Raw genomic sequence first — 57,061 nt, forward strand, 5'->3', positions numbered from 1 at the left:
GCCGAAAATGCTGCGGGTGATCTCGCGGCCGATCACGGTTCCCGCCGAACGCATTGCGCTCTTGAACGCCGGGCTGCTCATCATCTTGTCGAACATGCCGGGTTCGACGGCCTTCTTCGCCGTACTGGTGCCCTGCGCCTCTGCGGGCGCCGGCGGCACGTAGACCGGCGGCGGAAGCGACGGGTCGCCGGCCGCCTGCTGCTCGGGCGGCGGTGCGAGGCGCGCGTTGAGTCGCTCGTAGGCCGAGTCGCCGTCGATCGTCTGGCCGTATTCGGCCTGCAGCGGACTGGCCTGCGCGGCGGCCTTGATCGCGTCGGGACCGATGGTGTCCATCAGCGAGCGCGGGGCCCGCATGCGGGTCCACGCAACCGGTGTCGGCGCGCCCTTCTCCGACAGCACCGTGACGATCGCCTCGCCGATGCCGAGCGACGTCAGCGCCGACTCGAGGTCGTACACACTGGTTTTCGGGTAGGTGCGGACGGTCTTCGACAACGCCTTCTGGTCGTCGGGGGTGAACGCGCGCAGCGCGTGTTGGATGCGCGCCCCGAGCTGGCTGAGCACGTCGTTGGGCACATCGGTGGGCAACTGCGTGCAGAAGAACACGCCGACGCCCTTCGAACGGATCAGCTTGACGGTCTGCTCGACCTGCTCGAGGAACGCCTTGGACGCATCGGTGAACAGCAGATGCGCCTCGTCGAAGAAGAACACCAGCTTCGGCTTGTCGACGTCGCCGACCTCGGGCAGCGTCGTGAAGAGATCGGCGAGGACCCACATCAGGAACGTCGAGAACATCACCGGCCTGGCTGCCTGGTTGCCCAGCTCCAGCAGGCTGATGATGCCGCGGCCCTGCGGGTCGAGGCGCAGCAGGTCTTTCGGCTCCAGCTCGGGCTCGCCGAAGAAGGTGTCGGCGCCCTCGGCTTCGAGATTGACCAGCGCGCGCAGGATGACGCCTGCGGTCGTCGACGAGACCGCACCGAGCGCCTTGAGCTCCGGCTTGCCGTCGTCGCTGGTGAGGAACTGGATGACGGCGCGCAGATCCTTGAGGTCCAGCAGCGACAGGCCTTTCTGGTCGGCCCAGTGGAAGATCAGGCCGAGCGTGGATTCCTGAGTAGCGTTGAGCCCGAGCACCTTTGACAGCAGGATGGGCCCGAAGCTGGAGATGGTGGCGCGTACCGGCACGCCGATCCCCGATGTGCCCAGCGACAGGAACTCGACGGGGAACGCCGTCGGCGCCCAGTCGTCGCCGGTGTCCTCGGCTCGCTGCGTCGTCTTGTCGTTGGGTTCGCCGGGCCGCGACAGGCCCGACAGGTCGCCCTTGACGTCGGCCATCACCACCGGAACGCCTGCGGCCGACAACTGCTCCGCGAGCACCTGAAGCGACTTTGTCTTACCGGTGCCGGTGGCGCCAGCCACCAGGCCGTGACGGTTCACGGTGCCCAGCGGGATGCGCACCTGCGCAGTGGAATCTGCGGTGCCGTCAACAACGACAGTGCCCAGTTCAAGCGCCTGACCCTCGACGGCGTATCCGGCGGCGATCTGCTGGGCGGGGGGTGCTGTCGACTCGGTCGTCATGGGGCGAACATTACTGCGCGGTCACCGCCGTGGTGGGTGTGGTGGGCCTTTGACGTGGTATGGGCTTACTGTTGATCGCTGTGCGCGACGAACTGGTATGGATCGACTGTGAGATGACCGGGTTGGACCTGAAATCCGACCGGCTCATCGAGATTGCGGCCCTGGTGACCGATGCCGACCTCAACATCCTGGGCGAGGGAATCGACGTCGTCATCCACGCGCCGGAGGACTCGCTGACCGGCATGATCGAGGTCGTCGCGCAGATGCACGACAGGTCCGGGCTCACCGAGGAGGTGCGGGCGTCGACGATCGATGTGCCCGCCGCCGAGGAGATGGTGCTCGACTACATCCGCGGCCAGGTCAAGCAGGCCAAGACGGCACCGCTGGCGGGCAACTCGATCGCCACCGACCGTGGCTTCATCGTCCGCGACATGCCCGTTCTGGACGATTTCCTGCATTACCGGATGATCGACGTCAGCTCCATCAAGGAATTGTGCAGGCGGTGGTACCCAAGGATCTACTTCGGCCAGCCGGAGAAGGGCCTGGCGCACCGAGCGCTGGCCGATATCCACGAGTCGATCCGTGAGCTGAAGTATTACCGGCGTACGGCGTTCGTCGCGCCGCCGGGGCCGTCGACCAGCGATATCGCCACGATCTCTGCCGAACTGGGTCCTGAATCGACCAATGGCGATGGAATCGATTCGGCCGCCGAGCGCCCGAGCGGCTAGTATCGACGGGCCGCTTGTGCCCCCGGCTCAGCGGCGATGGTGGCTGTAGTTCAGTTGGTAGAGCACCAGGTTGTGATCCTGGCTGTCGCGGGTTCGAGTCCCGTCAGCCACCCCGGATAAGTCGGAGGGCTTCTCAGCCCTCCGACTTTTCGGCTTCAGGGCTTGTGCTGCGCCTTCGCCCTGCTCGGTCAGCGCGAACCACGTGCAACTCTTTCACCCCTTGTGCGCCGTTCCTCGACCTCATGCGTGATCGCCCACATAGGCTCCGGTCAAGACCGAGCCATCGGACGAGGAGCGCGGCATGAGCCCGAGCGAGCGGCGATGCCGAATCGGGACTACGGGGATCGCCATGGCATGCGCTGCAGCACTCGCCGTCGCGGGCTGCTCGTCAACGTCGACCACCTCGGAATCGGAGACGACAACGACCACCACGAGTTCCGCACCGCTCTCGCCGGCGCTCAAGCCGATCGATCAGGCCGCTCTGCAGACCGTCGTGGAGAAGGCCACCAAGGAGATGCTCGTGCCGGGCGCGATCGTCGCAATTCGCACGCCTCAGGGCAATTACACCGCCTCCGTCGGCACGACCGAACTGGGCAAGCAGACGCTGCCCGAGATGAACACCCACTTCCGGATAGCGTCGAACTCCAAGACGATGACGGCCGCTCTCGTTGTGCTGCTCGCCCAGGACGGCAAGCTCACATTCTCCGACCCGGTGTCCGACTACATCCCCGTCGTTCCCAACGGCGATAACATCACCGTCGCCGAACTCCTGAAGATGCGCAGCGGGCTCTACAACTACACGAACGCGCCGGAGTTCTCCGCTGAGTTGGACGCTGACCTGGCCAAGGCCTGGACTCCGCAGGAGGTGCTCGACATCGCCTTCGCGCATCCGCCGAATGACCCGCCCGACACCGCCTACGAATACAACAACACCAACTACGCGCTGCTCGGGCTGATCGCGGAGAAGGCGGGTGGCCGTACGTTGACGGAGCAGCTGCAAGAACGCCTGCTCGGGCCTTTGGGCTTGAAGCAGACTTCGCTTCCCGTCGCTGACGAGGCCTCGTCCATGCCGACGCCGTACTCGCATGGCTACATGTATGGGGGGTCTGCCTTTGCGATGATCGACGATCCCTACCCCGCCGACATGAAGGCTGCCGCGAAGGCCGGCACGTTGAAGCCCGTCGACTACACCAACCAGAACTCGTCCTATGCTCACGCGGCCGGCGGCGTCATCTCCGACGCCGAAAACGTGGAGACGTGGATACGGACGCTGGTGTCGGGCAAGGTCTTCAACGCCGACTTCCACAAGCAGTGGCTGGAAAGCCTGCAAGCCGAGGACCCGGAGAATCCCGACGGGCAGAAGTACGGGTACGGCATCTCATATCAGCGATTCAGCCCGACAGCCGCGATGTACTACCACGGCGGCGAGCTACCCGGCTTCAACTCATTCATGGGCTATGACCCGGATAACGATGTGTCACTAGTCGTTTGGACGAACCTGACCATTTCGCCGCTAGACGACAAGACGACGGCGCAGGCGCTGTTGGCGCCAATGCTGGACGAGATCTACGCCGGGCTATCGCTGGCACCGACGCCGACACCGACCACCACCAGGTAACGCGAGAAGCGTTCAGCCGTCAGGTGTTGGCGTTACCCGCGCGCCACTGCTCCCATGGGATGTTCCAGTCACCGAGGCCGTCCTCGCCGGGCAGGATCGACCCGACGGTGTTGGAGATCTCGACGATGTCGCCGCGCTTGGTGTTGTTGTAGAACCACTGCGCGTTGCTCGTGTTGACGTTCAAGCAGCCGTGGCTGACATTGCTGTAGCCCTGGCTGCCAACCGACCACGGTGCGGCATGCACGTAGATGCCGCTGTAGGAGATCTGGGTGGCGTAGTCCACCTCGGTGCGGTACCCGTTGGCCGAGTTGGACGGAACGCCGTACGTCGACGAGTCCATGACCAAATGGCCGAAGCGATCGCCGACGATGAAGGTCCCGTTGTTGGTCGGCGTGCTGTTCTTACCCATCGACACCGGCATGGTCTTGACGACCTCGCCGTTCTGTCGGACCGTCATTGTCTTGGTGCTGTCGTCGACGGTGGCGATGACCTCATCGCCGATGGTGAAATGCGTCGTGACGTTCTCCTGGCCGAACAGGCCGTCGCCGAGATCCACGCCGTAGGTGTTGACCGCGACGTCCACCGTCGTCCCCGGCTTCCAGTATTGGGCCGGGCGCCAACGGACTTCGCGGTTGCTGAGCCAGTAGAAGGCGCCCTCGACCGGCGGATTGGTGGTGACGGTGATGGCCCGCTGGGCAGCCAATCGGTTGGGGATGTTCTCGTCGAAGCGGACCGCGACGGGCTGGCCGATGCCGACGACCTCGCCGTCGTTCGGCAGCAGGTAGGGCACGGTCAGGTTCTCGGGCGAATGCGTCTGGAACGTCATCTGCTGGCTGGTGGCACCGCCGAGACCCAGTGACTGCGCCTGCAGCGTGTAGCGCGTGTTGTAGCCGAGCGGTTCGGTGGTGTGCCACGTCAGGCCATCGGGGCTGAGCTGACCGGCGATCGGGACGCCTTCGTCGTCGTTGACCATCGTGACCGAGCCGAGAACGCCGTCCTCTGCGCCGACGGTCACGGGCTGGTCAACCGCGACCCCGACGGCGCCGTCCTTTACAGACGCGGTGAGCTTGGGAACCAGGAGGTCGCCGAAAGGCGTCCCCTTGTCATCGATGACCTGAGGCTGCGGAGGAGCCGAGTTGCCGCTGCATGCGTTCAGGCCGAAGATCAGGGCAGGAACCATGGCGATGGCCATCAGGCACGCACGAAAACGACGCGGACGGGTCATGTCCTTGACCTGCCACATACTTTGCTCCAACTCATAACGGGTCGAACTCGACGGGATTCTTGGCAATAGTCTAAGGGCAACCCGAAGGTTGGCGCGAATGCGCTGAGAGTCTCCTCAGGCAGAGGGGTGAAAAGGGATTTCACGCTGCGCCACGGGGCCTGTTATTGTCGCACACGCGCGCCGTTAGCTCAGTTGGTAGAGCAGCTGACTCTTAATCAGCGGGTCCGGGGTTCGAAACCCTGACGGCGCACCAAACGAAACCCTCTCAGCCAGGGATTTCGCCCGTCCGTCGTGTTTGCCGGCTGTTACGGACGCGGCGGATGTGGCCCCAAGGTCTCCACATTGTGTCCACACGCCGGTTCCTCGGCTCGCCACAGCAAAACGGCGCCGGACGAGCTTGTCGGAGCGTCCGCATACGGCGGGGGCATGGGTTTGGTTCGCAAGGCGATCATCATCGCCGCAGCCGAATCCCGTTTCGGCGCTTGTCGCTGGCTGCCTCCATCGCGCCTAGCGCGGCCATCGCGCCTCGCGCGGCCATCGCGTCGGCGTAGTCATCCGCGAACAGATGGCTATGAACGGTCAGCGTCGTCGTCACCATCAAGTGGCCGTTAAACCGGCTGATCTCAATGGCGCTATCCCGGCGGCGACGCACACGCTCGCGTATGTGTGTCTGAGGCTGTGGAACTCTAGCTCAGGCGACAGCACGGCGGTTGCGCGCACCACCGCCGGTCGGCTCGTCGCCGTGCGGGTGCGCCGCCCTAGACTGTGCGGGTCAAACGGTCCGCGAGCAGCTCGGCGAAACGTGCCGGATCCTCGAGTGCGCTGCCTTCAGCGAGAAGTGCTGTGCCGTATAGTAGTTCGGCCGTCTCAGCGACCGACGGATCGTCACCGCGGTCTTTGTGCGCTTGGCGCAGGCCGCTGACGAGCGGATGATCCGGGTTGAGTTCAAGTATCCGCTTACCGACCGGAACGTCCTGCCCGGAAGCCCGGTAGAGGCGCGCGAGCGCCGGTGTGATGTCGAAGGCGTCGGTGATAAGGCAGGCCGGCGATTCGGTCAAGCGGGTAGATAGCCGCACTTCCTTGACGTGCTCACTCAGGGTCTCCTTCAACCAGGTCAGCAGGTCGGCGAACTCTTTCTCCTGCTCCTCGCGCTCGGCCACATGCGCCGTGTTTTCTTCCTCGGAGTCGAGGTCCACCTCTCCCCTGGCTACCGACTGCAGCGGTTTGCCGTCGAACTCGGTCACGCTTCCCACCCAAACCTCGTCTACCGGGTCGGTGAGCAGCAGGACCTCGTAGCCCTTGGCCTTGAACGCCTCCAAGTGCGGCGACTTCAGAATGTGCGGACGCGTCTGGCCGGTGGCGTAAAAGATCTGCTTCTGACCGTCCTTCATGCGCTCGACGTACTCGGCGAGGGTGGTGGGTTCCTCCTCGCTATGCGTCGAGGCGAACGAGGAAATCCGAAGCAGGGTGTCCTTGTTGTCGAAATCCGACAGCAGGCCCTCTTTGAGGACCCTGCCGAACTGGGTCCAGAAGATGCGGTAGTCCTCCGGGCGCTCGGACTGCAGATCCTTGAACGTGGATAGGACCTTCTTGGTCAGACGGCGACGAATCGCCTTGACCTGCCGATCCTGCTGCAAGATTTCGCGGGAAACATTCAGCGACATGTCCTGCGCATCCACAACGCCCTTGACGAAGCGCAAGTATTCTGGCATCAACTGGTCGCAATCGCCCATGATGAACACACGCTTGACATACAGCTGTATCCCGATGTGGGCGTCGCGGTTGAACAGATCGAACGGGGCGTGCGACGGGATAAACAGCAGGGCCTGGTACTCGAAGGTGCCCTCGGCCTTCATCGCGATGACCTCGAGCGGGTCATCCCAGGCGTGCGCAATGTGCTTGTAGAACTCCTTATACTCCTCGTCGGAGACCTCGTCTTTGGGCCTGGCCCACAGCGCCTTCATCGAGTTGAGGGTCTCGGTTTCGAGGGTGACGGTCTCTTCGCCACCCTCTTCGCCGGCCGGGGTACGTCGCTCGACCTCCATCCGGATGGGCCAGGCAATGAAGTCGGAGTACTTCTTGACCAGGTCTCGGATCCTCCACTCCGAGGTGTAGTCGTGCAGGTCGTTCTCGGCGTCCTCGACCTTGAGGTGCAGGATGACCGACGTTCCCTGTGGAGCGTCGTCGACGGATTCGATGGTGTAGGTGCCATCGCCGCGCGATTCCCATCTGGTGGCCTGGCTCTCGCCGGCCTTGCGGGTGAGCAACTCGACCTTGTCGGCCACCATGAAGACTGAGTAGAAGCCGATACCGAACTGACCGATCAGCTCTTCGGAGGCGGCCGGGTTTTTGGCCTCGTCCAACTGCTTACGCAGCTCGGCGGTACCCGACTTGGCCAGAGTGCCTATCAGCTCCACGACCTCGTCGCGCGTCATACCGATGCCGTTGTCGCGGATGGTGAGGGTGCGTGCTTCTTTGTCCGCCTCGATATCGATGTGCAGATCGGAGGTATCGACGTTCAGGTCCTTGTTGCGGAACGCTTCAAGCCGCAGCTTGTCCAGTGCATCGGAGGCGTTCGAGATTAACTCCCGCAGAAACGAATCCTTGTTGGAGTAGACCGAGTGGACCATCAAATCCAGCAGTTGTCGTGCCTCGGCCTGAAACTCCAACTGCTCAACTCGCGCGTTCATAAGACTCCGTTCGTCGCCATAGCGTTCGAATTTAGCGACGTGCGAATCGTCCATAGCCTCGGGGTCTTTGATCAACGGTCGCCAGTGGTGACAACTTGGTGTTGGCGAAAATGAACGCCAGCGGGCAGCGGAACGCTTGGACGTGAGCGCCTCGAACCCAAGACCGGACTCCGGTAGCTGTCCAGTTCGACCGGTGACCGGGGCGAGGCGGGCCACCCGGCGCAGGATCCACGGTGTCCGCCGGCCCAATGCTGGCCGAATTACGGAACGGGTAGTAGTAGCGTGCGTTACGCGCCGCCGGAAAGCTAGGCGCAGACCCGGATGTCGCCTCGCGGAGGAGGTCGGTAGTGGCTGCTACTGCCTGGGCTTCCCACTTGCGGCTTGGATGGCTTCGGATTCAGATTGTCGGCGTTGCCTTACTTGTCGGCGCCTGCGGTGCCGGTCCGTCGCCAAACCCATCCTCGTCGGACAGCTCGACCGCTGGGTTTACGCCCATCAACCAGATGACGCTGAGGGTGCGGCTCTCCTCGATGGCCAGGGAGATGCTCGTGCCTGGGGCTGTCGTCTTGGTGCGCACACCTGCCGGTGAGCTCAGCACGACGTACGGCACCACCACGGTGGGTGGCACAACTCCGGTGTCGTTGGCCGATCACGTCCGCATTGGATCGATCACCAAGACGTGGACCGGCACCGTGATCCTGCAGCAGGCCCAGGAGGGCAAGCTCAGCCTCGATGACCCGGTGTCGAAGTTCCGGCCCGATGTTCCGGGCGGTGACCACATCACCATCGCCGACTTGTTGAACATGCGCAGCGGACTTTATAACTACACCTCGACGCGCGAACTAAACGAGATCGGCGACAGCAATCCGCAGAAAGTGTGGAACTCCGAGGAATTGCTCACGCTGGCCTATAGCCATCCCCCCTACTCCCCACCCGGAACGGGCTACCACTATTCGAACACCAACACGGTTCTGCTCGGGCTCATCGCCGAGATGCTTGACGCTAAACCGCTGTCGCAGGTGTTTCAGGATCGTTTGTTCACCCCGCTCAGGCTCAAGGACACGCTGTTTCCGCCCAGCACCTCAAGCGCCATCCCGGACCCGCATCCCCAGGGGTATATGTATGGCAACAACGTGCTGACCATGGGCTCACCGGCGGCGGTACCGCCCGACATGCAGGCGGCAGCAAAGTCCGGCACGCTGCAGCCCAGTGATCAGACATCCTTGAACCCGTCGTGGGCCTGGGCGGCCGGCGCCGGCATCTCCACCGTGGCGGACCTGGCTACCTGGATTGAGGCGTTGGCCGACGGGCAACTGCTCGATCCCGACATGCAAGCCAAACGAATCGCCAGCCTGCAATCAACGAATCCGGCAGAACCCGATGCGCCACAGTACGGGTTGGGCATCGCGAAATACGGTGCGCTGTACGGGCATACCGGTGAAGTTCCAGGCTTCAACACTTTCGCTGGCACCGACCCCCAACACCAAGTGACGATCGTGGTCTGGGTCAACCTGCATCCCACCGCGGATGGTCGGGCCGCGGCCACGCTCATCGCCAAAGATCTGATCGAACAGATGTACAGTCCTTGGACCCCGACACCTACCCGCTAGCGCGCTGATTCCAAGGCGGTTGGCCCGTACACCGACGGCCGAGAACACCGCCTTATAGCAGTCTGGTGCCGCAGCAGCGCCGACTTGTACTGCTGCTTCGGGTGATCCTTGACACTCCCCTAGATGCGGGAGCTGAGCGTGGCCGAGCAGCGGTATCAGGCCGAGCTCATCGTCTGGGGGAGGATGGCAACCTATCCCGACGACCGGCAAGAGGATGACTCAAGCACCTAGCCGATGCCGAACGGACGCACTCTTGGCATGTGCCAACTTAAGAGAGCCCGGGCCCTTCACAACTGCGAAGGGCCCGGGTGCAGGAGCTTAGAAGGTTCTGCAGAATGACTTAGGCATCGTCGTGATGACGGCTACCCGACTTTGCCAGTCCACGGCTCACCATGTAGCCGACGCTGAGAATCACGACGTAAAGCCATGCCTGGTCGGCGCGAAAGTAATCTTCGTGTGCGCCGCTGGTCTCGACCAAGAAGGACGCGAGCAGGACTCCGAGGGTTGCGACGACGAAGACGACGAACTCAGTCGTCTTATAGAACGCCTTCGTCTCGCCGCCGCGGGCTAGGCGGTTGACCCGCTTAACGTCCGCTGCACCAGCGCGGCCTGCCGATACGTCCTCGCGGCGGGCCGATGTGGGGTTGTGCGTGGTGGTCATTGTTTCTCCTCTAGTAAACGACGGCATGAATTGGTACGAGCGACCTCAGTGGAGGTAACTAGCTTCTTTTCAGCCGCAATGAGTTCGGGAACGCGTTCAGCCATGTTGACGGCACAAAGTGGCGCCTTGCGACTGGACGAGTGACGAATCCGGATTGAGAGCAGAAGCTCACGGCGCATGGACAGGACCGCCCGGAAGGCAACAGATACCTCAGCGTTGAAGTATCAGCCTAGACCCGCAAGTACCCGCGTCCTCTCGCAGCTAAACAACGCTCACGTCGGGCGCGCGTCGTCTATGGCCCTCCCAGATGAGGAATCAGCAGCTGGCGAGGCCGCCTCAAACGTGCGGACAGGCGCGACTTCTGGGGCCGCCGGGGCGGCCATGGACACCCGTCCGAGTGCGGAGCGATAGGCGGGAACACCGTTGCGAGTTCTGAGAGTCGGCCTACGGTGGGTATATGCCTGCAGTGACCTGTCCACGATGCGGGAGCACTGACACGTATCGAATCGACAAAAGCCGACAAGCCACCGCCTCGCGATGGGAATGCGGTAATTGCGAAAAGCTCTTCATCCTTCCCACCCCGCCAGGCATTGCACGCTGACGGCGCGTCCTGATGACGACACTCGCGGAGTAGCGTGCCACCGCCAACAACCGGGTAGTCGTCCCTGCATCGCGCCTGACGCTGTGCGTAAGTGCTGCATGCAACTGTCGAGTCGTGGACCTTTTCTCGAGGTTGAGAAGGCCCTGATCAGCGCTACGGAGAGTCGGAACGACGCGCAGTATGCGGTCAGCTACAAACCCAGCCGACGACACGGCAGCGGGGGCCTAATTGACTGCATGAGATCAGCGCCCCGCGCTGTGCGCCGGCGCTGTTGCGGTCTCGGCCCCATGCCCAGTACGTGTTGGATGCTTGAGCGACAGCGCCGCATGCGTTGGTGAAATTCACGACTGCTCGGCAATCGCGTGCTTTGCACAGGCCGATGGCCGCCCTTTCGGCTTCGATCGCCGAATTGAGGCCTTTCGAGTAGCCCACCCTGCCGGCGTCAGGCGAGATCGCGATCGCTCCCCACCCCAGTGCTCCGGCAGTCGGCGCGGTGATCGCGGCAAATCCGAAGAAGCTGGCGGCTACCAGCGAGGCCGTAAGCAGACGCCGGAAAGCCACGCGCATACCAGCAGATTCTATTTGTCGCTCACTCGCTGAGCAGACCGACACGCCGACCGTCGTAGGCTCGCGCAACATGGCCCCTTCCGGAGTTCGACCTGCGATTCGCGCCCCCAGGTAGGCGTATGTATCGGCATCGGTCGGCAAGTCGGACCCTACTGAGTGACACCCCTGGGTGAAGAAGGGCAGGATTGACCGCTGTGGATACCGCGGCGGTCGACGAGGTGCTCTCGACAACGAGGGCGGTTCGACGCCGGCTCGATGTGAACCGTCCCGTCGAGCGGGAAGTCATTCTCGAATGCCTGAGGCTGGCGGTGCAGGCGCCGACGGCGAGCAATAGCCAGAACTGGCGATGGCTGATAGTCGACGATCCGGATAAGCGAGCCGCCATCGCCGATATCTACCGCAGCTGCGGCGAGGCCTATCTGGCGCACGCGGCTCGCACGACGGAGGACCCGCAGACCAGACGGGTGTATGAGAGTGCGCATGCGCTAAGCGCGACGCTTGCCCAGGTCCCAATGCACGTGATCCCGTGTATCGAGGGCCGCTTGGAGAACAGTCCGTTGCCCGTAGCGGCGGCCGCGTGGGCGTCGATCATCCCGGCGGCGTGGAGCTTCATGCTGGCGCTGCGGGCACGTGGCCTGGGGTCGGTGTGGACAACGTTGCATTTGGTGAAGGCCGACGAGGTCGCCGACTTGCTCGGCGTACCGGACGGTGTCACACAGGCTGCGCTGCTGCCGGTCGCCTACACGCTGGGGACGGACTTCAAGCCCGCCGTGAGGCCGCCCGTCGAAACGATCACCTCGTGGAACACCTGGGACGCGCACTGATGCCGCCGCGTGAGCATCGCTTCAGATGCGTGTCACCAACTTTTCACTGCGTCCGGAGCAGATCCACCTCCGTCGCGGTCGAGATCCTCTGCGCCGGGATTCCGGCGTGGTCGCATGCGTCGGCGACGGCACTTGCTGAGTCGGCGGTGAACACAGCGAAGAGCACCTCGTCGGTCGGCACGGCGAGCAGATTGAGCAGCCGAACCGTGGACCCCTGCTCGGACATCAGCACCGCTGAGTTCCTCAGCCGCGCGGCGGTGTCGTCGAGCGGCTCGTCGGTCACGGCGGAGTGATACCACTCGACGAGGTAGCAAGGCACCGGAGCTGTCATCGCTTGAACGCTAACCGGATATGAACGCGGAGGAATCGGGTGTTTCCCTATCGGCTGTGACCGATCGATGAATTCATGGGCCGACTGGCTCATCCCCCGCAGGCGCGCCGGCGTCTGCCGCATCGCGATTCCGTCCCGCAACTGTCTTCACCGCGTCACGAACGCCGTCCCGGAAGCCTTCCCGCAGCGCGCTCAGGCCGCCAGTACTACCGGCGCTTCGATCAACGGGGTTCCCTCCGAACAACCGAGGACGGTGGGTGTCGGTGCTCGAGTGTTTCGCGACAACCTGCGCGGCCATCACATTCTTGTTAGTGCCCTTGGCGAGATCTCGAAGTCCGTTCGGATCGTCACCGTCGAGTTGCTTCGCCTCGGCAACAAGCGGCGCCCGACCGGCATTGACCTCCAGCGTCACAACCCGGCGGGCATCTGGCCCACGGAAGATTGTCGACTCCGGTTGCGGCGCCAGGACCGACGCGAATCCCCGCGCCAGGCCCACTGCCAGTGAGACCGGACCCGGGTCTGACTTCGTCGGGTCGAAGGGGTCTCCCGGCGTGAGCAGCCCAGGGAATGTCATGGTGTCGGGCGCACCGGTGAACCCGTTGAGCACTCCATCGAGCACCGTCCCGGGCGCAGCGATCAGAGTGCAGGGGAATGCGTTGGAACCGGGCTTCGCGTCGTTCAGCGCATCGACCACGTTCTGCATTGCCACACCGGTACTGCCGACAGCGCTCAACACAGGGCCGGCCGCCGCGTTGAGGGACTTGGCGAGTACGACCGTGGCGACCTTCGCGGCGTCAGGGTCCAGCACGTTCAGCGGTGCCCCCACCATGGCGGTGACGGCAGGAGCGAGCGTCACGTACGTCCGGATCAGGCTGGCGATCGCCAGGTCGATGTTGCCCTCCGCAGCGTGCTCGACCGCCTGCTGGACTGCGTCGGCGGCGTTTTCCAACAGCGCAGGCACGCTCGCTCCGGCGAGCGGGCCGAGGGCTTCGAGGTCGTCGACGAACAATGGGACGCTGCCGCCGGGGTCATTGAACAGGTTGTCGAGCGCGAGTTCGAGCGTCCACCCGGTTGGCGCGGGCAGCGCCAGCGCCGAACCGAGCAACGCCTCGAGATTCTCCAACGCTTGCCTGACCGATTCGACGTAGGCGTCCAACGAACCGGCGCTCTGTTGCGCCGCGGGATTGAGGATCTTCACGTCGGGCGGTGCCGCGATCACCGGCGCAATCGCGAGGGCGCTCGCTCCGACCACAGCAACTCCGGCCGTCATGTAGGGACGGAGAGCCTTGTGCATGGCGGGTCCCTTCAAACGCTGTGACCACGGCCCCGTGCGACGGTACCCGGCATTCAGCTGGCAAACTCCGGTTTGCGGTTTCTCGCTGTGCGGACTCGATGGTTTTGCATTCAACCCGTCACCGGGGAGCAGCGCTAACAACCGCCACACCGCCATCGCTCGGGTGGTTGCCGACCTCGCGTATCGTGCGACCTCCTCAGAATAGGGAAACGTCTCCGTCAATATGTGCTGCCCATCACGGGTAAAAAGCTGGGCCAGCCGCCTTGCGAACCAAGATCAGATAACGGGAACGTATCGACTATCCCTAAAACATGCCTCAAGCTGCGTAAAGAGTGAACGCTATGCTAGGCTGCGGTTAGCTGGAGGCCACCGAGTACGCGACAGGTATACACTCGAGGAACGGAAGGGAGGCTTAGCTGATGCTAGCGTTCGACGCGACCCGCACCTCAGGATCTTCGCCTCATTCCGCTGCCAACCACATTGCTGCGCAGGTCAACGACGGTCTGGAGCCCGCAGCGATACGTAATTGCAGTCGGCTCGGCCGCAGCGCGAACCCGCCCGGATTTTCGTTCTCCGCCTGGCTAAAGGATCGGCGTCGTCGCTGATCGACGCATGATCAACGCCTGAGTTTCCGAACGAACAACGCCACCAGCACGGCTCCCAGGCCGGCGAGCGACACCGCCACCGCAGGCTTCTTGACGAAGCGGACGACTCCTGACTTGACGTCGTTGGCGATCCGCTGCGGGTTGGCTCGCTCGGCCAGGGAATCAACCGTGAGGGCCAATTCATCACGGGCCTGATCGATGTCCTGCTTGATCGCCTCGGGATCACGATCCGCCACTGTCGCCTCCATCGTCCGCGTCGGCGCGGACCGCTGATACTGCCCGCGTCCTCACTGCCTTGCCGAACTACCCTAGATCAGCCGACGCTAATCGCGACGCACCGGTAGATGAGAAAGGGATCATTGGTGGCACAGACTCCGCGCCTGGAGGTGGGTGACAAGGCCCCCGCGTTCAGCCTGCTCGACGCCGACGGCAACAAGGCGTCACTGGCCGACTACCGTGGCCGCAAGGTCATCGTCTACTTCTATCCGGCAGCGTCCACCGCCGGATGCACCAAGCAGGCCTGCGACTTTCGCGACAATCTCGCCGAATTGAGCGACGCCGGCCTCGACGTCGTCGGGATCTCCCCCGACAAGCCGGAGAAACTCGCCAAGTTTCGCGACAACGAGAAGCTCACCTTTCCATTGCTATCCGACCCCGATCGCAAGGTACTGGCTGCCTGGGGCGCTTTCGGCGAGAAGAAGATGTACGGCAAGACTGTGCAGGGCGTGATCAGGTCCACCTTCGTCGTCGACGAGCAGGGCAAGATCGAGGTCGCTCAGTACAACATCAAGGCCACCGGCCATGTGGCCAAGCTGCGCCGCGACCTCTCGGTCTGACGCACGGGTTTCGTGCAAGAAGCCGCACCCGCTACCCAAACCGCCTTACGCCTAATCCTTTTTCGCTGCTTTGTGAGAGTGCTAACGAATGCTTGCAATAGTTAGCACTCTGCCGAAGTATCGGAAGAAGAACGACCCACTAGAAGGAGGCAACACATGCCGGAGAACAACAGCGGCCCCATCGAGGCCGTGCGAGGCATCGTCTCGGGTGCGATCGGCTTCACCAAGCAGGTAATCGGTCTGATCGTCGGCAACGGCAATCTGCAGGAAGAAGGCCGAGCACAGGTCGACAAGGCCTCGCATCAACTCGAGGCGGCGCGTAAAGAGGCGGAAGCCGAAACGGCTCGCGCCAAGGCGAAGACAGAGGAATCACGCCAGAAGGCCGCAAGCAAGTCCTAGTAACCCTTTGAGCAGCAAGGCGCCCCCGGTTCGTCAGAGCCGGGGGCGCACTCATGCGTCGATCTACGATCGTGCAGCGGGCGCCAGCTTCGCCAGCAGCAGCGCCTCCGCCGTCGCGGCGCGTTCCAGGACCCCGAGGTCAAGGCTCTCGTTGATGCTATGAGCCTGTGTGCCAGGGTCTTCGACGCCGGTGACCAAGATTTTGGCCGACGGGAATGCCTCGGCGAACTCCGCGATGAACGGGATGGAACCGCCCATTCCCATGTCCACCGGCTCGCTGCCCCACGCCTGTCGAAACGCCGCGCGTGCTGCGTCGTACACCGGTCCGCTCGCGTCGATCGCGTACGGCTGACCGACGTCGCCCGGCGTGACGGTGAGCTGCGCGCCCCACGGTACGTGCTTCTCTAGGTGACGGGTCAGCGCTTCCAGGTGAGCTCCCGCGTCTCCGCCCGGCGCCACCCGCATGCTGACCTTCGCCCGCGCACGCGGGACCAACGTATTCGACGACAACGCGATCGGCGTCGTGTCGATTCCGATGACCGTGATCGCCGGCTTAGCCCAAAGTCGTTGTGGGACAGAGCCGGAGCCGATCTCGATCACTCCGGTCAGCATGCCTGACTCTTCGCGCACCCGGTCCTTCGGGTAATCCACATCCGCGGCCGTCGCCTCGTGCAGGCCTTCGACTGCGACGTTGCCGTCGTCGTCGTGCAGCGATGCCAGCAGGCGAACGAGCACGCTCAGCGCATCCGGCACCACCCCGCCCCACAGTCCCGAATGCAGACCGTGGTCGAGTGTGGCGACCTCGACGATGCAGTCGGCGAGACCACGCAGCGACACTGTCAACGCGGGAATCTCGACGGTCCAGTTGTCGGAGTCGGCGATGACGATGACGTCGGCGGCCAACGCGTCCTTGTGCGCGGCCAGCAGCCGACTCAGCGACGGCGATCCCGTCTCCTCCTCGCCTTCGACGAACACCGTCACGCCGACCGGCGGCTGCCCGTTGTGCGCACGGAATGCGGCGAGATGCGTTGCGATGCCTGCCTTGTCGTCTGCGCTGCCGCGGCCGTACAGACGGCCGTCGCGTTCGATTGGCTCGAACGGCGGGGACACCCACTGCGAGGGATCGCCCTCTGGCTGCACATCGTGATGGGCGTACAGCAGCACGGTCGGGGCACCGTTGGGCGCCGGGTGCCGCGCTATCACGGCAGGTGCGCCGTCCTCGCTGACGATCTGCACATCGCCGAACCCGGCTTCCGACAACAGCTTTGCCACCGCTTCCGCGCTGCGCTGCACCTCGCCGCGGCGCGGCGGATCGGCGCCGACCGACTGGATACGCACGAGGTCTTCCAGATCTTGCCGCACCGACGGAAGGACCTTGCGCACGCGCGCCACCAGATCGCTCATGGTGACGAGGTTAGCGGGTCACTTTTTTGCGCGAACAGACGCAAAAGTTCCCCATTTGGCCCCGCGGCGGGTACTTTTCCGTCTGCTCGCGGTGTGGGCCCAGCTCGCGAGGCTAGCGCTCCTCCAGCACGGCGACCGCGGCGGCGGTATCCCCCTCGTGCGTCAGCGACAGATGAATCGTCACCTTTTCCAGATGCTCGGCGATAGCGCCGGTCAGCCTTACCCGCGGCCGACCCCACATGTCGGTCACGACCTCGATGTCGCGGTGGATGCCCTCGGGCAGCACGGGCCGCTTCGAGAACCGTGACCCCGACCACGCCTTGATGACCGCCTCCTTGGCCGCCCAGCGGGCCGCCAGGTGCCGCGCCGCCGACGAACTCTTGTCCGCGGCGTCGCGGCGCTCACCGGGTGTGAACGTCTCGGCGAACACCGTGCCGGGCTGATCGACCTGCTCTGCGAACTCGGGTATCGAGACCAGATCGATGCCGACGCCAACGATGCTCATCCGAGGAACACTAGCTCTCGCTATCAGCTCATCGCGTGTACACGCCGTCCGCGCCAAGCCGCGACGCCGGATCCAGCAGCATGTCCGCCTCTGCACGGTTCTCCGGCGCCTCGTCGTCGAGTCGGCGGTTGCTCGCAGGCCGCTCATACAGCGGCTTGCCGCCCGCGATCGCCGAAGCCAGCCGTCGCTGGCCCTCGAAGATCCGCGCGCCCGCATGCTCCTGGTAGGCCTGCCGCTGCTCGGGATCGAGCGCCGCGATGAACGCCTGCGGATGCACCAGCGCGATGACACCCGACACGTGACCGAAGCCCAGGCTGGTGATCAGACCCGCCTTCAACGGGAACTTCTCCCCCAGCCGCAGCGTCTCGCGCACCCACACGAAGTGCTCGGAGCCGGCCAGCTCGTCGTCGACACAGTCCAGGCTGCGGTTCGGCGGGATCACTCCGTCGCGCAGCATCTGGCACATGCCCATCATCTGGAACACCGCCGCGCCGCCCTTGGCGTGACCGGTCAGGCTCTTCTGCGACACGATGAACAGCGGCGCGCCGTCCGAGCGACCCATCGAGTCGGCGAGCCGCTCGTGCAGTTCCGTCTCGTTCGGATCGTTGGCCAGCGTGGAGGTGTCGTGCTTGGACACCACCGCGATGTCGTCGGCGCCCACGCCGAGCTTGGCCAGCGACCGGGCCAACAGCGAGTCCTTACCGCCGCGGCCCGCGCCCAGCGCGCCGAGGCCCGGCGCCGGGATCGAGGTGTGCACGCCGTCGGCGAACGACTGCGCGTAGCCGACCACGGCCAGCACCGGCAGACCCATCTTCAACGCGAGATCGCCACGGGCCAACAGGATCGTGCCGCCGCCCTGCGACTCGAGGAAGCCGAGCCGACGACGGTCGTTGGCCCGGGAGAACTTCGAATCGCTGATGCCCCGTGCGCGCATCATCTCGGTGTCGGCCGTTGCCGCCATGTCACCGAAGCCGATGATCGCCTCGAGCGTCAGGTCGTCGAAGCCGCCCGCGACAACCAGCTCGGCCTTGCCGAGCTTGATCTTGTCGACGCCCTCTTCCACCGACACCGCCGCGGTCGCGCACGCACCGACAGGGTGGATCATCGAGCCGTAACTGCCGACGTAGGACTGGATCACATGCGCGGCAACAACGTTCGGCAGCACCTCCTGCAGAATGTCGTTCGGCTTGTTCCGGCCGAGCAGGTTGCCGTGATACATGGTCTGCATCGACGTCATACCGCCCATGCCGGTGCCCTGGGTGCTGGCGACCATCGTCGGGTGCACCCAGCGCATCAGCTCGGTCGGAGTGAAGCCCGCACCGAGGAACGCGTCGACGGTCGCGACGATGTTCCACACCGCCACGCGGTCCAGCGACGTGTTCATGTCGGCGCTGATGCCGTAGACCGTCGGGTCGAACCCGGTCGGGATCTGACCACCGACGGTCCGCGACAACTTCGTCTTGCGCGGAACCCGGATCTCGGTGCCCGCCTTGCGGGTGACCTGCCAGTCGCTGCTGTCGGGCAACGGAGTGGCAACCGTGTGCTCCGGGTCGAACTGAACGAACGCGCGCGCGTCGGCCTCCGACGACACCACGAAGGCGAAGTCCTTGTCGAGGAACACCGAAACCAGAAGCGGCGACGCGTGATCGGGATCGATCGCGCCGTCGTCGACGAACTCGCGGATGCCGGTCCGCTCCACGACCGCGTCGTGATAGCGCTCGACAAGTTCCGATTCGTCGACCAGGTCGCCGGATTCGGTGTCGTACCAACCCGGCTTCGGGTCGTCCTCCCACTTGATCAGCCCGGTGGTCCACGCCAGTTCGAGAACGCCCGCCGCCGACAGCTCGTTGTCGACCTCCATCTCGAAGCGGGTCCGCGACGAGCCGTACGGGCCCAGTTCGGCGCCGCCGACGATGACCACCATGTCGGCGGGGTCGATGTCGAGATCGGCCCACGCCGGCGCCGGTGCGGAGGTGAAACCGCGCGGCGGCGACGGCAGCGCGGCGATGGTGCCGGTCTGCTGCTCGCTCTCCTCCACCGCCTCTGCGGCCATCTCCTCGCGGGCCTTGGCGGCCAGCTCGGACATGTCGATGTCGATGTCGCCGAGACCACCGGTCAGATCGACCTTCAGCGGCTTCTGCGCGGCAGCCACTTTCGACTCGATACTGCACAGCTCGAGCAGCATCGCGGCCATCTGCTCGGTCGAGTAGGTGGTGACACCCGCATCCTCGACCGCGTTGACGATGGCATCGTTGGCGCCCATCAGCCCGGTACCACGCGTCCAGCCGATAAGCGCATGCGCCAGGCTGACCCGCTGCGCCCACGACGATTCGGCGTTCCACCGCGTCACGACCGCGTCGAGCGCGGACTTCGCTTCGCCGTACGCGCCGTCGCCACCGAACATGCCGCGGTTCGGTGAACCGGGCAGCACCACGTGCAGCCGGGACGCGATATCGCGCTCGGACCCGATGTGCGACAGCCCGCCGATCAGCCGCTGGACGGCCCACAGCAGAACCTTCATCTCCATCTCGGAACGCGAGCCCGCCTCGGAGAGGTCGCCTGCGACGCGCGGCGCCGCGAACGGGAACAGCAGCGTCGGCGTCTGCGCATCCTTCACGTGAATGGACTGCGGCCCAAGGCTTTCGCTCTGCTCGTTACCGACCCAGGCCACCAGTGCGTCGATGTCGGAGTACGACGCCATGTTCGCCGGCACCACCCACAGCGCCGCGCCGAACCGGGCGTTGTCGCGGTACAGGTTGCGATAGAACTCAAGACGGCTGTCGTCGAGCTTGGACGTCGTCGCGATGACCGTCGCGCCGCCGTCGAGCAGACCGGCTACTACGGAAGCCGCGATCGAGCCCTTCGAAGCGCCTGTCACAACGGCGATTTCGTCGCTGTACCGACCCTTGCCCGGGTTCTCCGCGCCTGCCGCGGCGCGGCCGAACAATGACGCGTGGACGTTCCGTCCGGCGGCCAGAGCCCTGCCCTGCCACCAGGAGGCCTGCTTGCCGACGACGTGGCCCGCACCCTCGAAGCGCTGTGAGAGTTTCTGCCAGTCGGCGTCGATCTCGTCCTCGTCCGTCAGCCACAGCTTGACCAGGTCCTCGCGCGCGCTGGCCCACCGGTCGTCGAACAGCACCGCCTTGCGGCCGTCGAACGTCGGCGCCACCAAACGCGGCCAGTCCGAACCCAGTTCGGCGGTGACCAGGTCGATGAGCTCCGCGTCGGTCGAGACCTCGGGGGCGGAAACGACGTTGTCGAGGCCCAGCTGGTTGAGCACCATGCGAGCGGTCGACGCCAGCACGCCGTCGCGGCCGGTGACCTTCTCGGCGAACTCGTTGAGCGCCGCGGAATCGACGACACCGCCGCCAGCGCCGCCGCCGGCAGACGGCAACGCCACCGAGACACCGCGTCGTCCTGCCACCGACTGCACCGCTGCGTCGATGACCTTGTCGACGGTTGCGGCGTCGGCCAGAGCACCGTCGTGCAGGCCGCCGAGGCCGCCGCCGCGGACACTGGTGCCCTCGCGGGTACCCAACGCCACCTCTGCGGTGACGTGCTTGGCCCAGCCGTCACCGAGCAGCCAGGTCTTCTTGACCCGCTCGGCGATCGCGGCAGGTCGCTTGCCTGACGGCCCGAGGGCCGTGCGCAGCTGGTCGTTGATCGCATCGGAAAGCACCGGGCCGTAAGGCTTGTACGTCCTCGCGAGCTTGGTCACCTGACCCTTGAGCCCGGCCAGATCCGCCTCGGCGGCACCGTCGATGGCGCCGAGGTCCAGCTCCGAACCGAGGTCCACCAGCAGCTGGTTGCGCCGCGAGGACGCACCGTCGGTGATCGACTCGATGGAGTCCAGCGGCTCGATCTGGTCGATGCGCATCTTTGCCGAGAGCGCGATCAGCGCCATCGTCGCATCCGACGCGTCGAACGTGATGTCGTCGGGCACCGGAGCGCCGGGGGCCGCGGTCGGGGTGGCGGCCGGCGTCGGGGCGGCTTCCACGGCCGCCGGTTCGGCGGCGGCTGCCTCCTGCGCGACCGGCTCGTCGGCGACCTCTTCGTCCTCGTGGGCCGGGTCGGTGTCGTTCGCGAACAGCACCGGGGCGTCACGCTCAGAGTTGAGCACTTCAGTGGTGTTGTGCGAATACTCGGGCAGCTTCAGCGTATTGGTCGCCAGCCCCGCAACGGTCGGTGCGGACTTCACACCGATCTCCACGAACCGCTCGACGCCGAGACCGCCCGCGGCCTCCTCGATGAAGAGCAGGTCCTGCGTCTCGATCCAGCGCACGGGGCTGGCGAACTGCCACGCCAGCAGCTCGATAACGACCTTGCGGCACAGCTCGGCAGGCTTGTCGTTCCGCCACGTGTCGTAGTCGGCGAGGATCTCGTCGAGCGGCTCGGCGGGGACCAGATCGCGGATCTCCTGGATGAAGTCGCGGTCGAGCGTGAACGGCCGCGGCACCAGGTTCGGGATGTAGCGGCCGATGATCAGCTCGGGATCCTGGTCGCGTGGCATGACGCGCTCCAGCGAGCGGCGGAAGTCGGCCACACCGACCCGCAGCACCGAGGAGTGGAACGGCACGTCGATGCCGGGAACCAGGATGAACGACCGCTTGCCGCCGGAGATCTCGCGGCGCTTCTCGACCTCTTCCTCGAGCGCCTCGAGGCCGCGGACCGTGCCCGCGATGGCGTACTGCGAGCCGCGCAGGTTGAAGTTGACGATCTGCAGGAATTCGCCTGTGCGCTCGGAGATCTCGGCGACGAAGTCCACGACGTCGTCGTCGTCGAGGTCGATCTGCGACGGCCGGATGGCGGCGAGCCGGTAGTTGGACCGGCCGAACTCGTCGCGCGGCACGATGTCGTGCATCTTCGAACCGCGGTGGAACACCACCTCCAGCAGTGCCTCCAGCTCGTACACGCCGCTTACGCACGCCAGCGCGGTGTATTCGCCGACCGAGTGGCCGCAGGCGATGGCGCCCTCGACGAACGCACCCTGCTCACGCATCTCGGCGACCTGCGCGGCGGCCACGGTCGCCATCGCGACCTGGGTGAACTGCGTCAGGTACAGCACGCCCTCGGGATGCTGGTAGTGCACGCCGCTGGCGATCAGGCTCGTCGGGTTGTCGCGCACCACGTGCAGCACCGAGAAGCCCAGCGTCTCGCGGGTGAACTTGTCCGCGGAGTCCCACACCTTGCGGGCGGCCTTGGACCTGGCGCGGACCTCCATGCCCATGCCCTTGTGCTGAATGCCTTGGCCGGGGAAGGCATACACCGTCTTCGGCGCGGCCAGCTGGGCCGTCGCCGACATCACCAGATCGGATCCGACGCGGGCGGCGATCTCGACAATCTCTGCGCCACGGTCGATTCCGACACGATCGACACGGATGTCGACCTCGTCTCCCGGCAATACCATGCCGAGGAAGCGGGCCGTCCACCCGACCAGACGGGCAGGCGGGATGGCCTTGCCGTCGGTGGCGGTGACGACCTGCTGGGCCGCGGCGGACAGCCACATGCCGTGCACGATCGGCGATTCCAGACCCGCCAGCAGTGCTGCGGCGCGGTCGGTGTGGATCGGGTTGTGATCACCGGAGACAACCGCGAACGCGCTCATGTCGCCCGGTGCGGTGACGGTGACGTCGCGACGGCGACGACGCGGCGTATCGGTCGCGTTGTCGGTCATCGCGCCGCCCGCGCGCGGCGGGTCGGTGAGCTCGAGAGCGCCGGTACGGCCGCGGATCGCGAACCGCTCCTCCAGCTTGGCCAGCTCGGTGCCCGAGGCGTCGGTGATCGTCACCTCGACGGGCACCACGCGGCCGACCTCGGTGTCGACGGCCGCCGAAGCCGTGGCGGTGACGGTCAATTCGGCGTTCGTCGTCGGCAGCGTCGTGAGCAGATGCGCCGCGTGGTCCAGGTGGACCAGGCTCAGCAGACCCTCGACGACGGGGAAGCCCTCGTCGGTGACGGCAGAACCGATGACCGAGAACACCGCGGGCCAGCAGAGGCCGACCAGCGCGTCGGGGACCACCTTGAGGCCGGGGGCCAACGGCGCACCGAAGGTTGCGGTGACGCCGGTGTGATCGGCGACCTTCTCCGGATCCCAGTCGACGGTGACCCGTGCGGTGTTGTCCACCACCTCAGCCAGCGCATCGGGCCCGTCGGCGCCCGCGGCGATCGCCAGCACCGCACGCATCGCATTCGACGCATCCTCGACGGTGACCACCGGCATGCCGCCGTCGACCGTTGTCTTCGGCAACGTGAACCGGATCTTGATCCACGTTCCTGAGAGCGGAACGCTCAGCGTGATGTCCTCGTCGTCGGAGACTTCCAGCCGCGCACCCGTGGAAGGATGTGTGGCGGAACGGTTCTGGTTGACCTGCCACTTGGCGGGCGCGCCGATCCGGTGCACCGGGTTGATGGAGGTCCGGCCCGCCCACAACACGTCGGGGGCGTCGAGCACGACGGCCAGCGGGCCGGTCACGTCGCCGCGCGCCTGGCGGCGGCTGACCACGGAGACCGGCTCGGCGGTTTCTGAATCGCTCCTCGCGTGCGCGGTCGCGGCGAGCACCTCGTCGATCGAGGCCTTCTCGAACCGGTCGAGCAGGTCGCCGACGGGCTCGTCGAGCTTGGTGATGCCGGCAACGGCCTGGGTACCGGGGATGATGCAGACCTGGTCGGCGTCATAGCGGGCGTCGTGGGCCTGCCACAGCGAGTCGCTGCGCCACCAGCGCCGCACGTCCTTGTCGATGACGGGCACGAAGTTGACCGGCTTGCCCAGCGTCTTGCACAGCTGGATGAAGAACGGCACGTCGGCCGGATGCAGCTTGATGGTGCCTGCGTCGGGGTAGCGACCGACGAGCTCGGTGATCGCCTGCTGCGGCTTCTCGAGCAGAGCTGGCCCATTTTCGGCGGCGCCGAATAACGTCTCGATCGGCCCGAAGTCCTTCGGGTGCAGACGGGCCTCGGCGCGCTTGAGCATCTCGGCGAAGCGGTCGCGCCAGGTGTCGGCCAGCCAGGGGCTGCCGGGGGCGGCGGTGTCGGCGGTGCTGTTGCCGTCGCCGATCGCCAGTTCGACATAGCGCTGCAGCCACTGCAGGTAGGTCATCTCACCGACGTCGCCGAAGTACGGCTTGCAGGTGGTGGCCATCGCGGCGATGATCTCGTCGCGACGCGCGGCGACGGCCTCTGCGTCACCGGCCACCTCGTCGAGCAGGCGACCGCAACGCGATGCGGTGTTGTCGATCTCATGGATGTCCGCGCCGAGCTGGCTGCGGCTGGAAGCCATGCCGCCCTGGGCTTTTCCGGCGCTGATCCACTGATCGGTGCCACCGGTCTCGACGAGCATGCGCTTGACGGAAGGCGAGGTCGTCGCCTCCAGCGTCGCCATCGCGGCGGTGCCGACGAGGATGCCGTCGACCGGCATCAGCGGGAAGCCGTAGTCCTGCGCCCAGCGCCCGGACAGGTAGTCGGCCGACCGCTCGGGGGTGCCGATGCCGCCGCCGACGCACACGGTGATGTTCGACCGCGACCGCAGTTCGGAGTACGTGGCCAGCAAGAGGTCGTCGAGGTCCTCCCAGGAGTGGTGGCCGCCTGCGCGCCCGCCCTCGATGTGCATGATGACCGGTCGGGTCGGCACCTCGGCGGCGATCCTGATGACAGAGCGGATCTGCTCGACGGTGCCGGGCTTGAACACGACGTGGCTGATGCCGACCTCGTTGAGCTCCTCGATGAGCGCGACGGCTTCCTCGAGGTCGGGGATGCCTGCGCTGACGACGACGCCGTCGATCGGCGCGCCGGACTGACGGGCCTTCTGCACCAAGCGCTTTCCGCCCACCTGCAGCTTCCACAGGTAGGGATCGAGGAACAGCGAGTTGAACTGGACCGCGCGGCCGGGCTCGAGCAGAGAAGTGAGCTCGGCGATGCGTGCGTCGAAGATCTCCTCGGTGACCTGTCCGCCGCCTGCGAGCTCGGACCAGTGACCCGCGTTCGCGGCGGCCGCGACGATCTTGGCGTCGACGGTCGTCGGCGTCATGCCCGCCAGCAGGATCGGCGAGCGGCCGGTCAGCCGGGTGAACTTCGTCGACAGCTTCACCGACCCATCCGGAAGGGTGACGAGTGTCGGGGCGTAGCTCGACCACGGCTTGGCCACCTCGGGGACGGCGCCGACGGTGAACAGGTTGCGCTGGCCGCCACGGGTGGCGGCGGGCACAATGCCCATGCCGAGGCCCCGGATGACCGGTGCGGTCAGCCGGGTCAGGATGTCGCCAGGGCCGAGGTCGAGGATCCAGCGGGCGCCCGCCTCGTGCAGGTCGTTGATCTCTTTGACCCAGTCGACGCGGCGCACCAGGATGGCTTCGGCCATCTTGCGGGCCATCTCGACGTCGAGGCCGACGGTCTGCGCCCAGTTGCCCACCATGTCGATGGCGTCCGACAGCCGCGGGGTGTGGAAGCCGACCTCGACCTGCACCGGATCGAACATCGGGCTGAAGACGGCACCCCCGCGAACCTTGTTCTTGCGCTCGGCTTCTTCCTTCTCGGCGATCTGCTGGCAGTAGAGCTCGAAGCGCGACAGTTGTTCAGGGGTCCCGGTGATGACGACCGAGCGCCTGCCGTTGCGGATGGACAGCACCGGCGGCAGCACGGTGCGGACGTCCTGCGCGAACTCCTCGAGCAGCTCGGAGATGCGCTCGGGGTCGGCGTTGGTTACCGAAACCATGGGCGGGCGGTCACCGAGCACGGAGATGCCGCGGCGACGGGCCACCAGCGTGCCCGCGGTGCCGATCAGCTGCGCCATCGCGAGCAGCTCGACATCCTTGGCGCCCTTGGCCGCGAGTGCCTCGACTGCCAGCACGCCCTGCGAGTGGCCCGCGACGGCGACGGGCGGGGTTGCGGTCAGGTCCATGCCCTGGCGATTCAGTGCGCGCACTGCTGCGATCTGGGTCAGCAGGACGCCAGGCACGGAGACCGCTGCCGACGTGAGGTTCTTGGGGTTGGGGACGACCTCCTCGCCTGCCAGCGCGCGGACCCAGTGCATCGGCTGGAATCCGATCGGGCGCACCACGATGAGCTCGCGCGCGACCGGCTCGAGCAGTAGCTCGGCCTCGCCGACCAGCGTCGCCAGCTCGGCCTCGATACCGGCGGAGGAGACCAGCTCTTCAAGGCTCTCCAGCCAGGCGCTGCCCTGGCCACCGAACGCGACGGCGTAGGGCTCGCCCGCAGTCAGACGATCGACAAGGGCATGGCTGGACTGAGGCGCTCCTGATTCGTCGTCGCGGCCGGTCGACACCTCCCCTGGCTCCGCTTGGGTACCCCAGTCATGCTTCTCATTGATCGTCACGTCTCGTAATCTCCTCAAGTCCTCTTCGTGCACGTCTCGCGTCGTACTTCGTCGTATTCGGGCTGTGGTGTCTGCGTCGTGCGACCCGGCTCCCCCGGGTGGTCACACCGGATTCTTCGTCGAACCCCGACTGGCTTCGGACTCGTCCGCTTCAGCGGACGGTCGTGACGGCCCTTCGTGGACCGTCCCTCGGACACTCCAGCCGTACTAAGAGTGTCATAAGACCAAGCCCTACTTTTCCGCCCGAAATGGTTACTGGCGAGTTCTACGCTCGGGTAACCACCCGTTGCGTAACACCGGCCGACAAACCGGCGGAAGTCTTCCAAGACAAACGTCCTGCATGTCAGTGGTTACGGTCGAGTAGGCGAAACAGCGCAGATCAAAGCATGACTGTTACCAAATCGTTATGTAAAAATTTGGGCTCGGCCACACCTGTCGACGAGTTGCTTCTGACGCGACATTTGGGCCGAATATGTCTTGTCGAGACGTCCAGCCAACGCAAGAAGTTTGCTGACGTTACTTACTGATCGGTAAGGTTTAATCCCATTGGCCGAATCGCGGCTTGAGGATGTGGTTGATGTCCACTCCGATGCCGCCGACATTGCGCTTGTCGATCTCGACCTGGTGTAGGTGCGCCGCGGGGTGGGCGAAGCCCTTCGGCGAGCCCCAGTTGTGCTGCCAGAAATATGAGCCAAGGCCGTCCTGAAGCGCCCAGTCGATGGTCTTGGAGTTGGCGTAGACGCCGACGCGCTGGTGGCCAAGCACCGTCTCCCAGCCGCGCAGATAGGGCGCAACCTGCGCTTTGTACTGCTCATATGACGGGTCGTCGTCGATCGACGTGTATATCGGAGCGCCGTGCGAACCGCCCGCGGCGATGTGTAACTGCCAGCCGCGTTTGGCGTGCAGAATGCCTGCGTCCTGGCCGCCGAGCCAGTCTGCGGTGTCCTGCTTGCCGAACTGGTAGCAGGACACGATCTTGAGCCCGCTCTGGTACAGGTCGCGCGCCTCGGGCAGCTGGATCGGCTTGCCCAGCATCCACTGGCCACCGGGTCTGCGGTCGGAGACATACCGGATTGCTCCATGTGCGCCCGCGGCGCGGATGTCGGAGGCTTTGATGACGCCTGCCGCGTAGTCCAGCAGGATGCCCAGTGGAGCGGCCTTGGCCTCCGGCGCAGTCATCAGCGACGGCACGGCGAGTACCGCCGGGGCCGCGGCCGCGTACTTCAGCAGGTCCCGCCGGGACACCGGCCGGGAGGCCGAAATGCGCACCGACACGTGCCACAGGATATGACACAAACCTCACAAACCATTTCAACGCCACCGGTCACACTTGTATCAAGATTCCCGGTAGAGCCTTGAGCAGCGGGCCAGCACCCTATTTGCATCGTTTGTTGCGGCCGCTGCTCGCATGTCGCCGCAACAAACGACACGGATTGGGAGCGGGCATGATCGCGGAGTGACCGCAGACCTGACACTCGAACCGTTCCGCATCGCGATCCCCGACGCCGACCTGGCCGATCTGAAACGCAGATTGGCCGCGACGCGCTGGCCCGAACAGTTGCCGGGCACACCATGGCAGCGCGGTGTGCCGGTCGACTACCTGCGGCAGCTGGCCGATCATTGGGCCGACGGCTTCGACTGGCGCGCGCAGGAGGCCGCGCTCAACGCCCACCCGCAGTTCCGGACTGAGATCGACGGCCAGACCCTGCACTTCCTGCACGTCGAGTCACCGGAACCGGCCGCGCGGCCGCTGATCCTGCTGCACGGCTGGCCCGGCTCGGTCGTGGAGTTCCTCGACGTCGTCGGACCGCTGACCGACCCGCGCGCCCACGGCCTCGACCCCGCCCAGGCGTTTCACCTCGTCATCCCGTCCCTCGTCGGGTTCGGCTTCTCGACGCCGGTGTCGGGCCCCGGCTGGAGCGCGCTGGGCATGGCCGAGGTCTTCACGACCTTGATGGCGGGGCTCGGATACTCGCGCTACGGCGTGCAGGGCGGCGACTGGGGATCCTATATCGGGCCGCTGATGGGTGGTCTGGCCCGCGACCGCGTGATCGGCGTGCACGTCAATGCGACTGCGTTTGGCTTCATGCCCGGCAAGAACCTGACCGAGGAGGAGCACGCGTCGCTCACCGATCTCGAACGCAGCAAGGTGGCACTGGCCCGCGAGTGGGCCGCCGAGAGGACCGGCTACTTCAAGGTTCAGAGCACGCGGCCGCAGACCCTGAGCTACGGGCTGACCGATTCGCCCGTCGGGCAGCTGGCCTGGATCGTCGAGAAGTTCAAGGAGTGGACCAACGCCGCCAAGGAGCTACCCGAGGATTCGGTGCCGCGCGACCGCCTGCTGGCGAACGTGTCGCTGTACTGGTTCACGGGCACCGCCGGCTCGTCGGCCGACATCTATTACGAGACGAGCCACGCCCGCTCGCTGCGCACGCGAGGAGCAGGAAGAGCGGAGCGCACGCGAGGAGCAGGAAGAGCGGAGCGCACGCGAGGAGCAGGAAGAGAAGAGCCGGAGCCATCGGGCGTACCGACCGGGGTGGCGGTGTTCGCCGAAGATGCGGCCATTCGGCGCTACGGCGAGAAGTGGCACAACATCGTGCACTGGAGCGACTTCGACACCGGCGGACATTTCGCTGCCATGGAGACCCCGCAGTTGCTCGTCGACGACATCCGGGCATTCTTCGCAACCCTCACCTAACCGCGGATTCGGCGCGGAAACGCGCGCTCAGCGTCGATTACCGCGCCGAATTCGCAACTGCGCTGCGGTTTGACCGCGAGATTCGTAGGATCTGCCAATGCCCTCGGGGATGGTCGGCGCTGAGCAGCGCGTAGATTCCGCTGCCGCCGTTGACGATCCACAGATCGAATTGATCGGCGTTCGCAAAGAATTCGGCGACGGCGCGCATGCGAGGAGCGTGAAGGGCAGAGGTGACCACAGGGTGGTCGCCGTCGAGGGTGCCGACCTGACCGTCGGCGATGGCGAGCTGTTCGCGATCCTCGGGCCGTCCGGATCCGGTAAGACCACCGTCCTGCGCATGATCGCCGGGTTCGAGCAGCCGACGGCGGGCACGATCCGTCTCGGCGGCATCGACGTGACCGCGCTGCCCGCGCGGCGTCGCGACGTCAACACCGTCTTCCAGGAATACGCGCTGTTCCCTCACATGACCGTCGCGCAGAACGTCGAGTACGGGCTGAAGGTCAAGGGGGTGCCGCGCGAGGAACGCCGCAGGCGTACCTCCGACGCACTCGACATGGTCCGCCTGAGCGGTGAAGCGTCGCGCAAGCCTACGCAGCTGTCGGGTGGTCAACGCCAACGAGTTGCGTTGGCGCGCGCGCTCGTCGGACGGCCACGGGTGCTGTTGCTCGACGAACCGCTCGGCGCGCTCGATCTCAAGCTTCGCGAACAGATGCAGATCGAACTGAAGGAGATTCAGCGCGAGGTCGGCATCACGTTCGTCATCGTGACCCACGACCAGGATGAGGCGCTGACTCTGTGCGACCGGCTGGCGGTGTTCAACAACGGCCGCATCGAACAGGTCGGCAAGGCGCGCGACGTCTACGAAAGCCCGGCCAACCGGTTCGTCGCCGACTTCGTCGGGACCTCCAATGTGCTCGACGGCGCCGCGGCCGAAGCACTTGTCGGCCGCGCAGGGACATTCGTCGTGCGGCCGGAACGGATCGCGGTCTTCGCGCCGGGCACCGATCCCGTGCAAGGCGTGCGAACTGCGGACGCCACCGTGCTCGAGGTCATCTACGCCGGACCGACCACGAAGATCGCCGCGACGACGTCAAACGGAGTCACACTCACCGCCACCGTGCTGACCGCCAGCACCTGGCTGCCGTCGGATCTGGAGCACGGCACGCCAATCACGTTGGCGTGGCCGGAAAAAGCCCTTCACCAACTGTCGGACGAGGAGTAGCCATGAAAGCAACGGTTCGGATGGGTTTGCTGCTCGGCGCGTGCGCGGCGCTGATCGTGGGATGCTCCGGCTCCGAGGAGTCAGGAGAGTCGGGCGAATCCCCTCCCAAAATGGAGGCGCTGAGCGCCCTCGGCGACGTCGAAGGCGAACTGAATCTGATCGCGTGGGCCGGCTACGCCGAGGACGGCTCCAACGACAAGGCCGTCGACTGGGTGACCCCGTTCGAGAAGAAGACCGGGTGTCAGGTGAACGTCAAGCTGGGCAATACATCTGACGAGATGGTGCAGCTGATGCGCACCGGGCAGTACGACGGCGTCTCGGCATCCGGCGATGCGACGCTGCGGCTGATCTACGCAGGCGACGTCGCTCCGGTGAACACGGATCTGGTGCCGAATTATGCGACCATCTCCGACTTCCTCAAGGACAAGTCGTGGAACTCCGTCGACGGCCAGATGTACGGCGTCCCGCACGGCTGGGGCGCCAACTTGTTGATGTACAACCTCGATGTCGTCCGTGACGCGCCGAACTCGTGGGGCGCGGTGTTCGACGGCGCCGACAAGTACAAGGGCAAGGTGACCGCCTACGACTCCCCTATCTACATCGCCGACGCGGCACTCTATCTGTCGAAGTCCAAGCCGGAGTTGGGTATCAAGGATCCCTATTCGCTGACCCCGGAACAGTTGGATGCGGCAGTCGATCTGCTCAAGAAGCAGCGGGAGAACATCAGCGAGTACTGGTCGGACTACACCAAGGAGGTGCAGGCGTTCGAGTCCGGCACATCGGTCATCGGCACCACCTGGCAGGTGATCGCGAACCTTATCGGCACCGACAACAAGGTTCAGGTAAACACCGTGCTGCCGAAGGAGGGCGCCACCGGTTGGTCGGACACCTGGATGGTCGGCGCGAAGGCCGCGCATCCCAACTGCATGTACAAGTGGATGGACTGGATCACCTCTCCGGAGATCAACGCGCAGGTGGCCGAGTACTTCGGTGAGGCACCGGGTCAGACGAAGGCGTGCGACTTCACCACCGAGAAGGACTTCTGCGACATCTTCCACGCGACGGACGCCGACTACGCCGCCCAGATCCACTACTGGACGACGCCACAGAAGCAGTGCGTCGACGGCAGCGGCGACAACTGCACGACCTACGACGAGTGGGTCACCAAGTGGCAGCAGATCAAGGGGTAATCGAAGCCGGCCCGATTTCGGTGTCCGCGAGGCGTCGGATCGGGCTGGCTTTCCTCCTGGTCCCGCCGATGGCGTGGCTTGTCCTGGCATATCTGGGATCGCTTGCGGTGCTTCTGGTCTCCGCGTTCTGGGGTACCAACAGCTTCACCGGCAAGGTGGTGCACAAGTTCACCACCCACAACATCGTGGCTGCATTCACCGATTCCGTGTTCCGGCTCGTCACGCTTCGCACGATCGGCGTGGCGCTACTCGTCACGGTGATCTGCATCGCGCTGGCGGTGCCATTGGCGCTCTACATGGCGAAGGTGGCCTCATCGCGGATGCGGGTACTGCTCGTGATCGCGGTGACGACGCCGCTGTGGGCCAGCTATCTGGTCAAGGCGTACGCATGGCGGATGCTTCTGTCGCCGGAGGGTCCGCTGGCCTGGGCGGGCGGCAACACACCGGGTTACGGGCTCACGGCGACGGTGATCACCCTGACGTATTTATGGCTGCCGTACATGATCATCCCGGTGTTCGCGGCGTTCGACCGCGTGCCCGACTCGCTGATCGACGCCAGCTCGGACCTCGGCGCTTCCGACCTGTCGACGGTGCGGATGGTGATGGCGCCGTTAGTCTTTCCCGGTATCGCAGCCGGCTCGATATTCACTTTCTCGCTCTCGCTCGGCGACTACATCGCGGTGACGATCGTCGGCGGCAAGATGCAGCTGCTCGGCAATGTCATCTACGGTCAATTGGTAACCGCGAACAATCAGCCGCTTGCCGCTGCGCTGTCGATCATTCCGCTGGCGGCGATCATCCTGTATCTGTTGGCGATGCGCCGCACCGGCGCATTGGAGAACGTCTGATGCTGTCGAGCGGCGTGCGAGGCGCGGTCCGGGCATGGACTGTTCTGATCCTGTTGTTCCTCTATGTTCCGCTGGCTCTTGTGCTTGTCAACGCGTTCAACTCGTCGCGCACCTTCGCGTTCCCGCCGACCGGCTTCACCGTCCGCTGGTGGGTCACCGCGTGGCACAGCGAAGGCATGTGGAAGTCGCTGGCCAATTCGGTGGTGGTCGGACTCGGGGCGACGGCGATCGCTCTGGTGCTCGGCACCATGGCCGCGTTCGCGGTGCAGCGCTATCGCTTCTTCGGCCGCGAGGCGTTGAGTCTGCTTGTGGTGCTGCCGATCACGCTGCCGGGCATCGTCACCGGTATCGCCCTCAATGCGACGTTCACCTCGGCGCTCGGTGTCACACTCGGACTGGCTACGGTCATCATCGGCCATGCCACGTTCTGCATCGTCATCGTTTTCAACAACACGCAGGCGCGGCTTCGCAGGCTCGGCGCCGACCTGGAGGACGCCTCTGCCGACCTCGGCGCGTCGCCCTGGCAGACGTTCCGCTACGTGACGTTCCCTCAGATGCGCGGCGCCCTGGTCGCCGGTGCGATCCTGGCGTTCGCACTCAGCTTCGACGAGATCGTGGTGACGACCTTCACCGCGGGCCCGACCGTGCAGACGCTGCCGATCTGGATCTTCGGGAACCTGTTCCGGCCCAACCAGGCACCCGTCATCAACGTGGTGGCCGCGGCGCTGACACTGGTGGCGATCATCCCGGTGTGGCTGGCTCAGCGCTTCGGCGGCGATCCCGCGACAACACGGGTGTGATCAGGAATCCGCCGGCTTCCACTGGCCGCGAGCCACGATCGCAGTGGCGTAATTCGAGACGGCCGACACCATGTGCCGCTGCAGCCCCTGGTCGAGCAGATGGGTGACAATTGCGATTCCGAGATCGCGGTAGTCGTCGATGAGCCCGGCCACGTCGTCCAGCTCTTCCGGGTTGGGCACATACCCGGCGCCGTAACGAGCGGCGATGGCGTCCTCCAAGGCTGCGACCAGAACCGCTGACAGCTCGTCGATTGTCCCGCCGGCCGATTCGACCACTCGCAGGATCATCCGAACGTACGAGAGCTGATCGGCAGACCGCGTGACGATCTCGGCCATCGCCGGATGGGTGAGAGACATCGAGTCCTCGACGAGTTCGGCGAGTCCATACGACAGCAGCCGCTGAGCTTCGTCGCAGTCGGGATCGAGATCGAGGGCTGCCGCCGCGGGCCGACCGTCCTCCCCCCCGCCACCGAGGATCGCCTGCTGGACACCCAGAATGGCGGCGAGGTCGTGGCCCTCCCTCATGCGGGCGAAGAACTCAGCGATGTGCGCGCTGTTGAACCCCTTGCGAAGCAGCTGATTGATCGTCTTCAGCTGGGACAGGTGGTAGTCGTCGTAGAAGGCCGAGCGCCCCTGTCGCCGAGGCGGGTCGAGCAGGCCGCGTTCGCGGTAGGCGCGGATATTGCGTGAGCTGACGCCCGAGATCCGCGCGAGGTCGTCCAGCCGGTACTCAGCCAAGCCTGCGCACCAGTCGTCGCCGGGAACAGCTACCTCGCATGCGGACACTCTAATCCCCCCGTGGCGTTTTCGAGCGAATTCGCGGCGTACTCAAGTACGACGTCACGGTTAGCTTAATCATGGGCGATTATCTGGCCCTATGTCGCGTAAGTGATCTAGATCACCACACCGCTATGCAAATCCAGCCAACTTCTAGCCGGGCTCCGCAAGCTATTCCCGCGCAGCGGGTGAGTGATCTCACCGGCAATGAAGTGGCACGTCTCTGGCCTGCTACGGGAACATGAAGCGGTCAGTCATTACGACAAAAGCCACCGAGTTCGTTAAAAGGAGTTCTGCGCGTGCGTCCATGGATCGTGTGGGCCACCGGACTCCTGGCATACATCGTCGCCGTTCTCGACCGCACCACGTTGGGCGTTTCCGGCCTCGAGGCCGCCGACCGCTTCACCGCCAGCCCAAGCGTGCTGTCGTCGTTCGTGGTGCTGCAGATCGTGGTGTACGCGTGCGCCCAGGTGCCCGCAGGGCTGCTGCTGGACCGCTTCGGGTCGAAGGCACTCATCATTTCCGGTGCCACCGTGATGGCGGCGGGCCAACTGACGCTCGCGTTCACCGAATCGCTGCCAGTGGCCATCGCGGCGCGCGCCGTGGTTGGACTCGGCGATGCGGTCACGTTCATCTCGGTGCTGCGGCTGGTGCCGCACTGGTTCCGGCCCCATCAGGTGCCGTTGGTGACGCAGCTGACCGGCATCTGCGGCCAACTCGGGCAAGTGCTTTCGGCGGTTCCGTTTCTCGCGCTGCTCGCAGGTCACGGCTGGACCACCGCGTACCTGTCAGTGGTGGCTCTCGGCGTGCTTTCGATCGCGCTGACTCTGGCGTTGGTCAAGAACACCCCGAACGGGCCGGTGGAGGACCCGCCTTCCCACTCGATCGGCGAAGTGTGGGCCAGCGTCAAAACCGTTTGGCTTCGGCCGGGAACACGGCTCGGCTTCTTCACCCATATGGGCACCCAGTTCTCGGTGACCGCCTTCGCGCTGATGTGGGGGCTGCCATACCTCACCGTCGGACAGGGGCTGTCTGTGCATGTAGCGGGCACCTTGCTGAGCCTGTCGGTGGTCGCGGCCATCGGTGCGGGCATCGTTATCGGCATCTTCACCGGACGCAAGCCGCACAGGCGGTCACGTCTCGTGCTGGCGATCATCGCGAGCAACGCCGCGATATGGACGGTCGTGCTGGCGCTGCCGTCCGCTGCGCCACTCTGGCTGCTGACGATGCTCGTCGTGATCATCTCGATCGGCGGCCCAGGTTCGATGGTGGGCTTCGACTTCGCCCGCACATTCAATCCGAGCGCCACACTCGGCACCGCCCAGGGCATGGTCAACATGGGCGGCTTCCTGGCCTCGCTGCTGGCGATGCAGGCGATGGGCCTGGTCATCGGCGCGGTGGGCGGCTACTCGTTCGAGTCGTTCCGGTTGGCGTGGACGGTTCAGTACGCGGTGTGGACGTTGGCGACGATCGGCATATTGATCACCCGCAAGAAGGCCGGAAGGCAGATGCGATCCGAACTAGACCTCTTGGAAGGCTTCGAGCCTCATCCACCGGAGCCCGCGCAAGCGCGGTAGCGCCTCACCTGTTGCGGTCGCTGACCCGACGGTTGGCCTTCTTGATCGCGTCGACCAGTTCTTCTTTGGTCATCGTCGAGCGCCCCGAGACCTCCAGTCGCCGAGCCACTTCCATCAGGTGCTTCTTCGACGCGTTCGCGTCCACACCCTCCGCCGACGACCCCGAGGGGTTCGGCCCGCCGCTGCGCGCCCGCGAATCCGATGGCCCCTTCTCGTCCTTGGCTTCCCAATGGTCGCCGACCTTCTCGTAGCTGTGCTTCAACGCGCTGTAGGCGACGCGGTGCGCACGTTCGCCTTCGCCGTACTGATCGGCTGCGGCGTCATGTGCTTTCGCGAACGTCCGCTGCGCCTTGGCGGGCGACTTCTTCAGTGTGCTCGGCATTTCGCTCTTCTTGGCGGTGCCGCGTGAGGTCGTCTTCGGCATGTCGTGCTCCTTCGTCAACTGAAGGGAGTAACGCCGCCGAAGTCGCGATGGATGTTCGACAGTCCCCAACAAATGAACGGCGGCCGCTTCTTGACCTGACCCCTCGGGTCCTCGCCATCGCGAGGCTGTGGTGCCGCTCACAACCACGCGACTTCGGACGGCTACGTATGGGACTTGCCCGAGTCGCCGTCCGCTAAACGCGCCTCGATTGCTCGGTCGGCGTGCCGATAACCACGCACTTCGTAGCCGATGACGCTGACTGCGGGCGCCAGCATGACGATCAGAAGGGCGTTGGCCATCGACATCCCTCTGCCGACCATGATCACCGCCGCTACAAGTACCGCCGTGGTGAGCACGAGCAGCAGCACATTGAACGCGCTCTGCGTGCCCATTAACAATATGTAGAGCACGTAGACCACCGCGATGTAGATGCCGACCGGTATCGCGACGGCCAGCACCGTGCTCACCGCGTCCAGCTTCGAATGATGCTCGACGTAATAGGCGGCGGCGTGCAATCCGGCACCCGTCGCCACGATCGCTCCGAACACGATCAGGTGCAGATAGCCGAACCGAAAAGAGAGCTCGCGACGGGCCTGCAGCAGTCGCGACTGCGGAACGATGAAATACACCCACCACATTCCGAAGGTCAGGCCCGTGCCTGCCACCGCGACCAGCACGGCGGCCACCGTCCAACCCTGCGACGAGACGACGGCGGACAGCGACGCCACGGTGCCAACAACACCCTCGCCGAGCGCGATGATGGTCAGCAGCGAATAGCGTTCGGCGATGTGATGCGCGTGCCACGGCGTACCGCCCATGCGCCGTTCGGCCAGAAACGGCCCGAACATCTCGAGGACCACCAACAGACCCGCCCATGCGAACGTCGCCACGATCGATGTGCTGACCGGGATCATCGCGATCCAGCCGATTTGCGCGACGGTGACGACGGTCGCGTACGTCAGGCAGGCAGAGCGCCGCTGCGGGTCCTGCTTGGCCGCGCGTAACCACTGCGCCACCAATGCGATTCGCATCACCACGTAGCCAGCCACCATCACCCGGTTCTCGACGTGGCCGCCCTCGGCCATCGACGTGTACATCTCGGGCAGCCCTAGGGCGAGGATGATGACGCCAACCATCTGCAGCATCGTCAACAGGCGGTACACCCAGTCGTCGGTGTCGTAGGCCGACGCGAACCAGCTGAAGTTGATCCACGCCCAGCAGATGGAGAACGTCGCGAAGACGAACGCCGCCAACCCGGCACCCACGTGACCCTCGGCGAGTTGATGAGCGAACTCGGAGGCGGCGATGCCGAAGCCGATCACGAACGTGAGGTCGAACAACAACTCCAGCGGTGTGGCCGCCCGGTGCGACTCGTCCGGGTCGCGGCCTGACATCCTGCGAATCCGATGCACCTCGACCCGCTGGGTGTGTTGCGGCTCAACCTCACTCATGAACTGCAGAGTGTGCCCAGCCGACGCTGCAGTGTCCAGGCCGCGGCCGTCCAGGCGAAACACCGCAGAGACAGGTAGTCGACTACGCATGCCGTCGGGCTCCGCGCTTCGCATCATCGACCGCAGAGGCTCATGCGACGCGGAAGGCGGCACGCGATGTCGGAACAGTTCACGGTCACGATGCTCGGTGGCTTCGAGGTCCACCGCGACGGTCAACTGCTCGACCTACCGCCCTCCTGTCAGCGTCTGGTGGCGCTCGCCGCCCTGAAACGCCGCACGGTCCCCCGCAGCTGGCTGTGCCGGACGCTGTGGCCGACGGCCCGGCCCGACCGGGCGACGGCGCGGCTGCGCACGACACTGTGGCGACTGCGTCCGATGGGCGCCATGGCTCTGCTCACGGTCACCCCGCAGTCGACCGCGATCGGGCCCGATGTCTCGGTGGACTGGTACCAGTCGGTGGATCTCATCGGTGAGCTGCTCGGTCATTCCAAGCCGCGGGGGCCGGACCATGACGTGGCTGCTGAGCTACTCCCCCTGCTGCGGGAGGGCGCGCTGCTCGACGGCTGGACCGACGACTGGAACGCATACGCCAGGGAAACCTACCGTGAGCTGCGACTGAATGCACTCGACGCGCTCGTGGGCCCGCGCGTGCAAAACGGGTAGTCGAATACTCGTGCGTGTCGCTGTGAACAATTCCTACGCTTTCGTCGTCCAATAGATACACACCGAAAAGAGATCGGGAGAGAGAGCCATGAACGCCCTGCTCGTGACCTGCTTGAGCCTGACGGCGTCACTCGCCGCGCTCGGCGTGCACGAGTTGCAGGCACGGCTCGAGCGCTGGGATTACGAACGGCACGCCGAGGATTAGCACTAACCTCGGTCCAGTGGCTGAACTCACCGACGACGTCATCGCTTTCCTCTCCGAGGGCACCAAGACCGCGAAGCTCGGTTACACCGCATCCGACGGCCGCCCGCTGGTCGCTCCCGTCTGGTTCGTCGTGGACAACGGCGAGCTGGCCTTCAACACCGGCAAGGACACCGCCAAGGGTCGCGCGCTGACCCGCGATCCGCGCGCGGTGATCTGCGTGGATGACGATCGGCCACCGTATTCCTTCGTCCAGGTGCAGGGCACGGTGTCGATCAGCGAGGATCCCGCCGACCTGCTCGACATCGCCACCAGGGCCGGCGGCCGGTACATGGGTGCCGGCCGGGCCGAGGAGTACGGCCGCCGCAACGGGGTGCCCGGCGAGCTGGTGGTGCGCCTGCGTCCGACGAAGGTGCTCAAGGCGTTCGATCTGGCCGAATAGACGGCACCGTCGCGACGGTTGCCGCCGCCATGGTTTACACAATGAACTAGGTTTGTCATTTATGGATGGCTACGCCTACGACACCGCGCTTTTGATTTTGCGTGTGTGCCTCGGTCTCACCATGGCGGCACACGGCTACAACAAGTTCTTCGGCGGCGGCCGGATACCCGGCACCGCGGGATGGTTCGAGAGCATCGGGATGAAACCCGGCATGCTGCATGCGCGCATCGCCGCGAGCACCGAGATGTCGGCAGGCCTCGGCTTGGCCGTCGGTCTGCTCACCCCAGTCCCTGCAGCCGGCTTCGTCGCCCTGATGCTCGTGGCGGCGTGGACCGTGCATCGCGCGAACGGCTTCTTCATCGTCAAGGAGGGCTACGAGTACAACCTGGTGCTCGCGGTCGCCGCAGTGGCGTTGGCAGGCCTTGGCGCAGGCAGGTTCAGCCTCGACCACGCGTTGTTCTCGAACACCGGCTTCTATGACCTGTTGCACGGCTGGTGGGGCCTGCTGATCGCCGCGGGCGTCGGCCTCGCGGGCGGCATCGGTCAACTGGTGCTGTTCTGGCGGCCGCCGCAGAAGGCCGACGCTAGCTGACCCGTCCGCCGACGACGGTCGTCGCGACCATGTCGGAGGCCAACGTCTCCACGGCGATGCCCGGTTCGAGGACCATCAGGTCACCGGGCTGACCGATCTCGATCGTGCGCGGCACCGACGGGCGGTCCGGACGACCCAGAAACAACTGCACGGCCTCGGCAGCCGTGATGCGCTCGTCAGGGCCGATGACGTCGCCTTGGTCCGTGCTGCGGTGAACCGCAGCGCGCATCGCGGCCCACGGGTCCATGCCGCCGAACGGCGCATCGGTGCTCGCGGCCAACGGCACACCGGCTCGCAGAAGCGACGCCACCCGCCATAACTGTGGGTGTTCGTCGGCAGGTACGTCGCGGAGGTAGTGCTCACCCCGTTCGGCGACGAAGTTGGGCTGAGTGACGACGGTGACCCCCGCGTCGAGCAGCTCGGCGAGCATGTCGTCGGGCACGATCGCGGCATGTTCGATGCGGTCGCCTGGATGGTGGCCCGCGGCCCGCAGCGCGGCGAGCGCGACCACCAGCTGCGCGCGGGTCACGCAGTGCAAGGCGACGGGAATGTCGTCGTCGTGATGGTCGGCGACCCATCCGATGAGCTCGTCGACGTCGAGCCGGTCGTCGTGCAGTATCCGCTTCCCGGGCGCGAGGAAGTGCAGCCGCTGCCGGATCTCCCCGCGCCGGTGCGCCACAGATAACGCCGCGACATCGTCGGCTGTGAGATCCGGTGTGGCATCGGTGATTCCGGTGATGCCGTAACGAGCCAGGCGCGCCGAGATGTCGGCGAGGGCCGTCACCCGCCGCGGCAGCCCACCGGCCCAGTCGTCGGTGCTGTTCAACCGCCCGTCGGGATGATCGGCCAGACCGACGCGGGTCAGTGCGGCCGAGTTCAGAATCCACATCGCGCCGCTGCGGTGCTGTATCCGGGTGGGGGTGTCGGCGATCAGCGCGTCGAGATGGTGGCGGTCGAGTTCGCCTGCGACCGACGCGTGATAGCCGACGGCGCGTATCCAGCCATCGGGTCCCGGTTCTGCCGTCCTCAGCGCTTGCCCGAGTTGGGCCTCGGTGCGCACCTGCGGCGGCCCGACCGACAGTGAGTCGAGTGCGGCGGCCATCGCCCGCAAATGCAGGTGATGGTCGTGAAGACCGGGCAGCACCACACCGGCGTCGGCGTCGACCACGTGCTCGGAGTGGAGCGGTTCGAGTTGCTCGGCGATGTCGGCTATCCGCTCGTCGAGGCGGATATCGGCGAGACGGCCATCCGGCAGTGTGGCGCGACGAATCAGCATGGGGTGAGCCGGCTTTCGATGAGCGCGTGCACCCGCTGGTTGTCCTCGCCGAGTTCGGCAGCGGACTTCGGCAACGTCGGAAGGCGCGACACCTCATGGCTCTGCGGATCAACGGTGAGCGGTGAGGTGGCGTAGTCGGCGGCGACCTCCGCAAGGGCGACGTCGACGGTCTCGCCGCCGCCGCGGCGGAGCGAATCGAGCAGCGCCTGAGCGGCCGCCAGGCCGGTGAGCGGATCGGCGATCGCATCGCCGACGAAGCTTGGGCCCGCTGCGACCAGCCCACCGGCGACCGCGGCGTCGTCACCGAAGGCCACGCGGTCGGCGCATTCTCCTTCAGTGCCGTAGCCGGTGATACGCAGCCACACTCGGCCGGGGCGCCCGCGCACCTGCTCGGCCGCAAGGCCGTGGCGGGCCAGTGCCGCGGGCCGGGACCCCTCGATCACCACGTCGGCGGCCTCGAGCAGCCGTCGAACGTCGTGGTCGTGAAAGTCAGTCGCGTAGGACAGCTTTGACGCATTCATCCAGTCGAAGAACCGTGGATCGCCCCGCCGGGTGCCGTCGGGTCTGCGCGGCGATTCGACCTTGACCACGGTGGCGCCGGCCGCAGCGAGCAGATGCCCGCACAGCGGGCCTGCCCACAGCGATGACAGATCCGCGACAAGAAGGGCGGACATGGCTCGCGTTGCGCGAACTCCAGTCCGCATGAAACGCGGTGCAGCGGGCGAGACTTCGTCGAGGACCGCCGCGGGCAGGTCCAGCAACCGCGCCCTCGCGACGAACTCGGCTGCGTCCCGATCGGCGGCCGCTGCCGTCACCGCCGACCAGTGATCCGTGGGTGAGGTGTCCATTCCCAGAAGGGCGGGAACGGTTTCGACGTCGTCCCCGCGCGACAGCGTGAGCGCGCACCAGCCGTCTTGTGTCGCCAGCAGGCGTGTCGCACCGCCTGCCGAGATGCGCCCGGCCGGAGCAAGCCCCAGCAGCGCGGCCCTTCCGGTGAGGATCTCGTCGGCGTCGACGTCCAAAGCGCCGCCGAGTTCGGCCGCAGCATCGCAAACATCTCGTGCGGCACGCCGCGCACGGGCGAGTACGGCGTCGGGCACACCCAATCGGCTCACCACGACATTCTGCATCGGCTCAGGTCGCTTCCACCGCATCCACCAAACCCCAGCGCAGGGCGGTCGCCGCGTCGATGGTCCGCCCGGACAACACGAGGTAGGCCGTACGCCAGCGGCCCACCCGCCGCGTGATGCTCACCGTTCCCCCTGCGCCCGGTATCAGACCGAGGCTAAGCTCAGGCAGTCCGAGCACCGAATCACGATGCGCCACAACCCATCCGCAGAATGCCGCCATTTCCAGCCCGCTCCCGAGCACTTGCCCGTGCACCCGCGCTCGGCAGCGCGCACCCAGCCGCGCGGTGAGTTCGGCTAGGACCAGCGCCGGGCTGTGCCGCACACGGGCGACATGTGCGCTCGCCGGGTCGGCGAACGAGCCGAACTCGGCGAGGTCGCCACCACTGCAGAACGAGGGGCCGTTGCCCGTGAGGATCACTTCGTCGACCGACGGGTCGTGCCGGGCGACGTCGAGGGCTTCCAGCAGCGCGGCGCGGGCGTCGTTGGAGAACGCGTTGTGGCGCGACGGCCGGTTGAACCGGACGTGCAGCGTGTCACCGTCGCGGTCGGCGACCACGGGATCGGGCAGCGCCGGAGCGGTGACGGGACCCCGTTGCCGCAGCCATGCGGCGAATTCCCCGCCCGCCTGCAGCGTGGAGTAGGCGAGCGACTCCGTGATCACCCCGGCGACCGTCGACGCCGCCGGATCGGCCGCGCGCAGCACGTCGTCGCAGACGGTCCCCGCCTGCGGCCACATCTCGAAGCGGGTGGTCAGTTCGACGAGAGCGGTCGCTGTCGACTCGACGGTGACGACGCGGCGGTCGGTCACCTCATCCCCGCTGAGGGTGAACGTCGCGCTGTCGATCCAGGACTGGGCGGGCGGCGACGCGATCTCGGCGGCGGATCCCACCGCCACGACCACTCCGGTCGGGGCGCGCGGACCGGTCGGCGGGTCGCCGAGGTCAACGACGAGCACGGCCCCGCACGGCCCTACACCGGGTCGAAGGACGAGATGAGCCAGCCGCCGTCGATCTTCTGCATGGTCACGCGTACCGCGCTGTTGATGAAGCTGGCGTCGGGACGGTCCTTGCTCTCGGTGGTCTGGTTGATGAAGACCAGCACCACCGCCTTCTCCGGCGCAATCTCCGACACGGCTGCGCGCACGACGGCGGCCTGCGTCTTGACAGCCTTCTGCTTGGCCGCCGGCGCGACGATCTGCTGGGTGAACTGGGTGTAGTACGACAGGAAGCTGCCGGTGAGCTTGCTCTTCGCGGTCGCGAAGTCCTTGTCGAGGCTGTCCGGTGAGTACGACAGCAAAGCCACGGTTCCGTCGGATGCGGCTCGGATGGCGGACCGCGTCGCCTCGGCATCGGTGTCGCGGTCTGAGTTGTAGACCGAGTAGTACATCCAGCCCGTCAGCGCGGCCGCGGCGACCAGTGCAATCGTCAGGGCGACGGCGACCCAGTGCCTTCTCGCGCCCCGGCCCACTCCGCCGAGAACGTTGCGCCTCGGCTTCGTCGCCGCCGCCTTCGGTTCGGACTCCTGCTGTCCGATGGCGTCGCTCTCGACTGCGGTCGACACCGGCTCGTCGCCATGGGTCGCGTCCACTTCGGGGACGTCCTTCTCATCGGTCACGGTACGAACTCGACTTTCGCCAGCTTCAACTGTCCGCCGTCACGCGCCAGGTTCACGCTGAGCCGCCACGCGCGGGGCTCCTGCTTCGCGCCCGCGGCGTTGGTGACGCGCGACGACGCGGCCACGAGAACCGTTGCGGTGTCATCGGTCATCGATTCGACCGCGGTCGCGGTCACATTGGTTTCGGTGACGGCCTTGGATTCGACGGCAACCTTGACGAAATCCTCTGCGGTGTTCTGGAAGTCGGTCTTGAACTGGCCGGTCGAGTTGTCGATGATGCGCTGGACGTCTTCTTTGGCCTTCTTGTAGTCCAGCGACATCAGCGTGACGGCGCCCTGACGGGCGGCCGCTTCGAACTCGGCTCTGCGCTGCTGCTCGGCCTGTACCTGACGGTGGCTCCAGTACATGTAGCCACAGGCGGCCAGCAGGGCCGCGATCACCAGGACGGTGAGGGCACCCGCGATGCCCTTCCACGACGGTAGCGGGATCCGCGCGCCGCGACGTTCCCGCGCCGGCGCGGCTGTCAACTCGACTGCGGAGTCGGCAGCGGCGTCCACTTCGACTGCTGCGGCTGATTCGTCGGCTTCTGCTCCGGGTACCGCGACGGTCTCGGCGGTTTCGGCTGCCTTGGTTTCGGCTGCCTTGGCCTCGGCGGCCTTGGTTTCGGCTGCCTTGGCCTCGGCGGCCTCGCGGCGCAGGCGCAGCGCACGGGCGCGCGCACGGGCGGCGGCGGCGACCGCCTCGGCTTCGGCTGCTTCGGCCTCCGCCTCCTCCGCCGAGATGGCGTCGACGGATTCGGTTTCTCCCGCCGTGTCGTCGACGTGGTCGCCGTTCAAATCCGGCGGAGTCTGCTTCCGGGACCGCATGCAACCTCCTATCCGGTAAGCACTGTGCTCAATGAGAATGGCATTTTCTATTTTCGGTATCGCCGCGACGATACAGGATTCGCATATCCGCTGAAATCAGGCATGTCCTGCGGAAATGCTATTTACGCACTATGCGGGCGCTTAGCGCTCTCTCTTGATCAGCTGATCCTTCATCACTTTGCCTGTCGCATTGAGCGGCAGCTCGTCCAGAAACTCTACGTACCGGGGCACCTTGAAACCAGCCATCCGATCGCGGCTCCACGCGATCAGATCTTCGTCGGTGACGGTGCCCTTCAGCACGACGAAGGCCTTGCCGACCTGTCCCAGCCGGTCGTCGGGCACGCCGATCACCGCGGCCTGCGCGACGGCGGGATGCTCGAGCAGAAAGCCCTCGATCTCGGCCGGATAGGCGTTGAATCCGCCGACGATGAACATGTCCTTCTTGCGGCCGACGATGCGGAGCCGACCGGTGTCGTCGATGGTGCCGAGGTCGCCGGTGTGCAGCCAGCCATCGCCGTCGATGGCCTCCGCGGTGGCAGCCGGGTCGTCGAGGTATCCCTGCATGACCGTGAAGCCGCGCATCAGCACCTCACCGTCGGTGGCGATGCGCAGTTCCACTCCGCCCATCGGAAGCCCCGCCGTGGTGGCGATGTCCTCCGCTGAGTCACCGGGCCGGGACAGCGTCGCAGTGCCTCCCTCGGTCAGCCCGTAGCCGGTTGCCAATGTCTGGAACGGCAGTTCGTCGAAGGCACGTCTGATCAGTTCGACGGGAATGTCGGCCGCACCTGTGACACCGACACGCAGCGTCGCCAACTTGGCTTTGTCGGCGACGCCCAGCAACGCGTGATACAGCGTCGGCGGGCCGGGCAACACGGTGATGCGCTCGGCCGCAACCGTTTCCACAACCCGATCGATGTCGAAGACCGCCATCGGGAACATGGTTGCGCCACGGATGAACGATGACAGCAAGCCGGCCTTCAAACCGAATGTGTGAAAGTAGGGGTTGATCATCAGATAGCGGTCGCCCTCGCGCAGATCGATGAGACCGCTGTACTCGCTGTAATGGCGCAGATTCTGGAGGTGGTTCATCAACACGCCCTTGGGCCTGCCGGTGGTGCCCGAGGTGAAGATGATCTCCGACGTGTCGGTTCCCGCGACGTCGCTTCCGTCGCGGACCGATGGCGAACCGCTGCCGAGGAAGTCGGATTTCAGGTCGATGACCGGCACGCCGGCAGGCGCCGGGTAGTCCTGGCCCAGGAAACCCTGCTGAACCAACACAGCCTTCGCGCCGCTGCGTTCGATGATGTCGCCGGCCTCGTCGGATTTGAACCGCGTGTTGACGGTGACGAGAACGCCGCCCGCGGTGAGCAGCCCGAAGGCCGCGATTATCCACTCGGCGGAGTTCGGCGCCCACACGGCGACCCGGTCACCCTTGGTTATGCCGAGATCGGCGAAGGCTCCTGCGGCGCGGCGAATCCGGTCCACGACCTCATTGAAGGTCAAGCGCAGCGGGCCATCGACGACCGCTTCCGCATCGCCGAAGCGGTCCGCCGCGCTCAAGACCATCTCGGGGATGGTCTGCCAGCTTTGACGGGTCGTCACGTCGTGACGAGACGACCCAGGTTCCCACCCATGATCTTGGCCTGATCCTCGACCGAGAGGTGCTCGAGCGCGGTCACATAGTGGGTCGGCTCGGCCAGGCCCTCCGGGTGCGGCCAGTCGGAACCGTAGAGCACCTGCTCGACGCCGATCAGGTTGATCAGATCGTCGATGCCCTCCTCGTAGAACGGGCTGACGTAGATGCGGTTCTTGATCTCCTCGATCGGGTTGCCGAGGAAGGCCTCCGGCGCCTTCTTCCACACCTCGGCCATGGAGTCCAGCAACGGGAACATCCACTTGGAGCCCGCCTCGACGATGCCCACCTTGAGCTTCGGATGCCGGAACAGCGCGCCGTGAATCACCCAGGACGCCACGGCATCCTGGATCGGGCGCCACTCGTTGAGGATCGACATCGCGTTGGTCTGGAACGGCAGCATCTCCTGCGCCGCACCGTCCCACTCGGACGTGTAACGCGAGTAGCCGCTGTCGGACGAGTGCATGCCCACGAAGACGTCGTGATGCACGACCCGCTCCCAGAACGGATCGAACTCCGGCAGCGCGAACGACCGCGGGCCGCGGAAGCCGGGCACCGGGGCCGGGCGGATGAGGATCGCGCGAGCGCCGCGCTTGACGCACCACTCCAGCTCCTCGATGGCCTTCTCGACGATCGGCAGGGTGATCACCGGAGTGGTGAAGATCCGGTTCTGGTAGTTGAAGCCCCACACCTCGTCGAGCCACTGATTGAGCGCGTGGATGAGCACGTGGATCGCGATCGGGTCGTCGCTCAGCCGCTCCTCGATGAGGCTGGCCAGCGTCGGGAACATCAGGGAGCGCTCGATGCCGAGCTCGTTCATCTTCTCGATCCGCGGTGCGGGCTCGAAGAACGCCGGTATGGCCCGCATCGGCTCGCCGAACAGCTCACGTTTGCTCTTGCCGTCGGGGTTGCCGAACTTGAAGTACTCCTCCCATGCGCCCGGCGCGGCGACCACCGAGAAGGTGGGGTTCGGGATGTAGTTGCTGATCAGTCCCTTCAGGGCGATCTTCGTGCGGCCGTTGATCTCGACGTACTGGACGATGTCCTTGTACTCCTTGGGGAGGTACTTGGTCATCGCCTCCGGCGGCTCATAGAGATGGTTGTCAGCGTCGAACAGCGGAAACGGGATGTCGACCCGGTGTGAAAGTTGACCCATGAAAGACTCCTTATCCTCTTGAGAGAATCCTATTCTCCTTAGCTGCTCAACGCAATGTGTTGCCTTACCAGGAACTTCTGCACCTTGCCACTCGCGGTGCGCGGATAGTCGTCCACCCAGTGCAGTTCCTCCGGCCACTTCTGAATCGCGACGCCCGCCGACTTGAAGTGCTCGCGCACGTCGTCGAGGGTCGGCATGTCATGGCCGTCGCGGATCCGCAGCACGGCCGCGGCACGCTCGCCCAGTCGGTCGTCGGGTGCGGCCACCACCACGGCCTCGGCCACCGCGGGCATGCTGAGTAGAACCTCCTCGACCTCGAGCGCCGAGATGTTCTCGCCGCCGCGGATGATGACGTCGGCCTTGCGGTCGGTGATGGTCAGGTACCCGTCGTCGTCGAGCACGCCGACATCGCCGGTGCGGTACCAACCCTCGGCGTCAAACGCCCGCTCCGTCAGCGCGTCGTCGGTGTAGCCGAGGCACAGATCCGGTCCGCGGCTGAAGATCTCGCCGTCCGGGCCGAGCCGGATCTCCACACCCGGACGCGGATTGCCGTCGGTGTAGAGCCGTTTGTCCTCCGGCGCATCGCGAGTCGACCCGGTGATCGACGGATGCTCGGAGCTGCCGTAGGACCGGAACACGAACATGCCCATGTCGGCCAGCCTGCGGGTGACCGCGGCGGGCACCGTAGACCCGCCGAGGCCAACGGTTTTGAAGTGCGAGACGTGTTCTGCGGTGCAGTCGGGATGGTCGAGCAGACTGGTGACGAAAAACGGTGGGCCGCCACCGACCGACAGCCCGTCGCTTTCGATCAACTTGAGGACCTTCCCGGGATCCCAGACGTCGCACAGGTCGATCGAGGCGCCCTCGAGAACGGGGATGAGGAACGCGCCGAGCATGCCGATGAAGTGCCCGACCGGTGTCGCGGTGAGTTGCCTGCCACGGTCGGGTGGGTAGTTGGCCAATAGCTGCCGCGTCTCGCACCCCAGCGTCTGATGGCTGTGCACAACGCCTTTCGGGTCAGTTGTCGTGCCCGAGGTGAATGCGATCAGCGCGGGGCTGCTCGGATCGGCGGCAATCGTTCCGGCCAGCGGTTCATCGGCGAGAAGCTCCTCGAAATTCTCACCGACCAACCCGACGATCGGGACATCCGCGCAGAGGTCGGGCAGGTATTTCATCCGCCCGAACGCGCGGGCGGTGATGAACACCTTCGGCTTGGCGGTGGCGATGATGTGGGTCAGTTCCTTGCGGCCGTAGAAGTGCACGATCGGCACCACAACCGCACCGAGGAAGGCCGACGCCCAGAATGACGCGGCCGCCTCCATCCAATTCGGCAGCTGAATGGCCACGGCGTCGCCGGGCTTGACGCCACGCGCGCGCAGGCCTTCGGCCAGCCGACGGGCCTGCAACTCGACGTCGGCGAACGTGCCGACAAACGGGCGGACGTCCGAGTGCACCCAGAAGCCGGTGCGCGGGTTCGCCTGCAGCCCGTCTGCGATCAGATCGCCGAGCGTCTCGGCCCGCCACCACCCTTCATCCTCATAGCGTTTGATCAGCTCTACCGGGATTTTTCGCATTGCGCGCCGCGGCACCTCCATTCGCTCGTGATGCTATTCTCCGCCCAAGAGAATGCCAATACCGCAGACGGAGAATGGGCGATGGTCGATCTCGAATTGGATGACGGCTTGGCGGTCATCACCATCGACCGCCCGCACGCCCGCAACGCCATCTCGCTGGAGACGATGGACCAGTTCGACAAGGCGCTCGACGGGGCCGAGGACGCGGCCGCGCTCGTCATCACCGGCGCGGGCGATCGCGCCTTCGTCTCGGGCGGCGACCTCAAGGAACTCAGCGCGTTGCGCACGGAACGCGAAGCAGGCGCCATGGCATGGCGGATGCGGTCGATCTGCGACCGGATCGCCGGCTTCAACGGGCCGACGGTGGCTGCCCTGAACGGTCATGCGCTCGGAGGCGGCGCCGAGGTGGCGGTGTCGGCCGACATCCGGCTGGCCGCAGACGACATCAAGATCGGTTTCAACCAGGTGTCGCTCGAGATCATGCCCGCATGGGGCGGGGCAGAGCGGCTCGTCGAACTGGTCGGCTTCAGCAAGGCCCTGCTGCTGGCAGGCACCGGAATGATTCTCAGCGCTCAGGACGCGCAGCGCAGCGGGCTGGTCGACCACGTCATCGCCCGCGACGAGTTCGACGCCGAGTGGCGCAGGATCGCGTGCGCTCTGGCGAACCGTCCCGCCGGGGAGATCAAACACGTGATGCGGGGCGTCACCACCACCGAGGCGGTCGCCGCCTTCGCCCGGCTGTGGGTTTCCGATGAGCACTGGGCCGCGGCCGACAGGGTGATGAAGCGCGACAAGTGATTTCACGCGTTGAAACTGCATCCATGGCGATGATTTGCGAGTAGAGCCCGCCATAGCCGCCGTCTCGATCAACCGCCGAGCGGCCGGATGGGGTTGTTGCCGTCCCACTCCGCCGCGGCGTCGTGGATGAAGATCGCGTTGGCCGCCGTGGCATCGGTGAGTTCGGAGATCTCGATGACGGCCGCAGGCGAGTTCGGCGGCTCGACATAGGCGAATCGCACGCCGTAGCTTTCCCCGCCCGACCACACGACCGGCCAACCGGCGTTCTCGACCGCACGCATCGTATCAGTGAACTGGCGCACCGGCCCCGGCAAGATCGTCATGACGCGGTCGGATGGACGACGACGCGAGGCGGACCCTGCCCCTTGCGCACCCGGTCGATGGCCTCAGGCACGTCCTCGAGTGCGATGATCCGGCCGATGCTCGGCGACGGGTCGAGCCTGCCCTCCGCCACGGCGTCCAGAGTGCCGTACCAGTCCTGCGGCAGCGGACCGCCGCCGAACTGGATTGTCATGCCCTTGTGGGTGGCCGCGGTGCAGTCGATCGTCCCCGCGTCGTACCACCCGCCTGCGACGTAGACCCGCGCCATGAACTCGCACGCGTCGACGATATTCTGCAGCAGGCCGTGTCTGCCCACGCATTCGAAGATGACCTGTGTCGTCTGAAAATTGTTGGCCCGGAACGTCTCTCGCCATACATCATAGGGATCCCGCGACGACGGGTTGACCAGGACGTCGGCGCCGAAGGTCTTGGCGTAGGCAAGCCGGTCGTCGCTGTAGTCGGCCACCACGATCGGCGCCACTCCACGCGCCTTGAGTGCGGCCACCGTCGAAAGGCCGATGGCACCGGCGCCGATGACGAGCGGCAGCTCACCCGGTTTGACACCCGAACACCGAACGTAGAACTCGCCGACCGCGAACGCATCAACCAGCGCGACGGAGTCGTCGGGCACGCCGTCAGGCACCCTGCGGGCCATGATCTCCGAGACGAGCATCAGTCCGCCGAACGCGCCTGGCGCATCCGGGTTGTGCCCGATGACAAGCGGTTCCTCGCCGTGCCGGATCATGATCGGCAGGCTGGTGACCCGTGTGCCGACCGGGAAGTCGTCGCTGCAGTCCGGTCCGTGGCCCACCACCTCGCCGATGAACTCGTGGCCCATCACGGTGTCGCGGTCGGCGTCCCATTTGAACCGGTCCGCGGAGTTCGGATGGTCCATGTAGTGCACGTCCGACGCACAGATGGCCGCGCTCAGCGGTTTGATCAGCAATTCGCCGGGTCCCGGTACCGGGTCGTCGGTTTCACGCACCTCGAGCTTGCCGCCACGCAGTACCACCGCTCGCATCAGCCCGCCGTCCCTTGTTTGGCAGCCGAGTCCAATGAGGCGGCGGTCATGAGCTCGACAAGGTTGCGCCGGTCAACAGTCCACACCATTGATGCCATCGTGCGATTCTTCTCTCCCACAGCATAAGTCGGGCCGTTTCCGATGTTGTCGATGATCTCCCGAGCAACGTCCTCGGAGAGCATGACGGTGTCAGGGTCGTACGGAAAGCCCATCCGTTGGTATGCCTCGGTCCACGTCATGCCGAGCGGCGTGCAGCACACGTCGACACCATGCGGACGCAATTCCGCCCACAGCCCCTCGGCGAAGTTGACGTTGAACGCCTTCACCGCGGAGTACACCGCGAGCAGCGACGCTCCGGCCAGGCAGGCCAGCGAGCTCACCAGCACGATTCCGCCGCGACCGCGTTCGCGCATCGCCGGGGCGAAGTGCCGCGCCAAGGCCACCGGCCCGACGCACGCAAGCTGGATCTGACGTAGCGAGTCGTCGAACGACTCGTCGAGGAACTCGACCGTCCGGTTCGCGGCGCCCGCGTTGTAGATGACGAGCCCGACCTCCAGCCCGTCGGTCGCCTCGGCCACCCGTTCGGAGATATCGGGGACGGTCAGATCCAACCGCACCGGTCGAACCTCGACGCCATGGCGCTCGCGGATCCCGGTCGCGACGTCGTTCAACAGCGCCTCATTGCGGGCGATGAGCACGAGATCCAGTCCGCGCTCGGCCAATTGGTCGGCCAAGCTGGCTCCGATTCCCTCGGATGCGCCTGCGATGACCGCCCACCGCCCGTAGCGCTGCGCGAAGGCATCGGTCATGACGACCCACCGGCCCCGGTCAGTAACCGCGGGGTATGTGTGGTTCTGCGACGGATGCGCCACCCGTCGGGCCCCCGTACCAGTTCGTCGTCGTAGTGGCCGACGGCGTCGACCCAGGGGGCGTTGTCATCGGCCGTCACCATCAGCACGGCGTGCACGTAGGTTCGTGCGGTCGCGGTGTCGCCGTTCACGTCGATGACGAAATTCGACAGCCGGTGATACGTCGGTCCCATCGGGTCGTGAATCCGGGCGAACAGATCGGTGAAGGCGTCGGGATCGGTGAACGTGCCGACGTCGCCGTAGTCCAGGTCGACCTGGTCGGTCCAACAGCTGCGGAACAGCGGCCAGTTCCTCGTGTCGATTCCCGTGGCGTAGCGGACCAGCACCTCGGTGATTTGCGCCTTGTCGGCATCCACGCCGGGAAGGCTAGCCGATCACCGACCTCTGGACCGTGTGTTCTCTCTAGACGAGAATGCCATTTCCGATTAATGTCAACCACGTGTCGACACCGCAGAAGGCGCTCGCGCCCGAGATCTCCACCTGGCCCGACGAGAACCCGCAGCTGATCGGTAGCCGGTGCGGTGCGTGCGGCGCCACCACCTTCCCCGTCCAGCAGCGCTGCCCCAGGTGCAGCGGCGGCGACATGTCCGCGGTGAACCTCCCCCGCCGCGGCACGCTGGTCGCGTGGACGACGCAGGGCTTTCCTCCCGGCGCGCCCTACAAGGGTCCGACGGGCAAGGATTTCGTGCCGTTCGGCGTCGGGCTCGTTCAGCTCGAGGACGTCATCCGCGTCGAGGGCCGGCTTACCGAGAACGACCCGGAGAAACTGCAGTTCGGTATGGATGTCGAGTTGACGATGATTCCGTTCACCACCGATGACGAGGGCAACGAACTCGTCACCTTCGCGTTCCAGCCGGTCTAGAGAGGTCTGCCATGACTAACGACGTCGCCATCATCGGCGTGGGGCTGCATCCCTTCGGCCGGTTCGACAAGACCGCGATGGAGATGGGCGCCGACGCGATTCAGGCCGCGCTCACCGACGCAGGTGTCGAGTGGCGCGACATCCAGTTCGGCTTCGGTGGCAGCTACGAGGTGTCGAACCCCGACGCCGTCACCCGGCTGGTCGGCCTGACCGGCATCACGTTCACCAACGTCTTCAATGCCTGCGCAACCGCCGCATCGGCCGTTCAGCAGACCGCCGACACCATCCGGCTCGGCAAATACGACATCGGCATCGCCATCGGCCTGGACAAGCATCCCCGCGGTGCTTTCACCGACGACCCGGCCAAGTTGGCGCTGCCCCAGTGGTATGCCGAGAACGGCCAGTTCGTCACGACCAAGTTCTTCGGGATGAAGGCCAACCACTACCTCAACAAGCACGGCATCTCCCAAGAGACGCTGGCCAAGGTGGCCGCCAAGAACTTCCGCAACGGCGAGAAGAACCCGAATGCCTTCCGGCGCAAGCCGATTTCGGAGGAGGAGATCCTCAACTCGGCGGTGCTGAACTACCCACTCACCCAGTACATGTTCTGCGCACCCGACGAAGGCGCGGCGGCGGTGATCATGTGCCGAGGCGATATCGCGCACAAGTTCACCAAGAAGCCGGTCTATGTGAAGGCGAGCGAGATCCGGACCCGCACCTTCGGGGCATACGAGGTGCACGCGACATTCGCGCCGCTCGACGAGGATTCGTCGCCGACGGTCTACGCCGCGAAGGCGGCCTACGAGGCGGCGGGTATCGGTCCCGAGGACGTCGACGTCGCCCAACTGCAGGACACCGATGCAGGCGCGGAGGTCATCCACATGGCCGAGACGGGCCTGTGCGCCGACGGCGAGCAGGAGAAACTGCTGGCCGACGGCGCCACCGAGATCAACGGCACGATGCCGGTGAACACCGACGGCGGCCTGATCGCCAACGGCGAGCCCATCGGCGCCTCCGGGCTTCGACAGGTGCACGAACTGGTGCGCCAACTTCGCGGTGAGGCAGGCGACCGGCAGGTGCCCGGTGAGCCGAAGGTGGGCCTGGCTCAGGTCTACGGCGCACCCGGCACGGCGTCCGCGACGATTCTGTCGGTGTAATAGCACCCGTCGTGCCGACAGTCGCCGACACCGTCAACCGCTACGCAGAGCTGCTCGGTTCGGGCAGCGCCGATGAGATCACCGCGCTGTATGCACCGGATGCCTCGGTGGAGGATCCGGTGGGAAGCGGTGTACGGCACGGCCACGCCGAGATCCGTGAGCTCTACAGTCGCGTCGAAAAGCAAACCCGGACAGTCGAACTCCTGTCGGTGCACATCAACGGCGCCGAGGCGGCGTTCCTGGCGCGGCTGACGGTGATCGGCGACGATGCCCGAACCACGATCGACGGGATCGATGTCATGACGTTCGACGCCCAGGCCCGCATCACGTCCATGCGGGCGTTCTGGGCCGCGCCCGACCGCTAGGGCTCCTCAGGCGATCGCCGAGCCGACGAAGTACGTGGTGAGCAGACACACGCCGACGAGGACCACCCAGCCGTCGGTGAGTCGGCACAGCAGAGCGGGAGCATGGCGCACCTCCATGAACTCTCTGAAGATGATGCGCACTTTGATCAGCGCGATGACGATGGCGCTCACCGTGACGACAGTGCTTGCTTGCAGTGTTCCGTGCCGATCGGCCGAGTGATCCAGCCAGACGTACGCAGAAGTCATCGACGTCAGAATCGCCCAGACGATCAACAGTCTCTTGTTCGATGCGGTGCTCATCGATCACCTCACAACGTAGAGCAACGCGAAGATCAGCACCCACAGGAAATCGACTGTGTGCCAATAGGTGGCGCACGTTTCGACAAGCTGCTGGGATCGCCGAAGCGGACTGGACAGTTGATACACGAGAACGCCGAGCACGACGAACCCGATCAGGACATGTATGCAGTGGATCGAGGTCAAGAAGAAGTAGTGCTGGAAGAACTCGTTGCTGGTGAACGTGTTTCCCATCCGGATCTCCTTGATCCACTCCAGGATCTTCGAGGCCAGGAACACGAGTCCGAAGGACAGAGTGAGAAGGGCGTTGGTCATCGCCGACCGGTAGGCGCCTGTCCGCGCGGCTTGAACGCAGCGCGCGACGGCCCACGAGCTGAGCAGCAGCGCGACGGTGTTGAAGACACCGATGTGCAGATCAAGATCGCCCTGTGCCTGTAGGTACAGCTCCCGATTTTGGGTTCGAGAGAGTAGATAGACCGAGAAGTACCCGGTGAACAGTAGAGTCTCGAAGAGAACGAACATCCACATGTCGGGTTGACCCGGAACGAACTCGGCGGCCTTGTCGTCGAGGTGCTCCGGTTGGGGTGCGCCGGCGAGATTCGTCATCGCGACGCCTCCTTGGCCGCGATTTCCGGTAGGACTCCTGTGCCGAAGTCCTCGCGTTCGATCATCTTGCGCAACAACACGATGAACACGCCGGTGTACAGGACGAACACCACCATGTTGATCCACCAGGCGATGGCGCCGTTCCACGCGAAGGCGCCGCGCGAGAAGATCCACGCAGGCGCGACCACCACTTCGGTCAACGCGTTGCACAGGCCGAGATAGCCGAACCACTTCGGGAACACACGGTTCTTGTCGAGCAGGATCGCGACCATGTAGACCAGCGACCCGATCAGGAACACACCCATGGTGCCGCTGAATGACAGGAAGCCGAAATCGTAGAGCCAGGCGATGATTTCGGGGTCACGGTCGGGCCGAAACGCCGCCACCGTCATCGCCATGGCCATCACCAGCATCCCCGGTACGGCGGCCAGCGCATAGATGATCAGGTAGGAGTAGGCGAAGACCCGACTCACCGACATCCGCCGCATCGAATACGCCAGCAGTGCGTTCATTGGGGCGCACATCCCGGCTACCAGGAACACGACGGCGAATCCGACGATGATGCCGTGGCCGTGGTCGTCGAACCACCGCACCACGGTCGGCGTGTCCCACGCCGGGCTCGGCGGTGGCTGCACGCGGGTGACGAAGAAGAACAGCACGCCGTAGAGGTTGTAGAAGACGACCATCACCCACCACGCGAACCACAGCTCGCGTTTGGGGTGATATCGGATGTTCCACAGCAGCCTGCTCGTCGGGGAACCGGCAGGCGCGACTGCCGTCGTCGGCAGCGCCGTCGTCGATGCGCTCATGCCGCGACCCGCTCCTGGGCTCGCTGCTCCCGGATGTTCTGCGCGAGAACGGCTCCCATGACGACGATCCACACCGCGATCGCGCTGTTCTTGACCCAGAACGACAACAGACCATCCCATGCAAGCGGCCCGGTGAACGAGAGCGCGGTGAAGGCGGCGGGTGCCAACGCGATCGCCGTCGCGACGTTGAAGAGAGCAACCCACGGTTTGAAGATGCGCTGTTTCTGATGGTCCCAGAAGATCGCCAGCGCCAGCAGCAGACACTGCGCGATCAGGTACGGAACTACGAGGGTGAAGGTTAGCCACGCAAGGTCGTTCAACAACTGAGTGAGTTCGGGTGCACGGTCAGTGCGGAACGAGCCGAGAAGCCAGAACATGTTGGCGATGAGGAAGATCGTGGGGGGGCCGCCTGCGCATGCGATCAGGCAATACGACAGGATCGGCGTCCGATGGGCCATGCGGCGAATCTGCATCGCGAGCAGGATCACAATGGGGACCAGGCCGACGCCGAACCAGTTGAACAGGATCATGCTGTAGCGGATACGCGCGGTCTCGTCGCGATAGAAGGTCGCGACTTCCTCGGCGGACAAGGACGGCGACATCGGATGTGCGAAGCCGGGAAACAGGAAGAAGGCGGACACCCAGATCAGCGCGACCACCGGCAGCGTGCAGAGAAGGATGAACTCACCGTCAGTTCGTTTCATCGTCGGGCTCTCTTCATCGATGGACGTCGGTTGCCGATCGGCAACTGGACGGTAGCCGACCGGCTACCAAAAGGTCAATCCTCGATTACCCTCGTCGTGTGACGTCGACGCGGCAGGGCCCTCGGTTCAGCGCGATCACGCGCACCGCCGCCCAGACCCGCGTGCTGGACGCGGCGCTGAAACTCATCGCCGAGAACGGCGTCAGCGGTACATCGCTGCAAATGATCGCCGACGAAATGGGTGTGACGAAGGCGGCGGTGTATCGCCAGTTCAAGACCAAGGAAGAAATCGTCATCGCCATCACCGAACGCGAGATGGG

53 protein-coding genes and 2 tRNA genes (2 of these 55 running past the window's edge) are annotated in these 57,061 nt (G+C 65.5%); 23 read left to right on the plus strand and 32 right to left on the minus strand.

Features of this window, described 5'->3' with window-relative positions:
- Positions 1-1,572, minus strand: the 5' portion of a protein-coding gene (locus tag C6A82_RS17785) for a helicase HerA-like domain-containing protein (protein ID WP_105346567.1). 21 nt of this gene lie to the left of the window's left edge; only the first 1,572 of its 1,593 coding nucleotides appear in the window; its start codon is at positions 1,570-1,572; its stop codon lies beyond the left edge, outside the window.
- Between the two features lie 80 nt (positions 1,573-1,652).
- Between C6A82_RS17785 and orn the strand changes: the two genes are divergently transcribed.
- The 3 genes from orn to C6A82_RS17800 all read left to right on the plus strand — a co-directional run bounded on the left by orn (position 1,653) and on the right by C6A82_RS17800 (position 3,918).
- Entirely contained in the window at positions 1,653-2,300 is a 648-nt protein-coding gene (orn, locus tag C6A82_RS17790) for an oligoribonuclease (protein ID WP_199193838.1), read from the plus strand.
- Positions 2,301-2,339: 39 nt separating this feature from the next.
- Positions 2,340-2,412, plus strand: a tRNA-His gene (locus C6A82_RS17795).
- Positions 2,413-2,649: 237 nt separating this feature from the next.
- A complete protein-coding gene (locus tag C6A82_RS17800; RefSeq protein ID WP_105346564.1) occupies positions 2,650-3,918 on the plus strand; it encodes a serine hydrolase in 1,269 nt (422 codons plus the stop codon).
- A 19-nt stretch (positions 3,919-3,937) separates the two neighbouring features.
- Here C6A82_RS17800 and C6A82_RS17805 read toward each other — a convergent pair whose 3' ends face one another.
- A complete protein-coding gene (locus C6A82_RS17805; RefSeq protein WP_105346562.1) occupies positions 3,938-5,161 on the minus strand; it encodes an Ig-like domain-containing protein in 1,224 nt (407 codons plus the stop codon).
- Between the two features lie 159 nt (positions 5,162-5,320).
- Here C6A82_RS17805 and C6A82_RS17810 point away from each other — a divergent pair.
- Positions 5,321-5,396 (plus strand) — tRNA-Lys (locus C6A82_RS17810).
- Positions 5,397-5,594: 198 nt separating this feature from the next.
- Here C6A82_RS17810 and C6A82_RS17815 read toward each other — a convergent pair.
- On the minus strand, positions 5,595-5,741 hold the full coding sequence (locus tag C6A82_RS17815; RefSeq protein ID WP_199193837.1) for a hypothetical protein: 147 nt from the start codon (positions 5,739-5,741) through the stop codon (positions 5,595-5,597).
- Between the two features lie 160 nt (positions 5,742-5,901).
- On the minus strand, positions 5,902-7,833 hold the full coding sequence (htpG, locus tag C6A82_RS17820; protein WP_105346583.1) for a molecular chaperone HtpG: 1,932 nt from the start codon (positions 7,831-7,833) through the stop codon (positions 5,902-5,904).
- A gap of 347 nt (positions 7,834-8,180) precedes the next feature.
- Here htpG and C6A82_RS17825 point away from each other — a divergent pair, with 347 nt between their 5' ends.
- Entirely contained in the window at positions 8,181-9,443 is a 1,263-nt protein-coding gene (locus tag C6A82_RS17825) for a serine hydrolase (RefSeq protein WP_199193836.1), read from the plus strand.
- Between the two features lie 340 nt (positions 9,444-9,783).
- On the opposite strand, the gene C6A82_RS17830 is transcribed toward C6A82_RS17825, so the two are convergent.
- On the minus strand, positions 9,784-10,104 hold the full coding sequence (locus C6A82_RS17830; protein ID WP_105346559.1) for a hypothetical protein: 321 nt from the start codon (positions 10,102-10,104) through the stop codon (positions 9,784-9,786).
- A 457-nt stretch (positions 10,105-10,561) separates the two neighbouring features.
- Between C6A82_RS17830 and C6A82_RS27000 the strand changes: the two genes are divergently transcribed.
- Positions 10,562-10,705 carry a transposase gene (locus C6A82_RS27000; protein ID WP_142405991.1) on the plus strand — a complete coding sequence of 48 codons (144 nt, stop codon included), beginning with the start codon at positions 10,562-10,564 and terminating at the stop codon, positions 10,703-10,705.
- Between the two features lie 186 nt (positions 10,706-10,891).
- On the opposite strand, the gene C6A82_RS17835 is transcribed toward C6A82_RS27000, so the two are convergent.
- Positions 10,892-11,344 (minus strand): DUF4189 domain-containing protein, encoded by a 453-nt coding sequence (locus C6A82_RS17835; RefSeq protein ID WP_311101909.1) that lies wholly within the window; start codon positions 11,342-11,344, stop codon positions 10,892-10,894.
- 113 nt (positions 11,345-11,457) lie between these two features.
- On the opposite strand from C6A82_RS17835, the gene C6A82_RS17840 reads away from it, so the two are divergent.
- On the plus strand, positions 11,458-12,096 hold the full coding sequence (locus tag C6A82_RS17840) for a nitroreductase family protein (RefSeq protein WP_199193835.1): 639 nt from the start codon (positions 11,458-11,460) through the stop codon (positions 12,094-12,096).
- Positions 12,097-12,139: 43 nt separating this feature from the next.
- Here C6A82_RS17840 and C6A82_RS17845 read toward each other — a convergent pair whose 3' ends face one another.
- From C6A82_RS17845 to C6A82_RS17855, 3 genes are all read right to left on the minus strand, one after another.
- On the minus strand, positions 12,140-12,427 hold the full coding sequence (locus C6A82_RS17845) for a hypothetical protein (protein ID WP_105346554.1): 288 nt from the start codon (positions 12,425-12,427) through the stop codon (positions 12,140-12,142).
- A gap of 73 nt (positions 12,428-12,500) precedes the next feature.
- A complete protein-coding gene (locus tag C6A82_RS17850; protein WP_105346553.1) occupies positions 12,501-13,721 on the minus strand; it encodes a hypothetical protein in 1,221 nt (406 codons plus the stop codon).
- A 616-nt stretch (positions 13,722-14,337) separates the two neighbouring features.
- Entirely contained in the window at positions 14,338-14,562 is a 225-nt protein-coding gene (locus C6A82_RS17855) for a DUF3618 domain-containing protein (RefSeq protein WP_105346581.1), read from the minus strand.
- Between the two features lie 126 nt (positions 14,563-14,688).
- Here C6A82_RS17855 and bcp point away from each other — a divergent pair, with 126 nt between their 5' ends.
- Positions 14,689-15,162 (plus strand): thioredoxin-dependent thiol peroxidase, encoded by a 474-nt coding sequence (gene bcp / locus C6A82_RS17860; RefSeq protein ID WP_105346551.1) that lies wholly within the window; start codon positions 14,689-14,691, stop codon positions 15,160-15,162.
- 156 nt (positions 15,163-15,318) lie between these two features.
- A complete protein-coding gene (locus C6A82_RS17865) occupies positions 15,319-15,561 on the plus strand; it encodes a CsbD family protein (protein ID WP_105343794.1) in 243 nt (80 codons plus the stop codon).
- 63 nt (positions 15,562-15,624) lie between these two features.
- Here the strand turns inward: C6A82_RS17865 and C6A82_RS17870 are convergent, their stop codons facing one another.
- The 4 genes from C6A82_RS17870 to C6A82_RS17885 form a co-directional block, all read right to left on the minus strand.
- The gene (locus C6A82_RS17870; protein WP_105343796.1) at positions 15,625-16,965 is read right to left on the minus strand and encodes a dipeptidase; all 1,341 of its coding nucleotides are present in this window, start codon (positions 16,963-16,965) and stop codon (positions 15,625-15,627) included.
- 112 nt (positions 16,966-17,077) lie between these two features.
- Positions 17,078-17,470: a holo-ACP synthase gene (locus tag C6A82_RS17875; protein WP_105343799.1), complete on the minus strand. Its 393-nt coding sequence runs from the start codon at positions 17,468-17,470 to the stop codon at positions 17,078-17,080.
- 28 nt (positions 17,471-17,498) lie between these two features.
- Positions 17,499-26,747, minus strand: a complete 9,249-nt coding sequence (locus C6A82_RS17880) for a type I polyketide synthase (protein ID WP_199193679.1) — start codon at positions 26,745-26,747, stop codon at positions 17,499-17,501.
- 588 nt (positions 26,748-27,335) lie between these two features.
- Positions 27,336-28,043 carry a DUF1906 domain-containing protein gene (locus tag C6A82_RS17885; RefSeq protein ID WP_396836821.1) on the minus strand — a complete coding sequence of 236 codons (708 nt, stop codon included), beginning with the start codon at positions 28,041-28,043 and terminating at the stop codon, positions 27,336-27,338.
- Positions 28,044-28,254: 211 nt separating this feature from the next.
- Between C6A82_RS17885 and C6A82_RS17890 the strand changes: the two genes are divergently transcribed.
- From C6A82_RS17890 to C6A82_RS17910, 5 genes are all read left to right on the plus strand, one after another.
- On the plus strand, positions 28,255-29,496 hold the full coding sequence (locus C6A82_RS17890; RefSeq protein WP_233216808.1) for an epoxide hydrolase family protein: 1,242 nt from the start codon (positions 28,255-28,257) through the stop codon (positions 29,494-29,496).
- A gap of 97 nt (positions 29,497-29,593) precedes the next feature.
- Positions 29,594-30,718 carry an ABC transporter ATP-binding protein gene (locus C6A82_RS17895; protein WP_105343017.1) on the plus strand — a complete coding sequence of 375 codons (1,125 nt, stop codon included), beginning with the start codon at positions 29,594-29,596 and terminating at the stop codon, positions 30,716-30,718.
- A 2-nt stretch (positions 30,719-30,720) separates the two neighbouring features.
- Positions 30,721-31,908 (plus strand): ABC transporter substrate-binding protein, encoded by a 1,188-nt coding sequence (locus C6A82_RS17900; RefSeq protein ID WP_105343015.1) that lies wholly within the window; start codon positions 30,721-30,723, stop codon positions 31,906-31,908.
- Positions 31,887-32,756 (plus strand): ABC transporter permease, encoded by an 870-nt coding sequence (locus C6A82_RS17905; protein ID WP_396836267.1) that lies wholly within the window; start codon positions 31,887-31,889, stop codon positions 32,754-32,756. Before C6A82_RS17900 ends, C6A82_RS17905 begins: the two co-directional genes overlap by 22 nt.
- Complete coding sequence (locus C6A82_RS17910) at positions 32,756-33,556, plus strand: ABC transporter permease (protein ID WP_199193646.1); 801 nt, start codon at positions 32,756-32,758, stop codon at positions 33,554-33,556. The genes C6A82_RS17905 and C6A82_RS17910 overlap by 1 nt, the downstream gene beginning before the upstream one ends.
- Here the strand turns inward: C6A82_RS17910 and C6A82_RS17915 are convergent, their stop codons facing one another.
- Complete coding sequence (locus C6A82_RS17915) at positions 33,557-34,342, minus strand: MerR family transcriptional regulator (protein WP_233216807.1); 786 nt, start codon at positions 34,340-34,342, stop codon at positions 33,557-33,559.
- A 305-nt stretch (positions 34,343-34,647) separates the two neighbouring features.
- Between C6A82_RS17915 and C6A82_RS17920 the strand changes: the two genes are divergently transcribed.
- Complete coding sequence (locus tag C6A82_RS17920) at positions 34,648-35,910, plus strand: nitrate/nitrite transporter (protein WP_396836822.1); 1,263 nt, start codon at positions 34,648-34,650, stop codon at positions 35,908-35,910.
- 4 nt (positions 35,911-35,914) lie between these two features.
- On the opposite strand, the gene C6A82_RS17925 is transcribed toward C6A82_RS17920, so the two are convergent.
- Complete coding sequence (locus C6A82_RS17925) at positions 35,915-36,334, minus strand: ChaB family protein (protein WP_105343020.1); 420 nt, start codon at positions 36,332-36,334, stop codon at positions 35,915-35,917.
- A gap of 161 nt (positions 36,335-36,495) precedes the next feature.
- Positions 36,496-37,785 (minus strand): low temperature requirement protein A, encoded by a 1,290-nt coding sequence (locus C6A82_RS17930; protein ID WP_311101402.1) that lies wholly within the window; start codon positions 37,783-37,785, stop codon positions 36,496-36,498.
- 156 nt (positions 37,786-37,941) lie between these two features.
- On the opposite strand from C6A82_RS17930, the gene C6A82_RS17935 reads away from it, so the two are divergent.
- The 3 genes from C6A82_RS17935 (at position 37,942) to C6A82_RS17945 (ending at position 39,684) form a co-directional block, all read left to right on the plus strand.
- Positions 37,942-38,448: a transcriptional regulator gene (locus C6A82_RS17935; RefSeq protein ID WP_142406039.1), complete on the plus strand. Its 507-nt coding sequence runs from the start codon at positions 37,942-37,944 to the stop codon at positions 38,446-38,448.
- 221 nt (positions 38,449-38,669) lie between these two features.
- Complete coding sequence (locus C6A82_RS17940; RefSeq protein WP_105348107.1) at positions 38,670-39,092, plus strand: PPOX class F420-dependent oxidoreductase; 423 nt, start codon at positions 38,670-38,672, stop codon at positions 39,090-39,092.
- Between the two features lie 61 nt (positions 39,093-39,153).
- Complete coding sequence (locus C6A82_RS17945) at positions 39,154-39,684, plus strand: DoxX family protein (RefSeq protein ID WP_105348109.1); 531 nt, start codon at positions 39,154-39,156, stop codon at positions 39,682-39,684.
- Here C6A82_RS17945 and C6A82_RS17950 read toward each other — a convergent pair.
- The 8 genes from C6A82_RS17950 to C6A82_RS17985 all read right to left on the minus strand — a co-directional run bounded on the left by C6A82_RS17950 (position 39,677) and on the right by C6A82_RS17985 (position 48,933).
- Positions 39,677-40,960 (minus strand): amidohydrolase family protein, encoded by a 1,284-nt coding sequence (locus C6A82_RS17950; RefSeq protein ID WP_105348110.1) that lies wholly within the window; start codon positions 40,958-40,960, stop codon positions 39,677-39,679. The genes C6A82_RS17945 and C6A82_RS17950 overlap by 8 nt on opposite strands.
- Complete coding sequence (locus tag C6A82_RS17955; protein WP_311101403.1) at positions 40,954-42,114, minus strand: CoA transferase; 1,161 nt, start codon at positions 42,112-42,114, stop codon at positions 40,954-40,956. Before C6A82_RS17955 ends, C6A82_RS17950 begins: the two co-directional genes overlap by 7 nt.
- Positions 42,095-43,045: an enoyl-CoA hydratase/isomerase family protein gene (locus C6A82_RS17960; protein WP_105348112.1), complete on the minus strand. Its 951-nt coding sequence runs from the start codon at positions 43,043-43,045 to the stop codon at positions 42,095-42,097. Before C6A82_RS17960 ends, C6A82_RS17955 begins: the two co-directional genes overlap by 20 nt.
- 14 nt (positions 43,046-43,059) lie before the next feature.
- Positions 43,060-43,704 (minus strand): hypothetical protein, encoded by a 645-nt coding sequence (locus C6A82_RS17965; protein ID WP_105348114.1) that lies wholly within the window; start codon positions 43,702-43,704, stop codon positions 43,060-43,062.
- Entirely contained in the window at positions 43,701-44,570 is an 870-nt protein-coding gene (locus C6A82_RS17970; protein ID WP_105348115.1) for a hypothetical protein, read from the minus strand. Before C6A82_RS17970 ends, C6A82_RS17965 begins: the two co-directional genes overlap by 4 nt.
- A gap of 141 nt (positions 44,571-44,711) precedes the next feature.
- Positions 44,712-46,172: a FadD3 family acyl-CoA ligase gene (locus C6A82_RS17975; protein WP_105348117.1), complete on the minus strand. Its 1,461-nt coding sequence runs from the start codon at positions 46,170-46,172 to the stop codon at positions 44,712-44,714.
- On the minus strand, positions 46,169-47,359 hold the full coding sequence (locus tag C6A82_RS17980) for an amidohydrolase family protein (protein WP_105348118.1): 1,191 nt from the start codon (positions 47,357-47,359) through the stop codon (positions 46,169-46,171). The genes C6A82_RS17975 and C6A82_RS17980 overlap by 4 nt, the downstream gene beginning before the upstream one ends.
- Positions 47,360-47,397: 38 nt before the next feature.
- Complete coding sequence (locus tag C6A82_RS17985) at positions 47,398-48,933, minus strand: AMP-binding protein (RefSeq protein ID WP_105348159.1); 1,536 nt, start codon at positions 48,931-48,933, stop codon at positions 47,398-47,400.
- An 81-nt stretch (positions 48,934-49,014) separates the two neighbouring features.
- Here C6A82_RS17985 and C6A82_RS17990 point away from each other — a divergent pair, with 81 nt between their 5' ends.
- Entirely contained in the window at positions 49,015-49,731 is a 717-nt protein-coding gene (locus tag C6A82_RS17990) for an enoyl-CoA hydratase/isomerase family protein (RefSeq protein WP_105348160.1), read from the plus strand.
- Positions 49,732-49,799: 68 nt separating this feature from the next.
- Here the strand turns inward: C6A82_RS17990 and C6A82_RS17995 are convergent, their stop codons facing one another.
- From C6A82_RS17995 to C6A82_RS18010, 4 genes are read right to left on the minus strand one after another with little or no spacing between them, the layout of a single operon-like run.
- On the minus strand, positions 49,800-50,012 hold the full coding sequence (locus C6A82_RS17995) for a hypothetical protein (protein ID WP_142406040.1): 213 nt from the start codon (positions 50,010-50,012) through the stop codon (positions 49,800-49,802).
- Positions 50,013-50,050: 38 nt separating this feature from the next.
- Positions 50,051-51,073 (minus strand): zinc-binding dehydrogenase, encoded by a 1,023-nt coding sequence (locus C6A82_RS18000; protein WP_199193921.1) that lies wholly within the window; start codon positions 51,071-51,073, stop codon positions 50,051-50,053.
- On the minus strand, positions 51,073-51,882 hold the full coding sequence (locus tag C6A82_RS18005) for an SDR family oxidoreductase (protein WP_105348121.1): 810 nt from the start codon (positions 51,880-51,882) through the stop codon (positions 51,073-51,075). Before C6A82_RS18005 ends, C6A82_RS18000 begins: the two co-directional genes overlap by 1 nt.
- The gene (locus C6A82_RS18010) at positions 51,879-52,298 is read right to left on the minus strand and encodes a nuclear transport factor 2 family protein (protein WP_105348123.1); all 420 of its coding nucleotides are present in this window, start codon (positions 52,296-52,298) and stop codon (positions 51,879-51,881) included. The genes C6A82_RS18005 and C6A82_RS18010 overlap by 4 nt, the downstream gene beginning before the upstream one ends.
- A 56-nt stretch (positions 52,299-52,354) precedes the next feature.
- On the opposite strand from C6A82_RS18010, the gene C6A82_RS18015 reads away from it, so the two are divergent.
- Genes C6A82_RS18015 through C6A82_RS18025 form a run of 3 tightly spaced genes read left to right on the plus strand, consistent with a single transcriptional unit; the run spans position 52,355 to position 54,326 of the window.
- On the plus strand, positions 52,355-52,804 hold the full coding sequence (locus C6A82_RS18015) for a Zn-ribbon domain-containing OB-fold protein (protein WP_105348125.1): 450 nt from the start codon (positions 52,355-52,357) through the stop codon (positions 52,802-52,804).
- 11 nt (positions 52,805-52,815) lie between these two features.
- Entirely contained in the window at positions 52,816-53,961 is a 1,146-nt protein-coding gene (locus tag C6A82_RS18020; protein ID WP_105348126.1) for a thiolase family protein, read from the plus strand.
- Positions 53,962-53,972: 11 nt separating this feature from the next.
- Complete coding sequence (locus C6A82_RS18025; protein ID WP_105348128.1) at positions 53,973-54,326, plus strand: nuclear transport factor 2 family protein; 354 nt, start codon at positions 53,973-53,975, stop codon at positions 54,324-54,326.
- Positions 54,327-54,332: 6 nt separating this feature from the next.
- Here the strand turns inward: C6A82_RS18025 and C6A82_RS18030 are convergent, their stop codons facing one another.
- From C6A82_RS18030 to C6A82_RS18045, 4 genes are read right to left on the minus strand one after another with little or no spacing between them, the layout of a single operon-like run.
- On the minus strand, positions 54,333-54,626 hold the full coding sequence (locus C6A82_RS18030) for a cytochrome C oxidase subunit IV family protein (RefSeq protein WP_105348129.1): 294 nt from the start codon (positions 54,624-54,626) through the stop codon (positions 54,333-54,335).
- 3 nt (positions 54,627-54,629) lie between these two features.
- Positions 54,630-55,229 carry a cytochrome c oxidase subunit 3 gene (locus C6A82_RS18035; protein WP_105348131.1) on the minus strand — a complete coding sequence of 200 codons (600 nt, stop codon included), beginning with the start codon at positions 55,227-55,229 and terminating at the stop codon, positions 54,630-54,632.
- Complete coding sequence (locus tag C6A82_RS18040) at positions 55,226-56,038, minus strand: hypothetical protein (RefSeq protein WP_233217118.1); 813 nt, start codon at positions 56,036-56,038, stop codon at positions 55,226-55,228. Before C6A82_RS18040 ends, C6A82_RS18035 begins: the two co-directional genes overlap by 4 nt.
- Positions 56,035-56,742, minus strand: coding sequence for a hypothetical protein (locus tag C6A82_RS18045; protein WP_105348132.1), 708 nt, complete (start codon positions 56,740-56,742; stop codon positions 56,035-56,037). Before C6A82_RS18045 ends, C6A82_RS18040 begins: the two co-directional genes overlap by 4 nt.
- Positions 56,743-56,840: 98 nt before the next feature.
- Here C6A82_RS18045 and C6A82_RS18050 point away from each other — a divergent pair, with 98 nt between their 5' ends.
- Positions 56,841-57,061: the start of a TetR/AcrR family transcriptional regulator gene (locus C6A82_RS18050; RefSeq protein WP_105348134.1), read on the plus strand. It continues 364 nt past the right edge of the window; 221 of the gene's 585 nt are visible here — the first part of the coding sequence; its start codon is at positions 56,841-56,843; its stop codon lies off the right edge, out of view.

Source organism: Mycobacterium sp. ITM-2016-00318 (genome assembly GCF_002968285.2).
Taxonomy (GTDB): domain Bacteria; phylum Actinomycetota; class Actinomycetes; order Mycobacteriales; family Mycobacteriaceae; genus Mycobacterium.

Excerpts from the sequence above, each read along its gene's own strand:
- C6A82_RS18035 (WP_105348131.1), bottom strand. The coding sequence starts at position 55,229 with ATGACGAATCTCGCCGGCGCACCCCAACCGGAGCACCTCGACGACAAG.
- htpG (WP_105346583.1), bottom strand. The coding sequence starts at position 7,833 with ATGAACGCGCGAGTTGAGCAGTTGGAGTTTCAGGCCGAGGCACGACAA.
- C6A82_RS17995 (WP_142406040.1), bottom strand. The coding sequence starts at position 50,012 with ATGCGTGCGGTCGAGAACGCCGGTTGGCCGGTCGTGTGGTCGGGCGGG.
- C6A82_RS17895 (WP_105343017.1), top strand. The coding sequence starts at position 29,594 with ATGCCCTCGGGGATGGTCGGCGCTGAGCAGCGCGTAGATTCCGCTGCC.
- C6A82_RS17955 (WP_311101403.1), bottom strand. The coding sequence starts at position 42,114 with ATGCGGTGGAAGCGACCTGAGCCGATGCAGAATGTCGTGGTGAGCCGA.
- C6A82_RS17865 (WP_105343794.1), top strand. The coding sequence starts at position 15,319 with ATGCCGGAGAACAACAGCGGCCCCATCGAGGCCGTGCGAGGCATCGTC.
- C6A82_RS17930 (WP_311101402.1), bottom strand. The coding sequence starts at position 37,785 with ATGAGTGAGGTTGAGCCGCAACACACCCAGCGGGTCGAGGTGCATCGG.
- C6A82_RS17925 (WP_105343020.1), bottom strand. The coding sequence starts at position 36,334 with ATGCCGAAGACGACCTCACGCGGCACCGCCAAGAAGAGCGAAATGCCG.
- C6A82_RS17945 (WP_105348109.1), top strand. The coding sequence starts at position 39,154 with ATGGATGGCTACGCCTACGACACCGCGCTTTTGATTTTGCGTGTGTGC.
- C6A82_RS17815 (WP_199193837.1), bottom strand. The coding sequence starts at position 5,741 with ATGGTGACGACGACGCTGACCGTTCATAGCCATCTGTTCGCGGATGAC.
- C6A82_RS18005 (WP_105348121.1), bottom strand. The coding sequence starts at position 51,882 with ATGACCGATGCCTTCGCGCAGCGCTACGGGCGGTGGGCGGTCATCGCA.
- C6A82_RS17835 (WP_311101909.1), bottom strand. The coding sequence starts at position 11,344 with ATGTTGCGCGAGCCTACGACGGTCGGCGTGTCGGTCTGCTCAGCGAGT.
- C6A82_RS18040 (WP_233217118.1), bottom strand. The coding sequence starts at position 56,038 with ATGAGCGCATCGACGACGGCGCTGCCGACGACGGCAGTCGCGCCTGCC.
- C6A82_RS17970 (WP_105348115.1), bottom strand. The coding sequence starts at position 44,570 with ATGCGGTCCCGGAAGCAGACTCCGCCGGATTTGAACGGCGACCACGTC.
- C6A82_RS17850 (WP_105346553.1), bottom strand. The coding sequence starts at position 13,721 with ATGCACAAGGCTCTCCGTCCCTACATGACGGCCGGAGTTGCTGTGGTC.
- C6A82_RS17980 (WP_105348118.1), bottom strand. The coding sequence starts at position 47,359 with ATGGGTCAACTTTCACACCGGGTCGACATCCCGTTTCCGCTGTTCGAC.
- C6A82_RS17985 (WP_105348159.1), bottom strand. The coding sequence starts at position 48,933 with ATGCGAAAAATCCCGGTAGAGCTGATCAAACGCTATGAGGATGAAGGG.
- C6A82_RS18000 (WP_199193921.1), bottom strand. The coding sequence starts at position 51,073 with ATGCGAGCGGTGGTACTGCGTGGCGGCAAGCTCGAGGTGCGTGAAACC.
- C6A82_RS27000 (WP_142405991.1), top strand. The coding sequence starts at position 10,562 with ATGCCTGCAGTGACCTGTCCACGATGCGGGAGCACTGACACGTATCGA.
- C6A82_RS17800 (WP_105346564.1), top strand. The coding sequence starts at position 2,650 with ATGGCATGCGCTGCAGCACTCGCCGTCGCGGGCTGCTCGTCAACGTCG.
- C6A82_RS17950 (WP_105348110.1), bottom strand. The coding sequence starts at position 40,960 with ATGCTGATTCGTCGCGCCACACTGCCGGATGGCCGTCTCGCCGATATC.
- C6A82_RS17910 (WP_199193646.1), top strand. The coding sequence starts at position 32,756 with ATGCTGTCGAGCGGCGTGCGAGGCGCGGTCCGGGCATGGACTGTTCTG.
- C6A82_RS17935 (WP_142406039.1), top strand. The coding sequence starts at position 37,942 with ATGTCGGAACAGTTCACGGTCACGATGCTCGGTGGCTTCGAGGTCCAC.
- C6A82_RS17870 (WP_105343796.1), bottom strand. The coding sequence starts at position 16,965 with ATGAGCGATCTGGTGGCGCGCGTGCGCAAGGTCCTTCCGTCGGTGCGG.
- C6A82_RS17805 (WP_105346562.1), bottom strand. The coding sequence starts at position 5,161 with ATGTGGCAGGTCAAGGACATGACCCGTCCGCGTCGTTTTCGTGCGTGC.
- C6A82_RS17990 (WP_105348160.1), top strand. The coding sequence starts at position 49,015 with ATGGTCGATCTCGAATTGGATGACGGCTTGGCGGTCATCACCATCGAC.
- C6A82_RS17845 (WP_105346554.1), bottom strand. The coding sequence starts at position 12,427 with ATGACAGCTCCGGTGCCTTGCTACCTCGTCGAGTGGTATCACTCCGCC.
- C6A82_RS17900 (WP_105343015.1), top strand. The coding sequence starts at position 30,721 with ATGAAAGCAACGGTTCGGATGGGTTTGCTGCTCGGCGCGTGCGCGGCG.
- C6A82_RS18045 (WP_105348132.1), bottom strand. The coding sequence starts at position 56,742 with ATGAAACGAACTGACGGTGAGTTCATCCTTCTCTGCACGCTGCCGGTG.
- C6A82_RS18015 (WP_105348125.1), top strand. The coding sequence starts at position 52,355 with ATGCCATTTCCGATTAATGTCAACCACGTGTCGACACCGCAGAAGGCG.
- C6A82_RS18030 (WP_105348129.1), bottom strand. The coding sequence starts at position 54,626 with ATGAGCACCGCATCGAACAAGAGACTGTTGATCGTCTGGGCGATTCTG.
- C6A82_RS17830 (WP_105346559.1), bottom strand. The coding sequence starts at position 10,104 with ATGACCACCACGCACAACCCCACATCGGCCCGCCGCGAGGACGTATCG.
- C6A82_RS18020 (WP_105348126.1), top strand. The coding sequence starts at position 52,816 with ATGACTAACGACGTCGCCATCATCGGCGTGGGGCTGCATCCCTTCGGC.
- C6A82_RS17875 (WP_105343799.1), bottom strand. The coding sequence starts at position 17,470 with ATGAGCATCGTTGGCGTCGGCATCGATCTGGTCTCGATACCCGAGTTC.